The 57,671-nt window shown below is 54.1% G+C and carries 51 protein-coding genes and 1 pseudogene (1 of these 52 running past the window's edge); 42 read left to right on the forward strand and 10 right to left on the reverse strand.

Annotation, left to right across the window (positions count from 1 at the left end):
- Positions 1-254: 254 nt before the first annotated feature.
- From IAE55_RS20330 to IAE55_RS20355, 6 genes are all read left to right on the forward strand, one after another.
- Positions 255-1,082 (forward strand): alpha/beta fold hydrolase, encoded by an 828-nt coding sequence (locus IAE55_RS20330; RefSeq protein WP_200633727.1) that lies wholly within the window; start codon positions 255-257, stop codon positions 1,080-1,082.
- Positions 1,083-1,245: 163 nt separating this feature from the next.
- Positions 1,246-1,680 (forward strand): YciI family protein, encoded by a 435-nt coding sequence (locus IAE55_RS20335; protein WP_089546426.1) that lies wholly within the window; start codon positions 1,246-1,248, stop codon positions 1,678-1,680.
- Positions 1,677-2,939, forward strand: coding sequence for an RNA polymerase sigma factor (locus IAE55_RS20340; protein WP_200633728.1), 1,263 nt, complete (start codon positions 1,677-1,679; stop codon positions 2,937-2,939). Before IAE55_RS20335 ends, IAE55_RS20340 begins: the two co-directional genes overlap by 4 nt.
- 119 nt (positions 2,940-3,058) lie before the next feature.
- A complete protein-coding gene (locus IAE55_RS20345; protein WP_200633729.1) occupies positions 3,059-3,505 on the forward strand; it encodes a YciI family protein in 447 nt (148 codons plus the stop codon).
- A gap of 37 nt (positions 3,506-3,542) precedes the next feature.
- Entirely contained in the window at positions 3,543-3,884 is a 342-nt protein-coding gene (locus tag IAE55_RS20350; RefSeq protein ID WP_145022215.1) for a DUF1801 domain-containing protein, read from the forward strand.
- Positions 3,885-4,050: 166 nt separating this feature from the next.
- The gene (locus IAE55_RS20355) at positions 4,051-5,679 is read left to right on the forward strand and encodes an LTA synthase family protein (RefSeq protein WP_200633730.1); all 1,629 of its coding nucleotides are present in this window, start codon (positions 4,051-4,053) and stop codon (positions 5,677-5,679) included.
- A gap of 113 nt (positions 5,680-5,792) precedes the next feature.
- Here IAE55_RS20355 and IAE55_RS20360 read toward each other — a convergent pair whose 3' ends face one another.
- The 3 genes from IAE55_RS20360 to IAE55_RS20370 form a co-directional block, all read right to left on the reverse strand.
- Positions 5,793-6,347 carry a DUF2231 domain-containing protein gene (locus IAE55_RS20360; RefSeq protein WP_200633731.1) on the reverse strand — a complete coding sequence of 185 codons (555 nt, stop codon included), beginning with the start codon at positions 6,345-6,347 and terminating at the stop codon, positions 5,793-5,795.
- A 103-nt stretch (positions 6,348-6,450) separates the two neighbouring features.
- Positions 6,451-7,287: a M56 family metallopeptidase gene (locus tag IAE55_RS20365; RefSeq protein WP_200633732.1), complete on the reverse strand. Its 837-nt coding sequence runs from the start codon at positions 7,285-7,287 to the stop codon at positions 6,451-6,453.
- A 3-nt stretch (positions 7,288-7,290) separates the two neighbouring features.
- A complete protein-coding gene (locus IAE55_RS20370; RefSeq protein ID WP_089546433.1) occupies positions 7,291-7,707 on the reverse strand; it encodes a BlaI/MecI/CopY family transcriptional regulator in 417 nt (138 codons plus the stop codon).
- A 217-nt stretch (positions 7,708-7,924) separates the two neighbouring features.
- Here IAE55_RS20370 and IAE55_RS20375 point away from each other — a divergent pair, with 217 nt between their 5' ends.
- Positions 7,925-8,563, forward strand: a complete 639-nt coding sequence (locus IAE55_RS20375; RefSeq protein WP_200633733.1) for a deoxynucleoside kinase — start codon at positions 7,925-7,927, stop codon at positions 8,561-8,563.
- A complete protein-coding gene (locus IAE55_RS20380; protein ID WP_152402025.1) occupies positions 8,550-9,203 on the forward strand; it encodes a deoxynucleoside kinase in 654 nt (217 codons plus the stop codon). The genes IAE55_RS20375 and IAE55_RS20380 overlap by 14 nt, the downstream gene beginning before the upstream one ends.
- 88 nt (positions 9,204-9,291) lie before the next feature.
- On the opposite strand, the gene IAE55_RS20385 is transcribed toward IAE55_RS20380, so the two are convergent.
- Complete coding sequence (locus IAE55_RS20385; RefSeq protein ID WP_200633734.1) at positions 9,292-9,789, reverse strand: RDD family protein; 498 nt, start codon at positions 9,787-9,789, stop codon at positions 9,292-9,294.
- A gap of 243 nt (positions 9,790-10,032) precedes the next feature.
- Between IAE55_RS20385 and IAE55_RS20390 the strand changes: the two genes are divergently transcribed.
- The 14 genes from IAE55_RS20390 to IAE55_RS20455 all read left to right on the forward strand — a co-directional run bounded on the left by IAE55_RS20390 (position 10,033) and on the right by IAE55_RS20455 (position 27,201).
- A complete protein-coding gene (locus IAE55_RS20390; protein ID WP_200633735.1) occupies positions 10,033-11,133 on the forward strand; it encodes an amidohydrolase/deacetylase family metallohydrolase in 1,101 nt (366 codons plus the stop codon).
- Positions 11,111-12,214: a DgaE family pyridoxal phosphate-dependent ammonia lyase gene (locus IAE55_RS20395; protein ID WP_200633736.1), complete on the forward strand. Its 1,104-nt coding sequence runs from the start codon at positions 11,111-11,113 to the stop codon at positions 12,212-12,214. Before IAE55_RS20390 ends, IAE55_RS20395 begins: the two co-directional genes overlap by 23 nt.
- A 1-nt stretch (position 12,215) precedes the next feature.
- Positions 12,216-12,971: a 2-dehydro-3-deoxy-phosphogluconate aldolase gene (gene dagF, locus IAE55_RS20400; RefSeq protein ID WP_200633737.1), complete on the forward strand. Its 756-nt coding sequence runs from the start codon at positions 12,216-12,218 to the stop codon at positions 12,969-12,971.
- Positions 12,964-13,980 carry a sugar kinase gene (locus IAE55_RS20405; RefSeq protein ID WP_200633738.1) on the forward strand — a complete coding sequence of 339 codons (1,017 nt, stop codon included), beginning with the start codon at positions 12,964-12,966 and terminating at the stop codon, positions 13,978-13,980. Before dagF ends, IAE55_RS20405 begins: the two co-directional genes overlap by 8 nt.
- A gap of 10 nt (positions 13,981-13,990) precedes the next feature.
- Complete coding sequence (locus IAE55_RS20410) at positions 13,991-14,704, forward strand: GntR family transcriptional regulator (protein ID WP_076168559.1); 714 nt, start codon at positions 13,991-13,993, stop codon at positions 14,702-14,704.
- A 183-nt stretch (positions 14,705-14,887) separates the two neighbouring features.
- Positions 14,888-15,925 carry a LacI family DNA-binding transcriptional regulator gene (locus IAE55_RS20415; protein WP_200633739.1) on the forward strand — a complete coding sequence of 346 codons (1,038 nt, stop codon included), beginning with the start codon at positions 14,888-14,890 and terminating at the stop codon, positions 15,923-15,925.
- Positions 15,926-16,493: 568 nt separating this feature from the next.
- Entirely contained in the window at positions 16,494-17,453 is a 960-nt protein-coding gene (locus tag IAE55_RS20420; protein WP_200633740.1) for an ABC transporter permease, read from the forward strand.
- Positions 17,454-17,467: 14 nt separating this feature from the next.
- A complete protein-coding gene (locus tag IAE55_RS20425) occupies positions 17,468-18,352 on the forward strand; it encodes a carbohydrate ABC transporter permease (RefSeq protein WP_200633741.1) in 885 nt (294 codons plus the stop codon).
- Between the two features lie 61 nt (positions 18,353-18,413).
- Positions 18,414-20,042, forward strand: coding sequence for an extracellular solute-binding protein (locus tag IAE55_RS20430; protein WP_200633742.1), 1,629 nt, complete (start codon positions 18,414-18,416; stop codon positions 20,040-20,042).
- A gap of 70 nt (positions 20,043-20,112) precedes the next feature.
- Complete coding sequence (locus IAE55_RS20435) at positions 20,113-21,393, forward strand: Gfo/Idh/MocA family protein (RefSeq protein ID WP_200633743.1); 1,281 nt, start codon at positions 20,113-20,115, stop codon at positions 21,391-21,393.
- A 301-nt stretch (positions 21,394-21,694) separates the two neighbouring features.
- Positions 21,695-22,888 (forward strand): glycine C-acetyltransferase, encoded by a 1,194-nt coding sequence (locus IAE55_RS20440; RefSeq protein ID WP_105443752.1) that lies wholly within the window; start codon positions 21,695-21,697, stop codon positions 22,886-22,888.
- 34 nt (positions 22,889-22,922) lie between these two features.
- A complete protein-coding gene (locus tag IAE55_RS20445; RefSeq protein WP_200633744.1) occupies positions 22,923-23,882 on the forward strand; it encodes an L-threonine 3-dehydrogenase in 960 nt (319 codons plus the stop codon).
- Between the two features lie 266 nt (positions 23,883-24,148).
- A complete protein-coding gene (locus tag IAE55_RS20450) occupies positions 24,149-25,948 on the forward strand; it encodes a S9 family peptidase (RefSeq protein ID WP_145156661.1) in 1,800 nt (599 codons plus the stop codon).
- Positions 25,949-26,037: 89 nt separating this feature from the next.
- The gene (locus IAE55_RS20455) at positions 26,038-27,201 is read left to right on the forward strand and encodes a DUF2264 domain-containing protein (protein WP_200633745.1); all 1,164 of its coding nucleotides are present in this window, start codon (positions 26,038-26,040) and stop codon (positions 27,199-27,201) included.
- 52 nt (positions 27,202-27,253) lie between these two features.
- On the opposite strand, the gene IAE55_RS20460 is transcribed toward IAE55_RS20455, so the two are convergent.
- The 3 genes and pseudogenes from IAE55_RS20460 to IAE55_RS20470 all read right to left on the reverse strand — a co-directional run.
- Positions 27,254-28,174 carry a cation diffusion facilitator family transporter gene (locus IAE55_RS20460; protein ID WP_234489742.1) on the reverse strand — a complete coding sequence of 307 codons (921 nt, stop codon included), beginning with the start codon at positions 28,172-28,174 and terminating at the stop codon, positions 27,254-27,256.
- A gap of 373 nt (positions 28,175-28,547) precedes the next feature.
- A complete protein-coding gene (locus IAE55_RS20465; RefSeq protein ID WP_076168532.1) occupies positions 28,548-29,195 on the reverse strand; it encodes a metal-dependent hydrolase in 648 nt (215 codons plus the stop codon).
- A gap of 176 nt (positions 29,196-29,371) precedes the next feature.
- Positions 29,372-29,575 (reverse strand): annotated as a pseudogene (locus IAE55_RS20470) (helix-turn-helix domain-containing protein); the annotation flags it as partial.
- Between the two features lie 331 nt (positions 29,576-29,906).
- On the opposite strand from IAE55_RS20470, the gene IAE55_RS20475 reads away from it, so the two are divergent.
- From IAE55_RS20475 to tdh, 20 genes are all read left to right on the forward strand, one after another.
- On the forward strand, positions 29,907-30,647 hold the full coding sequence (locus IAE55_RS20475) for a tyrosine-protein phosphatase (RefSeq protein WP_181152896.1): 741 nt from the start codon (positions 29,907-29,909) through the stop codon (positions 30,645-30,647).
- Positions 30,648-30,686: 39 nt separating this feature from the next.
- Positions 30,687-31,436, forward strand: coding sequence for a YveK family protein (locus IAE55_RS20480; protein ID WP_200633746.1), 750 nt, complete (start codon positions 30,687-30,689; stop codon positions 31,434-31,436).
- A 13-nt stretch (positions 31,437-31,449) separates the two neighbouring features.
- Positions 31,450-32,100 (forward strand): CpsD/CapB family tyrosine-protein kinase, encoded by a 651-nt coding sequence (locus IAE55_RS20485; RefSeq protein WP_325168671.1) that lies wholly within the window; start codon positions 31,450-31,452, stop codon positions 32,098-32,100.
- Between the two features lie 281 nt (positions 32,101-32,381).
- Positions 32,382-33,278, forward strand: a complete 897-nt coding sequence (gene galU / locus IAE55_RS20490; protein ID WP_200633748.1) for a UTP--glucose-1-phosphate uridylyltransferase GalU — start codon at positions 32,382-32,384, stop codon at positions 33,276-33,278.
- A 76-nt stretch (positions 33,279-33,354) separates the two neighbouring features.
- Entirely contained in the window at positions 33,355-34,623 is a 1,269-nt protein-coding gene (gene wecC / locus IAE55_RS20495) for a UDP-N-acetyl-D-mannosamine dehydrogenase (RefSeq protein WP_200633749.1), read from the forward strand.
- A gap of 2 nt (positions 34,624-34,625) precedes the next feature.
- Positions 34,626-36,614 carry an alginate lyase family protein gene (locus IAE55_RS20500; RefSeq protein ID WP_200633750.1) on the forward strand — a complete coding sequence of 663 codons (1,989 nt, stop codon included), beginning with the start codon at positions 34,626-34,628 and terminating at the stop codon, positions 36,612-36,614.
- A 14-nt stretch (positions 36,615-36,628) separates the two neighbouring features.
- A complete protein-coding gene (locus IAE55_RS20505) occupies positions 36,629-38,806 on the forward strand; it encodes a bi-domain-containing oxidoreductase (protein ID WP_200633751.1) in 2,178 nt (725 codons plus the stop codon).
- Positions 38,797-40,146, forward strand: a complete 1,350-nt coding sequence (locus tag IAE55_RS20510) for a phenylacetate--CoA ligase family protein (protein ID WP_200633752.1) — start codon at positions 38,797-38,799, stop codon at positions 40,144-40,146. Before IAE55_RS20505 ends, IAE55_RS20510 begins: the two co-directional genes overlap by 10 nt.
- Positions 40,143-41,258, forward strand: coding sequence for a glycosyltransferase family 4 protein (locus tag IAE55_RS20515; protein ID WP_200633753.1), 1,116 nt, complete (start codon positions 40,143-40,145; stop codon positions 41,256-41,258). Before IAE55_RS20510 ends, IAE55_RS20515 begins: the two co-directional genes overlap by 4 nt.
- A complete protein-coding gene (locus IAE55_RS20520; protein ID WP_200633754.1) occupies positions 41,245-42,735 on the forward strand; it encodes a lipopolysaccharide biosynthesis protein in 1,491 nt (496 codons plus the stop codon). Before IAE55_RS20515 ends, IAE55_RS20520 begins: the two co-directional genes overlap by 14 nt.
- Positions 42,732-43,850, forward strand: a complete 1,119-nt coding sequence (locus tag IAE55_RS20525; RefSeq protein WP_200633755.1) for a GNAT family N-acetyltransferase — start codon at positions 42,732-42,734, stop codon at positions 43,848-43,850. Before IAE55_RS20520 ends, IAE55_RS20525 begins: the two co-directional genes overlap by 4 nt.
- Positions 43,851-43,875: 25 nt before the next feature.
- A complete protein-coding gene (locus IAE55_RS20530; protein WP_200633756.1) occupies positions 43,876-44,988 on the forward strand; it encodes a GNAT family N-acetyltransferase in 1,113 nt (370 codons plus the stop codon).
- Positions 44,985-46,310, forward strand: a complete 1,326-nt coding sequence (locus IAE55_RS20535; RefSeq protein WP_200633757.1) for a hypothetical protein — start codon at positions 44,985-44,987, stop codon at positions 46,308-46,310. The genes IAE55_RS20530 and IAE55_RS20535 overlap by 4 nt, the downstream gene beginning before the upstream one ends.
- A complete protein-coding gene (locus IAE55_RS20540) occupies positions 46,222-47,316 on the forward strand; it encodes a glycosyltransferase (RefSeq protein ID WP_200633758.1) in 1,095 nt (364 codons plus the stop codon). The genes IAE55_RS20535 and IAE55_RS20540 overlap by 89 nt, the downstream gene beginning before the upstream one ends.
- A gap of 23 nt (positions 47,317-47,339) precedes the next feature.
- Complete coding sequence (locus tag IAE55_RS20545; RefSeq protein ID WP_200633759.1) at positions 47,340-48,626, forward strand: hypothetical protein; 1,287 nt, start codon at positions 47,340-47,342, stop codon at positions 48,624-48,626.
- A complete protein-coding gene (locus tag IAE55_RS20550) occupies positions 48,623-50,008 on the forward strand; it encodes an O-antigen ligase family protein (protein ID WP_200633760.1) in 1,386 nt (461 codons plus the stop codon). The genes IAE55_RS20545 and IAE55_RS20550 overlap by 4 nt, the downstream gene beginning before the upstream one ends.
- Before the next feature lie 24 nt (positions 50,009-50,032).
- The gene (locus IAE55_RS20555) at positions 50,033-51,601 is read left to right on the forward strand and encodes a right-handed parallel beta-helix repeat-containing protein (RefSeq protein ID WP_200633761.1); all 1,569 of its coding nucleotides are present in this window, start codon (positions 50,033-50,035) and stop codon (positions 51,599-51,601) included.
- Positions 51,602-51,677: 76 nt separating this feature from the next.
- Positions 51,678-52,934, forward strand: a complete 1,257-nt coding sequence (gene cps2T, locus IAE55_RS20560) for a beta 1-4 rhamnosyltransferase Cps2T (protein WP_200633762.1) — start codon at positions 51,678-51,680, stop codon at positions 52,932-52,934.
- Positions 52,935-52,990: 56 nt separating this feature from the next.
- Positions 52,991-53,875: a glucose-1-phosphate thymidylyltransferase RfbA gene (gene rfbA / locus IAE55_RS20565; protein WP_089546466.1), complete on the forward strand. Its 885-nt coding sequence runs from the start codon at positions 52,991-52,993 to the stop codon at positions 53,873-53,875.
- Between the two features lie 73 nt (positions 53,876-53,948).
- On the forward strand, positions 53,949-55,052 hold the full coding sequence (gene tdh / locus IAE55_RS20570) for an L-threonine 3-dehydrogenase (protein ID WP_200633763.1): 1,104 nt from the start codon (positions 53,949-53,951) through the stop codon (positions 55,050-55,052).
- Between the two features lie 78 nt (positions 55,053-55,130).
- On the opposite strand, the gene IAE55_RS20575 is transcribed toward tdh, so the two are convergent.
- The 3 genes from IAE55_RS20575 to IAE55_RS20585 all read right to left on the reverse strand — a co-directional run.
- On the reverse strand, positions 55,131-56,141 hold the full coding sequence (locus IAE55_RS20575; RefSeq protein ID WP_200633804.1) for an ABC transporter ATP-binding protein: 1,011 nt from the start codon (positions 56,139-56,141) through the stop codon (positions 55,131-55,133).
- Positions 56,142-56,229: 88 nt separating this feature from the next.
- Positions 56,230-57,030, reverse strand: coding sequence for an ABC transporter permease (locus IAE55_RS20580; RefSeq protein ID WP_200633764.1), 801 nt, complete (start codon positions 57,028-57,030; stop codon positions 56,230-56,232).
- Positions 57,027-57,671: the 3' portion of an ABC transporter permease gene (locus IAE55_RS20585; RefSeq protein ID WP_200633765.1), read on the reverse strand. The gene runs 132 nt beyond the window's last position; only the last 645 of its 777 coding nucleotides appear in the window; its start codon lies off the right edge, out of view; it ends in the stop codon at positions 57,027-57,029. The genes IAE55_RS20580 and IAE55_RS20585 overlap by 4 nt, the downstream gene beginning before the upstream one ends.

Genomic DNA, 57,671 nt, shown 5'->3' on the forward strand with positions numbered 1-57,671 from the left:
GGCCGCTTTTTGCGTGCAAAGGAATTCCCTAAGGTTCTAGGAATCGGCAGCACTCCGTAAACAGGGCAGGAAATTGGGCATACGCTGCCGAAAACAATTAGGCGTCCAAGATCCAACCGGCGGGTGTTTACATCATCCGGAAAGGGAAGGAAGGACTGAACAGCCTGTGTTGAAAACTTTTTTTGAAGATATGTCGATCCGGGTTTCGTCCGTTCGTCGTCTATATAGAAACCATGAAAAAGGAGATTATTCTCATGCACACTGTCATTTCAAAAGACGGAACCAAGATCGCTTACGACCGGACCGGGAGGGGGCCTGCGCTCATCCTGGTGGCGGGAGCGTTCAGCTACCGCAAATTTCCGGCACAGGTCCAGCTGGCCCAGCTGCTGTCCAGTCAGTTTACCGTATATAACTACGACCGCCGCGGGCGGGGAGACAGCGGGGATTCCCAGCCTTACGCCGTGGAACGCGAGATCGAGGATTTGGAAGCGGTCATTGAAGCGGCCGGAGGCTCCGCGTATGTCTGGGGGCTGTCCTCGGGAGCCGTATTGGCCCTTGAGGCAGCCGCCGGAGGGGCGGCCATCACGAAGCTGGCCCTCCACGAACCGCCGTTTGTGGTCGATGCCTCGGACCGGAAGCCGCCGCAGGACTTTATACCGCAGGTGACGGAGCTGATCCGCAGCGGGCGGCGCGCCGAGGCGATTAAGTATTTTATGACCAAAGGGATGGGAGCCCCCGGGTTCGTCGTCAGCATGATGCGAATGATGCCGAAGGTGTGGGCGAACCTGATGGCGGTGGCCCACACGCTGCCCTACGATGCCGCGCTGCTTGACGGTTACTGGGACGGAAAGCCGCTGCCTGCTGAACAGTGGAGCCGCGTGACAATGCCGACGCTTGTTCTGGAAGGGCCGGACAGTCCGGTCTCCCTCCGCCATGCCGCCGGTGCGCTGGCTCAAGGACTGCCTAATGCCATCCTGCTGAGTAAGAAGGGGCTCGGCCATACGAAAAAGCTGGACGCTCCGAAAATTGCGGCGGAGCTGTCCGCATTTTTTGCAGACAAAGCGCAGGCATCCGGCATGTAAAGGTAGGTTTGAACGATCCAGACCAAAAGAAAAAAATTAAAAAAAAAAATGAAGCGCTGATGTCGATTTCAGTCTCTCCCGTTCGTCGAAATGATAGAAGCTGAATTAGGGAAGCTGTGAAGAGCACGGCGGCGGCTTCATCCAATCCTAGGAGGAATAAAACATGAGATTTATGATGATCGTCAAAGCTACAACGGATTCCGAGGCGGGAGTTCTGCCAAGTCCGGAGCTCATCGAAGCCATGCACCGCTACAACGAGGAGCTGGCCAGAGCCGGCGTCCTGCTGGGAGGCGATGGCCTGCATCCGAGCTCCAGTGCAATCCGCATTTCTTATCCGGAGCCCGGCGGCAAACCGAAAGTGGTTGACGGGCCGTTCACCGAAGCCAAGGAGATGATCGCGGGATACACCCTGATCGAAGTCAAATCGAGAGAGGAAGCGATCGAGTGGGCGCTGCGGATGCCGGATCCCCACGGATTTGGGCAGGGTCAAATTGAGCTGAGACAGGTGTTTGAGGTGGAGGACCTGACGGATAATCCGGAAGCGATCGCCAAGGAGAACGCGCTGAGACAGCAGCTGGAGGAGCAAAGAAAAGCGTGACTTCATCCCAAACGCACCGGACCATTGACGCCATCTGGCGGATTGAATCCCCGAAGCTGATCGCCGGCCTGACGCGAATGGTCCGGGATGTGGGCCTGGCCGAGGATTTGGCCCAGGACGCGCTGGTGATCGCCCTTCAGCGGTGGCCGGAAAGCGGCATTCCTGACAATCCCGGCGCCTGGCTGATGACGGCGGCCAAACGGCGGGCCATCGATCTGCTCCGCAGAAACAAGCTTCGGGATGAGAAATACGCGGAAATGGCGCAGACGACGGAATTGTATACCGAAGATGACCTAGAGCGGAATATGGACGGGGAGATTGGCGACGATCTCCTCCGTCTGATCTTTATGACCTGCCATCCGGTGCTGTCGCAGGATGCCAGGGTTGCGCTGACGCTTCGCCTGTTATGCGGCCTGACCACGGATGAAATCGCCCGTTCCTTTTTAACGGCAGAATCGACCATCGCCCAGCGGATCGTCCGCGCCAAACGAACCTTAAGCAGCCGGAAGGTTCCTTTTGAGGTTCCGGAAGGAGAGGAGCTGCAGGAGCGCTTGAGCGCTGTGCTTGAGGTCATCTACCTGATGTTTAATGAAGGATACTCGGCGACGACCGGAGACCATTGGCTCCGCCCGCTGCTCTGCCAGGAAGCGCTGCGGCTTGGACGCGTTCTGGCCGAGATTGCCCCGGAGGAGCCGGAGGTTCACGGATTGGTGGCTTTGATGGAAATCCAGTCCTCCCGTTTCAAGACCCGGGTCAGCGCTTCCGGCGAGCCGGTGCTGTTGATGGACCAGAATCGGGCGCAGTGGGACAGGCTGCTTATCCGCCGCGGGTTGGCGGCGCTGGAGCGGTGCCGGAAGCTGGGCCGCCCGCTCGGTCCTTACGCACTTCAGGCGGCGATATCCGTCTGTCATGCGCAGGCGCCAACTGCAGCAGATACGGATTGGGCCCGCATCGCTGCCCTCTACGAGGCGCTCTCCAGGGTGGCGCCCTCCCCGATCGTCGAGCTGAACCGGGCGGTGGCCATTTCGATGGCCTTCGGTCCGGCATTCGGACTGCAGCTCGTCGATGAACTGATGCACGAGCCTGCCCTGACAGAGTATCACCTGCTGCCGAGCGTCCGCGGCGACCTTTTAGCCAAGCTCGGAAGGATGGACGAAGCCCGCTCCGAATTCGAACGGGCGGCCGCCATGACCCGCAATAGCCGTGAGCAGCAGCTGCTCTTGAAGCGGGCTACGGAGTGCGGCGGTTCACCAAATTAATTATTTTGCTGCTGTATGTCGATGAAGGACGTTCCCATTCGTCGTCATAGCAGGTGGAAGAATAAGAAGGGCAGGAAATCGCGGCCTTCGGTCTTCCTCCAACAAGGAGGGAAACGTTCATGAGATTTATGTTGATCGTCAGGGCAAACGGGCTGTCAGAAGCAGGTATTTTACACACGCACCGGTTCGAAGAAGGGATGGCTGAATATCGCAAGGCGCTGGCGCAGGCAGGCAAGCTCCTCGCTGCCGAGGAGCTCCAGCCCAGTTCAAGCGGGGTCCGAATCCGGCTCACCGGCCGGGACGCGAGTCCGGAGGTCAACCCCGGTCCATTCCCGTTGGACCATCGGCTTATCGCGGGATACGTAGTCATCGAGGCGGAAACGGCGGACGAGGCGGTGGAATGGGCGATGAAGATGCCGGTACCCGCAGGCTGTGAGGGCAGCGAAGTAGATGTCCGCGAGCTCAGGGAGTGGGTGCAGGAAGACCGGAATCCTAGGGTGTTGGCCCTGGAAGCCGACCTGCAGGAGCAGGTCCGTATGCTGAATCAGATGCAGAAATTTTTATAAGCAACCCATTCATCGTTGACAAAGGAGCGAATTATAAATGAGTCAGGAAGTCGTCGATTATATTGAGGCGTTGAAAGAACCGTGGCAAAACGAGCTGTCCACCCGTCTGCGTGAAGTGGTCCATCAGGCCTTGCCGGACGTGAGCGAGCGCATCCAGTACAAGAAACCCCATTTTTTGAAAAACGGAAAATACGCTGCCGTCATCTCCGCCTCGAAGGATGCGGTCAGCTTTACGATCTTTAATGCGGACGGGCTGGACCTCCCGGAAGGCATGTTTGAGGGACCGGCGGAAAGAAAAACGATGAAGCTGCGCAAAGGGGACTCGTTTGATGCCGGCCAGCTGTCGGCTTGGCTCAGCCAGGCTGCCGAAACGCTGTAAATGTTATCCTTAGACCCGACGCGATATGGAAACCCAAACCCTTGAATGCCAAGGGTTTTTTTGTTTTTTTTCGCAGAACCGGGAATCATTCGGGCAGGATGGGACACCCTATAACAGGTCCAGGATTGACCGCCATATTATGCTTCTTGGAGTGGTTAAAGAGCTGATGAACCGATTCAAGTCTCGTTATGCCCGTTATATTGCCGCCGCCCTGTCGACTGCATTGATTGCAGGCGCGGTCCTGCTCTACCGGAACCTTCCGGCCAAGCTGCAGCCCGAAACCAAGCCGCATTCGGTGACACAAAAAGTGGTTAAGCCCCAGCGCGAAAAAACGATTCCCGAAAAACTCGAGGAGCTCGACCGGACTTATCCGTTTGGGGAGCCTCACGAGGGCAGTGCCAGGTCCTATTGGGGGGCCGGAAAGGGCAAAAATCTCATTGTCGTTCAGCTGGAATCCTTTCAAAATTTTGTGCTGAATGCGTCGGTTCATGGACAGCAGGTAGCACCAGTTATGAAAAAGCTGTCCAAAGAAAGCTTGTATTTTCCATACATATTCCAGCAAATCGGAGTAGGCAATACGTCAGACGCCGAGTTTGCCGCCAGTACGTCGATCTACCCCATCGGGTTTTCAGCCATGTCTACAACGTATGCCGACCGAAAGCTACCGAGCCTCGCCAAGCTGATGGGCAAGAATCATTACGTTACGGCGACGTTCCATGTCAATGACGTGACCTTCTGGAACCGGGACCAAATGTATCCGGCGCTGGGGTTTCACGCGTATTATGACAAGCCCTATTTCAGCAAGGTCAAATTCAGCCGGTTCGGGGCGTCGGATGAGGAATTGTTCCGGGTCGGTATCCGTAAAATGAAAACGATGCGAAAGCTGGACAAGCGGTTCTACGCCCAATTCGTCACCGTGACGAGCCATTCTCCCTATAAAATCAAAGAAGCCGACAAGCGTCTTCATCTTCCCGACGACTTCGCCGATGGGCGCCTCGGGGACTACTTGACGGCCATCAACTATTCCGATTATGCCTTGGGGACTTTTATCGACAAGCTGAAAAGATCGGGGCTCTGGGATACTAGCGTAGTCGTGATCTATGGAGACCATTTCGGCCTTCATAAAAGGTATCATCGCCCCGCCACCGTCAGCAAAACCCTCGGCATTCCGTACCATAAGCACATCAGCACGTACAACGTGCCGCTGATCATCCACCTGCCCGGCCAGCACGAAGGTAAGAGGATCGAGCGGACCGGAGGGCAGATCGATATTTTGCCCACAGTGGCCAATGTGATGGGCATTGATTTGAAACAGGAGAATTTTACCGCATTCGGCCACGATTTGGCCAACGTCGATCACAATATTGTCGGATCGCGGTATTACATGCCGGCCGGCTCCTTTTTTAATGACGACATCGTGTTTGTCGCTGGAAAAAACGGATTTGAGGACGGAAAAGCATACGATCTCCGAACGCTGCTGCCGGTGCAGAACGTCGAGCGGTATCGACCGGACTTTGAATTTATTCAAAAGCGGATGGGGCTGTCGGACCGGTACGTGAAGCGTCTGCCCGCCAGGCCAGGCGTCAAGCTGGAATCCCAGTCGAAACAGGAGCCCGCGGGGGCCAAAGCGCCGCCTAAAGCGGAAACCGGGCCGGGAGCTAAGCCGGGTGAAAAGCAGGCAGTCAATGATGGGCCAGCCGGCCCCCGTGCCAAGCCAAGTCCAAACGGAAAAGCGGGGAAGGACGGAAGCATAGAGCGCATCAAGCAGCCTGCAGCGGATCATCCGGCACGGTAGGCGGAACATTCAACGGCATGGATTCGTCATACCAAAAAACAGCGGCCCCACCGGATGCACCGGGGACCGCTGTTTTGCCGTTAAGGGGAGTGCAGCCTGGCGGAAATCGGAACTTACTCCGCCGAATCCGATCCGGAAGCGCCGGCGCTTCCGTCTGCCGGCGGCTGGCCGCCCCGGTCCCCGGGCACACCCTGCCCGCCCGGCATCCCGGCTGAGGCGCCTTGGCCTTGACCGCCGCCCATCTGCCCTTGAGGGAACTGCCCGGGCTCGAACGGCCGGTGCACCATCTCTCCTCCGAGGTGAGCGGTGTACATCACCAGGACGACGGCTGCAAGGGTCACCACGAGGTACAGCGGGTTTCTGCCGATGTCCCGCTTTTTCCAGAGCCCAATCGCTCCGCGGACGATGCACAGCGCGATCGCCAAATACATCGTATAGACACCGTACATTGCATGAGTTTCCACGTTCGGATTGCGCATCATTTTCGGTCCGGTCAGTACCGCAGCGACCGTGCTGACCGTGCCGATGATGAGACAGATGAGGGCTGCGGAATGCCACTCCCGTTTTTTCCAGATCAGTGCAGCCAGATCAAACAGCAAGCTGAACAGCAGGAGCACGATCGGAAAATGCGTAATGATAAAATGCTTGTTATCCCATAAATAATTCATCACCATTCCTCCTCAAGTTTAATTAACACTACATAATGTAGTTTTATGTTTCCAAAAAAACGCCGCTGCCTGATATGAAACGGCAAGGCGTTGTTTTACCGCTTTATCCAATGCCAAATACGACGAATACGAATGCGATCAGTGAGACGATGCAGGGGATAAGCGGCGGACGCAGCGGCGGCTTAAAGTGCGGATCCACCAGCAGCTTCAAGCGCAGATTGATCGCATTGTCGGCAAACGAAGCGCTGCTCGGTACCAGCGTGGCGGACGTTCCCCGCTTCAGCATCACGAGCAGGGCACTGCCAAGATCGGCGACGCTCCCGGTGGCGCGAACGGCCTGCCGGTCGGCCATCAGCTCGATCAGCATTTTGTATTTGCCGATCAGCCAGCGGTAGATCGGTATGTACCAGAACGTGGTGCCGACCAGCGTCAGCAGAAAAATTTTAAGCGGATGCCTCTCGCTCAAATGGTACTTCTCGTGAGCCATGACGGCCGCGAGTTCGCTCTCGCTCAGCTCGCATATGAGACCTGTCGACAGGACGATGCGGGGCCGCAGCAGTCTCACCGTCATGGCTACCTGATCCGGATGATCGATCACAGTTAAAGCTTGGGGACCAAGACCGTGCTCTTCGCCGATCGCCTGTGATAAGTCGGGATCCAGGCAGCGGTGCAGAAGCTTCCTCCAGCGGAACGAAGCGATGCCTTCCCGGAGCCAGACGGCAAGCGACAGCAGGAGCGAGGTAAGCAGCAAAAACAGCATGACATTGATCCGGACCGGGAACCCGATAAATCGCAAAAATTCAATGCAGACATTAAAGAGGTTCGCCGGCATACGGACATGGAAAATAAACTGAACCACAAACAGCGTCATCTGCACGTAGACCAAGCCGGCCGTCAGCATGACAAAGGCGAGCATCCCTTTCGATCGCTTTTCCCACATGGCTTACCGATCCTTTTTCCATTGTTTGATTTGCTTCTCCAGCTGGTCGAGCAGGTCGGGGTCCACCTGTTCCATCGCATCGATCATATGGGCGACGGCCCGGGAACCGAACTCCTTAACCAGATCGTAGGACAGCTCTTTCGATTGTTCCTCCAGAAACTGCTCCTTCGTCAGAACGGGGCTGTACACGTAAGATTTCCCCTGAAGCTTCTTCTGCAGAATTCCCTTGTCAACAAGCCGGTTCATGACCGTCATGATCGTGTTGAAGCTCATGGGCTTGTCTTCGCTGATCTTGGCGTTCACTTCCTTGATGGTCACCGCCTCCAGGCGGCTCCAGATCACGTCCATGACCTTGGCTTCAAGCGGGCCGAAGAATCGCTCCAATCCCCGTCCTTGATAATTGAACTTGTTCATCTTCATACAGCGCACTCCCTTTACACTACAAATTATAGTGTTATGTCGGTATGCCCGTCAACCAGGACCGGAGGACTGGCTCTCCAGGCCTTCAACGCCTGCATAACCTGTGCAGCTAAAGGATATGATTTCAAGAAAAGTTCTTCTAGCAAACGGACGATGCTGTGATACAATAGGTAAGTCGTTTTTTTTGGCATACCGTAGGGAGGGAGTCACACCATTCATGAAACAGGTGCCGTTTATCGCCGTGGAAGGGCCCATTGGAGCGGGGAAAACCACGCTGGCTGTGATGCTGGCAAACAGATTGGGCTTTCCGGTGGTGAAGGAAATTGTGGAGGAAAATCCGTTCATCGAGTCATTTTACGAGAATATGGAGGACTGGAGCTTTCAGCTCGAAATGTTCTTTCTGTGCAGCCGGTACAAGCAGCTCACCCATACGGTGAACGGCTATATCGGCAAGGGACAGCCGGTGATCTCCGATTATCATATGTATAAAAACCTAATTTTTAGCGAAAGAACGCTGCACGGCGTCGAACGGGAGAAGTACCGGCAAATCTATCAGGTGCTGACCGGCGATCTGCCGAAGCCAAACGTTATTATTTATATCAGGGCCAGCCTGGATACGCTGCTGCAACGGATCGCCCGGCGGGGCCGCCCTTTTGAAGAAGGAATGGATCCCGCCTATCTCAAGCAGCTGATCGAGGACTATGATGCCGCGATGGGCAAGCTCAGTGCCGGCACAGACGGTGCATCGACGGTACTGCTGACGATTAATGGGGACGAAGTTGATTTCGTCAAGAATGAGGAACAATTTGAAACGATAGCCTCGCAAATAAAGGAGCTTGTGTATGAATCCATATAATATCCCGGATAATGCGGTCATTACGGTGGCGGGCACGGTGGGTGTCGGCAAATCGACGCTGACGGCGGCGCTGGCCGGTTCGCTCGGCTTTAAAACCTCGCTGGAGCAGGTGGACGACAATCCATACCTGGAGAAGTTCTACCACGATTTTGAGCGCTGGAGCTTCCATCTTCAAATCTATTTCCTGGCCGAGCGGTTTAAAGAGCAGAAGCGCATGTTCGAACTCGGCGGTGGCTTTGTCCAGGACCGTTCCATCTATGAGGATACCGGCATTTTCGCCAAAATGCATGCGGATAAAGGGACGATGTCGGAAACGGACTTCCGTACATATACCAGCCTCTTCGAGGCGATGGTGATGACACCTTATTTTCCGCATCCCGACGTTCTGATCTATATCGAAGGGAGTCTGCCGTCCATTTTGTCCCGAATCCGGGAACGCGGCCGCGAGATGGAAATCCAGACAGACGTGTCTTATTGGGAAGAAATGCATGAACGGTATACGGCCTGGATTAACGGATTTCATGCCTGCCCGGTGCTGCGCCTGAACATCGAGGATTATGATGTGCACGACGAGCGGTCCATGTCCGACATTTTGACGCAAGTGGGTCGAACGATTGCAGGCACGCCGGCAAAATTATAGTTATAAAGGAAGACGGATCATGCCAGTAGGTGTGGTCCGTTTTTTTAGATTATAAACGATCAGCGGAGCTGTCCAGCTCTCTCAACGGTTAACGGACGAAAGTACCGGCGGGAACATCATGAAACGCGCGTCTCCCCCGGTTAAGCAGCAGGAACACGATATACAGCAGGATCATTCCGTTCGGAATCAGAACCAATGCGGGATACGGCGGCTCCGGGACGTTCCACCATGGGTCCGGAACCAGGATGATCAGATGGGTCAGCTCCCACGGCAGCAGCTTGAGGCAGGTCCGGCCGGCGGCCTGGATGAAGGAAATGCGCCCTCCGTCCCTGCGGGTCACCGAGAGCCGCAGCAGCTTTTTGCCTAACGTCGCGCCGAAAAAATACTCCGACACGATAAAATACATCCACACGGGGAAGGACATGGTGGCGAGCACCCAGCATTCGATCTGATAGCCCTTGTCCAGCCTGTCAAATGGGAATCCTCCGGTCAGATGATAGGCCGCCAGCTGAAGACCGACGAGCACAAGCGCAAGCATGATAAAATCCAGCCCGTAGGCGGTAAGTCTTACCAAGGTCAGCTTCATGGCCGTTTCCCCTTTCCGTATCGTACGGAGCTGATGATGTTGGTCCTGCTTCTTCCAATGTACGTCGAACGCGGTTTGTCTAATCCTATTATGTATGACGGCGAGCTGCGGATCTACAACCTTTTTTTCCGACTTTTTTGAATGACGTCGCTTCCTTGAAACATTATAACGTTATGTTTACTTGTGAGTGGTTCCATGCTATCTTAAACATTATAACGTTATAATAAAAAGACAGGTGATGACATGGAGCAAACTACCGTACTCCGCCAAGTGAAGCTTGTGAGCGGAGAAGAAATCGACATCGTCATAACCAAGGGCGTCATCACCGGCATAACGGCTGCCGGCGAGGGAAAAGGCGACGCCGTATGGGACGGCCGGGGCACTTACGTGTCGAGCGGCTGGATCGATATGCACGTCCACGCCTTTCCCGAATTTGACCCTTACGGCGATGACATTGACGAAATCGGCGTCAAGCAGGGCGTCACGACGATCGTCGACGCGGGAAGCTGCGGGGCCGACCGGATTGCAGATCTGGCCGCCAGCGGGCGTGCAGCCAAGACGAATCTGCTCGCCTTCTTGAACATTTCACGGATCGGCTTGCAACGGGTGGATGAGCTGTCCCGGCTGGAATGGATTGACCGCGGCAAAGCGATCGAGGCGGTGCAGGCGTATCCGGAGCTGATCGTCGGGCTGAAGGCGCGCATCAGCCGGAGCGTCGTGAAGGAGAGCGGGCTCAAGCCGCTGCGCCTTGCCCGGGGCTTGTCGGCCGATACCGGCCTGCCGCTGATGGTGCATATCGGCTCGGCGCCGCCGGATATCCGGGACGTGATCCCCCTTCTGGAGAAGGGCGACATCATCACCCACTATTTAAACGGCAAGAGCAACAATCTGTTTGACGCAGACGGCCGTCCGCTGAACGTGCTCACCGATGCCGTGCGGCGCGGCGTCCATCTGGACGTGGGGCATGGGACGGCAAGCTTCTCCTTCCGGGTGGCTGAAGACGCAAAACGGCACGGCATTCATCCGGATACGATCAGCACGGATATTTACCGGGGCAACCGGCTGAACGGTCCCGTGTACAGCTTGGCAAATGTACTTTCCAAGTTCCTCAGCCTGGGGTATTCTCTAGAGGAAACGATCAGCAGGGTCACGGTCCGTGCGGCGCAGTGGCTTGGCAGACCCGAGCTCGGGCGGATACAGGTCGGGGATGCGGCGAATTTGAGCCTCTTTACGGTGAGCGGCGAATCCGCGCAGCTTGTAGATTCCGAGGGTGTGCACAGAACGGCCGAGCAAGTTATTACTACCAAAGGAGTGGTCATTCATGGGAAATTCATTGTTTTCTAAGTATGGGCTCAAGCGGGTCATCAATGCCAGCGGACGGATGAGCATTCTCGGCGTGTCCGCGCCGACGGACACGGTCATGGAAGCGATGAAGCAGGGCGGACAGAGCTATGTGGAAATCGCCGACCTGGTGGATAAGGCAGGCGATCACATTGCCGGAGTTCTCGGCTCGGAGGCGGCGGTCATCGTCAACTCGGCATCCAGCGGCATCGCCTTGTCGGTGGCCGGTATCGTTACGCAGGGAAACCGCCGCCGGAGCGAACAGCTGCATAAGGAGCCGATCGCGAAAAACGAAATTATCATTCTTAAAGGTCATAACGTGCAGTACGGCGCTCCGGTGGAAACGATGGTCTACCTCGGCGGCGGCAAGCTGGTCGAGGTCGGATATGCCAATGAGGGACGCGCGGAGCATATCGAAGACGCGGTGACGGACATGACGGCTGCCATTTTGTACGTAAAATCGCATCATGCCGTACAAAAAAACATGATCTCTGTTGAAGAAGCGTGGGAAGCCGCCAAGCGGGCAGGCGTCCCGCTGATTGTCGACGCTGCGGCGGAAGAAGACCTCCAGAAGTACGTGAAGTGCTCGGATCTGGCAATTTACAGTGGCTCCAAGGCGATCGAAGGACCGACCTCCGGCATTGTGGCGGGTAAACGGGAATATATCGAGTGGGTGAAGGTCCAGCTGCACGGTATCGGACGAAGCATGAAGGTGGGCAAGGAAACGTCGTTCGGCCTGCTGCAGGCGCTGGACGAATATAGGGTCAAAGTCGACCGGAGCGAGGAGGAGAAAGCTTCGCTGCAGGCGCTGATGCCGCTGAACGACATTCCCGGGGTCCGGGTAACGATCGTGCAGGATGAGGCCGGCCGGGCCATTTACCGGGCGCGGGTGCAGATCGATCCGCAGCAGGCGGGAACGACCGCCAAGGATGTGAACGACGGCTTGAGGCAGGGCGCCATTGCGATATATACCCGGGATTACGGCGTAAGACAGGGGTATTTTGACATCGATCCAAGGCCGTTGATGGGCGATGACATGACGGTGATTGAATCGCGAATCCGTGAATTGACAGGAGGAAAATAAAATGTCCCACATAGAGAAGAGATGGTATAAGGGTCGTGTCGCCCTGAACGTACTGGCGAAGGATATCGCGAACGCCAAGGAGATTTTTGAAGCGGCCGAAGGCCATGTGCTTGTCGGCGTCCTGTCGAAGAACTACGCCAGCGTGGAAGAAGCTGTGGCGGCGATGAAGCAGTACGGCGAGGCGATCGACGAGGCGGTGTCGATCGGGCTTGGGGCCGGGGACAACCGCCAGGCTGCGGTCGTGGCAGAGATCGCCAAGCATTATCCCGGCAGCCACATCAATCAGGTTTTCCCGGCGGTCGGCGCGACCCGGGCGAACCTCGGGGCGAAGGACAGCTGGATCAACAGCCTTGTATCGCCATGCGGCCGTCCGGGCTATGTTAACATTTCGACCGGTCCATTCAGCGCGGCGCAGTCCGAGCCCGCCATCATTCCCGTAGCGGCAGCGATCGCGCTGGTGCGCGATATGGGCGGGAATGCGCTCAAGTATTTCCCGATGCAGGGGCTTTCGCGCGAGGATGAGTATCGTGAAGTCGTGAGGGCATGCGCTGCGGAAGGCTTTGCTCTGGAGCCGACCGGCGGCATCGACATGGACAATTTCGAAGCCATTCTCCGCATCGCGCTGGAAGGCGGCGTGCCGCAGGTCATTCCGCATGTGTATTCTTCCATCATCGACAAAGATACGGGCAATACCAACATCATGCATGTCCGGACGCTGACTGGAATCATGAAGAAGCTGGCTGACGACTATGCCTAAGCGCATCGCGGCTTTCGGGGAAGTGATGATGCGCCTGACGGTTCCGGGAGTTGAACTGCTGTCCCAGTCCGGGACGCTGCATTACACGTTCTCCGGCACCGGAGTCAATGTGGCTTCCGCGCTGTCTCGTATGGGCCACGAAGGGATGCTTGTGACCCGCCTGCCGGACAATCCGCTGGGCGATGCGGCGGCAGCCTATCTCCGCAAGCTCGGCATCGGCCTCTCCTTTGCCGGCCGCGGCGGAAAGTACCTCGGAATGTACTTTCTCGAGAACGGCTTTGGCGTCCGGCCGAGCCGGGTCACGTATACGAACCGGCTGGAGAGCAGCTTCAACACCGCCCCGGAGGGAACGTACGATTTTGCCGATATTGCAAGCCGAGTGAACGCCGTTCACTTCTGCGGGATTGCCCTGGCTATGAACGACGGAGTGCGCGCACATATGAAGGCGCTCGCCCGGGCGGTGAAGCAGCAGGGCGGCACGGTCATATTTGACTGCAACTACCGTCCTTCCCTGTGGGGGGAAGACGGATATGACCGGGCACGACCGCATTACGAGGAGATGCTCCGCCTGTCGGACGTCGTCCTGATGAACGAGCGGGACGCCATGCTGACGCTTGGCCTTCATACGGAGAAGGAGGCGCGCCGGGAGCAGCTGGAAGAGCTGATTCCCCAGGCAGCGCGGACGTTCGGCATCCGCACGGTCGCCGGGACCCACCGCTTCGTGAACGGCGACAATTCCCATTCGCTGCAAGGATTTATGTTCACCAGCGGACAATTTGCGTATTCGGACCTGCTGACGTTCGCCGTCTATGATAGAATAGGGGCAGGAGATGCTTTTGCCAGCGGAATCATCCATGGCGAGCTGGAAGGTCTGCCGCCGGAGACGACGGTGCGTTATGCGGCGGCCGCCGGCATGCTGGCCCATACGGTGGCGGGCGATACGCCGATGTCTACCGCGCAGGACATTCTCAAGGCGATGACGGCATCCGCAGGTGACGTAGAAAGGTAGTGGAGCTGCTGTGAGCTTATCCCGCAAAGATAGGCCGTTGTACATACAAATCAAGCATATTTTGAAGGAACGGATTTTGCACGGCGTTTACCCCAAAGGGGAAAATATCCCTTCGGAGCCGCAGCTGGAGAAGGAATTTGCGGTCAGCAAAATTACGATCCGGGCCGCCGTTTCGGAGCTGGTCAGCGAGGGCTTTCTGGAGAAGGGCAGCGGCCGGGGAACGAAGGTAATCCGCAATACATCGGTATCCAAGCTGGCCAAGTGGAAGCATTTCACGGAAGTGCTGGTGGAGGAAGGGCATCAGATCCGGAAGCTGTGGCTTCAAGTCAAGCGCGTGACCAATGACGAATCGTCGGAAGCTTGGCGGCTGCTGGGAGAGACCAGCTTACTGCTGGAACGGGTGTATTTCCTGGATGACCGGCCGTACATTTATTACACGCATTATGTGACCCCGGATGCCGGCGAGGTGGATATGGACGACCTGAACGCCATGTCCCTGTATGAATGGCTCGAGGGGCGGGATATTCCCCTGGGCAATCTGCGGGATGAGTTTACGGTAGCCGTCCCGCCGGAACATGTGCAAAAGACGCTCGGCCTGGACGGGGGAACCCCGGTCCTCAAAAGGCTGCGTTACTCCTATGATGAGCTGGGCCAGGTGATCGAATACAGCATCGGTTACTATCATACCGGCCTTCAAAATTATGTGGTCACCTACGACAGATAGCGGCAGTACGGGCTGTTCCCGAAGCGGATTCATCCGTTTTTTGGAACAGCCTTTTTTGTTTTTGGTTCTTTTTTGGCGGAACCGCCGCCGCAGAATTTTGACGCCACGCAATCGCAGGTTTATGATATGATCAATTTACGGTTGTAAAATTTGGAGCCAAAATTTGCAGAGGAGGGACTTGGATTGGCGAAGCTAAAAGATATTGCCGAACGGGTGGGCGTGTCCATTTCTACCGTATCCCGGGCGATCAGCAATGACACCAGCCGGCCGGTCAGTGAGGAAACGAAGCAGAAGATCCGGGAAGCGGCCCAAGAGCTGGGGTACAAATGGCACGGATCGCCGAAAGGCGCGCCGCAGCAGGTTGTCGAGACCAAGCGGATCGCCTGCATCGTTCCCCAGCATCTGATGGACGATCATCCGTATTTCTCCAAGGTGCTGGCCGGCTTCCATGAGAAGATGGAAGAGATGGGACAGCCGCCGGCGATGGTCCGCACATCGGAGGAAGTGTCGGATGCCGAGAGGCTGAAGCAGATGCTGAGGGAAACCGGGGCGGAGGGCGTCGTGGCCATCAGCTGGTATGACGAGGAGCTGTTCGGGCTGATTCAGAAGGAAGGGATCGCCATCCTGGGCGTGAGCCTGAACGACGATAGGCTGTCGGTGCCCGTCGTGGACTGCGACCGGATCTTCTCCTCACGGGCGGCCGTGCGCCACTTGATCGAACAGGGACATACACGGATCGGATTTGTCGGTGGTCCTGCCTATTCCAGGCAGATGGAGAGCGAGGAGCGTTTTGTCGGGTATAAATTCGCCATGCTGGAGGAGGGACTTGCCCTGCACCAGGACTGGCTGATCAATACGGGCTGGAACGTGGACCGCAGCTACAGCGGGGTGAGCGATTTGCTGAGCCGGCTTCCGAAAGCGGAATGGCCGACGGCGATCTTCTGCGCCAGCGACATGCTGGCGATCCCGGCGATGCGGGCCGTTGTGGAGCGTGAGGGCCGGATCCCGCAGGATATCGCGATCGTCGGCATGGACAATATTGATGTCGCCCAATATACAACGCCTCCGTTAACTTCAGTTTCGGTGCCCAAGCATGAAATCGGCCGGGTTGCCGCCAAATCGATTGTCGACTATTTGGACGGGCACTATCCGGCAGGGACCAAGATTTTGCTGTCCTGTGCATTGATCGTCAGAGAGTCGTCCAGTTACAGCAGAAAATGACTTTATATGTTCGATAATATTACATAATAATAACGCAATTTTGTGGGCAGCATCGGCTGGGAGTAGGTTCCGGCGGATGCTTTTTTGCATTTTTAAGCAAAATTTGAGCGGTTTTGAAACCAAAACAATCCAAAATAATGTTTGACATCCCCAAAAAGCTATATTATGATGAGGAAAAATTAAACAACGTTTGGATTGGTTTTCATCCTTTTGGAGTGATCGAAATCCAAACTTTCCGCGAACCATATATTATATGATTGCGTTTTCATATACTTTAAATAAAGGATTTATGAAAATGAGGTCATTCCTCCCTTTAACGATGACTCCCCGGGATATCCCGGTTTTGTCCTATAAATGATTGTTTATATCCAAAATTAATCCAAATTAAATTCGAATATTTATCCAAAAATAATCCAAACCACTCCTTTCCTGTAAGCGACACATCTCCAAGCTCAGTTCCAATTGCTGTTATGTCATTTTATATTACATATAAACGGATCGTTAGTTTGCGATCCCCAGTCATGACAGGGTTTGCGCTTATCCTATCCTTCATTCGAGGTGATGTCGTATGGCTGACATTCAAGTACAACCCGCCGTGCAGGCGGCAGCCGGCAAAAAACGCAAGGCGTTGAAGTGGAACCGGATCTACCGGAACTGGCAGCTCTATTTGCTGATTTCCCCGGTGATCGCTTATTACATCCTGTTCCAATATGTTCCGATGTACGGCATCCAAATCGCCTTCAAGGACTTTATTGCGACCAAAGGCATTTGGGGCAGCCCATGGGTCGGTTTTGACCACTTTGAGCGTTTCTTTCACAGCTATTTTTTCTGGCGGCTGATGAAAAATACGCTGGGCATTGGCCTGTACAGCCTGGCCGTCGGTTTTCCGATCCCGATCATCCTCGCTCTCCTGATGAACGAGGTAAGGGCCGAGAAATTCAAAAAATTCGTACAGACCGTTACCTACGCGCCGCATTTCCTGTCTACCGTCGTCGTCGTCGGCATGATGATGATTTTTCTGTCGCCGCGCTACGGGATGGTCAACCATGCCATTCAGCTGTTCGGGGGCCAGCCGATCAATTTCATGACCGAGCCCGCCTGGTTCAAATCGCTGTATGTGCTCTCCGACGTATGGCAGACGATGGGCTGGAGCTCGATCATTTATTTGGCCGCCCTGGCCGGAATTGACAACCAGCTGCATGAAGCGGCCCGCGTCGATGGCGCCACCCGGCTCCAGCGGATCTGGCACATCAACATCCCCGGCATTATGCCGACGATCGTCATCCTGCTCATTTTGAACATCGGCAGCATCATGGGTGTCGGGTTCGAGAAGGTGCTGCTGATGCAGAACAATCTGAATTTGGAAACCTCCGACATCATCGCCACCTATGTGTACCGCAGCGGGATCCAGAACGCCGAATACAGCTTTTCCGCCGCAATCGGATTGTTCAATTCCGTCATCAACTTCGTGCTGCTGGTCGTCGTGAATCAGATTTCCCGGCGTATCAGCGAGACAAGTCTATGGTAGGGGAGGCATGAGGCATGCTTATCGAATCCAAGGGAGACCGCATTTTTAACGTCATCAACTACGTCATCCTGATCCTGGTCACGCTGGTGGTGCTGTATCCGCTGGTGTTTGTGCTCAGTGCTTCCTTAAGTGACCCGCAGACGGTGCTGCGCGGCGAAATGCTGCTGTGGCCCAAGGGCATCAACCTGAACTCATACGAGAAAATTTTCCAGAACAAGGACATCATCAGCGGCTTTACCAACACGCTTATTTACACGACGCTGGGGACGGCGATCAATCTCGTCATGACGATTTTGGCGGCCTATCCGTTGTCCCGCCGAGACTTTGTGGGACGAAACGGCATTATGGCGCTGCTGGTGTTCACGATGTTTTTCAGCGGCGGCCTGATCCCTACATACCTGCTGATCAAAAACCTCGGCATGCTGAACACCCTCTGGGTCATGATCATTCCGAACGCCGTCTCCATTTGGAACATCATCATTATGCGGACCTTCTTCCAGCAGTCCATCCCGCATGAGCTGCAGGAGGCGGCGACGATCGACGGCTGCTCCAACATTCAGATTCTGACGCGCATTATGCTGCCGCTCTCGATGCCGATCATCGCGGTCACGATCTTGTTTTATGCGGTCGGCCATTGGAACGCGTTTTTTAACGCGCTGCTCTACCTGACGGATAAGGACAAGTTCCCGCTGCAGCTGGTGCTCCGCGAAATTTTGATCCAGGGGCAGACAAACGACATGGTCAAAATGTCGACCGAATCGGCGATCAAGCAGCAGCGCGAGGTGGAAGGCATCAAATACGCCGTGCTGGTGGTGGCCAACATTCCGGTGCTTGTGCTGTACCCGTTCCTGCAGCGTTATTTTGTCAAAGGCGTCATGATCGGAGCCATCAAAGGATAATTCCTTGCATGGATAAATGATGGAATCGTGGTTGGAATCAGAACAAAGGGAGGAATCTTGGATGAAGCTGAAGCAATGGGGGAGTCTGCTGCTGACCTGCGTGCTGACGGTATCGCTGGCGGCGGGCTGCAGCTCGGGGGACAAGGAAGGCGGCGCAGCCGCGGAATCGAAGGGCGGGGGATCGGCCGGGGGACAGGTTAATGAGACCGGGATGCCGATCGTAACCGACAAGCTGACGGTGACCGCTTTTGCGGGCAAGTTTTTCGCCAATGCCGACTGGAACAACATCAAGCTGTGGCAGGAATACGAGAAAATGACCAACATTCACGTCCAGTGGGACACGGTCCAGAAGGACAATCTGGCGGAGAAGCGCAATCTGCTGCTGGCCGGCGGCGATTACCCGGAAATGTTCTACGCCTCCGCGTTTCCACGGGCAGACTTGCTCAAATACGGCAAACAGGGCGCCTTTCTTCCGCTGAACGACCTGATCGACAAATACGCGCCCAACTTTAAAGCGCTGATGAAGAAGTACCCGATCATCGAAAAAGGCATCACGATGCCGGACGGCAACATATACGGCCTGCCGACGCTGTACGATCCGGAATTCAAGTCCGTGCTGTACGGGACGCCATGGGTGAAAAGCGAGTGGCTCACCAAGCTGGGCTTGAAGGAGCCGCAGACGCTGGATGAATTTTATAACATGCTGAAGGCGTTTAAGGAGAATGATCCGAACGGTAACGGACAGAAGGACGAAATCGCATGGGGTGCGGTCGGAGCGGCTGGCCTGGTCAATTACCTGCGCGGCTCTTTCGGCCTGAACAACCACGGTACGTCAAATATTTATGTCGATACCGATCCGGAAAGCGGCAAAGTCCGATTTATCCCGACCGATCCGCGCTACAAAGAGCTGCTTCAGTACGTCAACAAGCTCTACAAGGACGGCCTGCTGGAACAGGACATCATGTCGGTCAAGAGCACCGAAGTCGATGCAAAAGGGATGGAAGGGCTGATCGGGGTAGTGGATAATGTCGACCCGGTGGCGATTTACAACCAGAAGGGCTATGTCGGGCTGCCGGTGCTCAAGGGGCCGCATGGCGACCAAATGTTCAGCGCGACCGGATCGCCGCTCGGCAACATTGGGATGTTTGTACTGACCGATAAAGCGAAAAATCCAGAGGCGTTGATGCGCTGGATGGACTATTTTTACGGCGACGAAGGCATCAAGATGTTCTTCATGGGCTGGAAAGATGAGACTTATAAAGAAAACGCGGACGGCAGCGTGGATTACGTGGACGACATCAAAAACAACCCGAACGGCCTGAATCTGGACCAGGCGGTAGGGCAGTACCTGATTTGGCCAGGCGGCTATTATCCCGGCTTCGTCACCCAGAAGTACTTCAAAGGAGCCGAAGGGCTGCCGACGTCCGTGGACAATGCCAAAAAAGCGGAGCCGCATGTCGTGCCGCAGGATCAAATCTGGCCGCCGTTCAACTTCACCGCCGAGGAGCAGGCCGACCTGACGGGCATCCAGACGGATATTACGACCTATGTCGACGAAATGCGCGACAAATTCATATCTGGCAACGCCTCTTTTGACGAGTGGGATGCGTACGTGTCCACGCTGCAAAAAATGGGCCTGGACCGCTACATCGCCATCTATCAGTCGGCGGCCGACCGTTATTCCAAGTAATTGCAATGGATAGGTTGAACCCAGTTCAATGGTTCAACTGATATAGTGACTTCAAAGGAGCGAACAAGATATGACGCAACTGAAAGCGATTCTGATCGGCGCTGGCGCCCGCGGAGCCGGAGGTTACGCCCCATACGCGCTGGACTACCCGCATGAGCTGGAATTCGTGGCCGTGGCGGAGGCGGATCCGGTGCGGCGGCTCCGTTTTGCCGAGAAGCACGGCATTGATCCGGAGCGGTGCTACGAATCCTGGGAGCCGCTCCTCACCGCGGAGCGGATGGCGGACATCGCCGTTATCTGCACGCAGGACCGGATGCATTACGGTCCCACCATGCAGGCATTGAGGCAAAAGTATCATGTCCTGCTGGAAAAGCCGATGTCTCCGGATCCCGGCGAATGCCTGGACATGGAGCAGGCGGCCAGGGACCATGACCGGCTGCTGACGATCTGCCACGTGCTGCGGTACACGCCGTTCTGGAGCACAATCAAGCGGGTGATCGACAGCGGGGCGATCGGCGAAATCGCGTCGATCCAGCTGAACGAGAACGTGGGCTACTGGCATATTGCCCACAGCTTCGTCCGCGGCAACTGGAATCACTCGGACAAGGCCAGCCCGATGATTCTGGCCAAATCCTGCCACGACATGGATGTGCTGTCCTGGCTTATGGATAAGCCGTGCCTGCGGGTGAGCTCGTTCGGCTCGCTGATGCACTTCCATGAAGGCCGCGCGCCGGAAGGCTCGGCGGACCGCTGCCTGGACTGCGCCGTCGAGCCGGACTGCCCGTATTCGGCGCCGAGGTTCTACCTCAGCGACCAATACAAAGGCTGGGCCGGACATTTCACGCCGGAGCTGACGAAGGCGAGCATCATCCAGGGCCTGCGCGAGACGGACTACGGCCGCTGCGTCTACCGCAGCGACAACAACGTCGTTGACCACCAGGTGGTCAACATGGAATTTGAAGGCGGAGCTACGGCGATGTTCAGCATGTGCGGCTTTACCTTTGAGCAGGAGCGCCGGATTCAGATCATGGGTACGCGCGGCGAGCTCCGCGGCGAGGAAGGGAAGATCACCGTCTTCGATTTTCTGACCCATCAGCAGACGGAAATCGCCATCCCGTCCCAGGCGAGCGGCCACGGCGGCGGAGACAGCGGCATCGTCCGCAGCTTCCTCAAGGAAGTCCGCGGCTACAACGGCCAGGAAGGCCTGACGTCGGCAAGCGCATCGGTGCGCAGCCATCTGATGGCGTTCGCGGCAGAGGAATCGCGGCTTCATCAAGGGAAATCGATCGATTTGAATGAATTTGCAATGGAATGGACGTCTAGGAAGCAAACGGCCGAGCAGCCGAAATAAGGCGATGAAGTAAGCGTTCAGAAACAAGGCATCGCTGTCCTGTTTTCCAGTGGAACAGCAAGCCCAGAAAACAACTAAACTCCGAATGCCTCGGGTTTAGTTGTTTTTCATTTTCGCTGTTCATCAGCCCGGCCAGCGCTTTGCCCTGTAAAAAATCCGAAATATTTTTGTCCTCAGTGGATGTACAAATCGAATAAAAGGTGATACATTAAAAATTAAATAAAGCCTGTAACATCAAGGGAAATAACGGATTTTAAATGTCTACTATAGGAGGACATATGTATATTGAGGAGGGATTGATATGGCAAGTCAGGCATTGGACTTGTTTCTTAGCACGAACATAGAAGATCTGAAAGCCAAGGGATTGTATAACGTGATTGATACGGTGCAGGGACCAAACGGCCCGGTGATCCAAATTGACGGAAAGTCCTTGATTAACCTTTCCTCCAACAACTACCTGGGTCTCGCCACCGATTCCCGGCTGGTCGACGCGGCGGTGCAGGCAGCCAAGACGCACGGTGCGGGAGCCGGCGCCGTCAGAACGATCAACGGAACGCTGGATTTGCATAACCAGCTGGAGGAGAAGCTGGCCGGGTTCAAGCACACGGAAGCTGTCATTGTGTACCAATCGGGCTTTAACTGCAATATGGCCGCCATTTCTGCGGTGATGGACGCAAACGACGCCATTTTGTCTGATGAGCTGAATCACGCTTCCATTATCGACGGCTGCCGCCTGTCGAAGGCGAAAGTGATCCGCTACAAGCATTCGGACATGGAAGATCTGAGAAGCCAGGCGAAAGCAGCCAAGGAATCCGGCTTGTACAACAAAATTATGGTGATCACCGACGGCGTGTTCTCGATGGACGGCGATATCGCCAAGCTGCCGGAAATCGTAAAGATTGCCGAGGAATTCGACCTCATTACGTATGTTGACGATGCGCACGGCTCCGGCGTTTTGGGCGAAGGAGCGGGAACCGTCAAGCATTTCGGCCTGTCCGACCGGATCGATTTTCAAATCGGTACGTTGTCGAAGGCGATTGGCGTTGTAGGGGGCTATGTCGCCGGTTCGAAGCAGCTGATCGAGTGGCTGAAGCTGAGAAGCCGTCCGTTCCTGTTCTCGACCTCCCAGCCTCCGGCAGTCATTGCGGCCTGCATCGCGGCGGTGGACATTCTGATGAACGACAAGGAGCTCATCGACAAGCTGTGGGAGAACGGCCGTTTCCTGAAAGACGGTCTGCGCGCGCTTGGTTATGACATCGGACACAGCGAAACGCCGATCACCCCTTGCATCATCGGGGACGAAGTGAAGACGCAGCAGTTCAGCAAGCGGCTGATTGAGGAAGGCGTCTATGCAAAATCGATCGTATTCCCGACGGTGCCGAAGGGAACGGGCCGGATCCGCAACATGCCGACAGCAGCTCATACGAAGGAAATGCTGGAGCAGGTCATCGGTGTATACGAAAAGGTCGGCAAAGAAATGAACCTGATCGGGTAAATTTATTAGTGAATTTTCCAAGGAGGAATGACGCGTGAAAAGGATTCTGGTGACAGGGGCGCTTGGGCAAATCGGCTCCGAGCTGGTTGCCAAGCTGCGTGAAATATACGGCAACGACGCGGTCGTTGCGACAGATCTGCGTTCATCCGCCCACGAAATTACCCGGACGGGTCCTTTCGAGCTGCTGGACGTAACCAATGACAAGGCGATGCATGAAATTGCCAAGCGATTTCAGGTCGATACGATCATTCATTTGGCGGCGCTGCTGTCGGCAACAGCCGAAGAGAAGCCGCTCCTGGCCTGGAATCTGAACATGGGCGGGCTGATGAATGCGCTGGAGGTGGCCAGAGAGCTGAAATGCCAGTTCTTTACGCCAAGCTCCATCGGGGCGTTCGGGCCGTCGACGCCGAAGGACAACACGCCGCAGGACACGATTCAGCGCCCCAACACGATGTACGGCGTGAATAAGGTGTCCGGTGAGCTGCTGTGCGATTACTATTTCCATAAATATGGGCTGGATACGCGGGGCCTCCGTTTTCCCGGGCTGATTTCCTATGTGACGCCTCCCGGCGGAGGGACGACGGATTATGCGGTGGAGATTTATTATGCGGCCGTCACTCAAGGCAAGTACACGTCTTATATCGCCAAGGGCACCAACATGGATATGATGTACATGCCGGACGCCCTGACCGCCATTATTGATCTGATGGAAGCCGACTCGACGCGGCTGACGCACCGCAATTCCTTTAACGTAACGGCCATGAGCGTAGATCCCGAGGCGATCGCCGCGGCGATCCGCAAAGAAATCCCAGGCTTCACGCTGGACTACAATGTCGATCCGAAGCGGCAGGCGATTGCAGACAGCTGGCCGCACTCCATCGACGCTTCGGCGGCGAAGGCCGAATGGGGATTCCGGGCGCGTTACGACCTGGACGCGATGACGAAGGATATGCTGGGCCATCTTGGCGGGAGACAACTGCTCCGTAAAGCATGATTCAAGGGATACGAACATTTAATGAAGCTGGAAAGCTGTAACGGGAAAAAGCTGTACGCTCAAGGAAGGATGCAATGGGATGCATGGACCTTGGGGGTGCGGCTTTTTTGGTTTTTTAGCGAAAAAAAGTAGGGATGATCTCCCTTCGTCAGGCCGTTTTTTCGATATAATGGGTAAGAAAGCGTACAGGCGCAGCCAACACGAAGCAGCATTGCAGCAGCAAGTATACAAGCGCCTAATCACACCTAATCAAAGGAGGCGAAGGTATGATATCATTTCCAAAACCGGATGTGGAGCAGTTTTTTCAGAGCTATGTCATCAGCAGCTTCGGAGTGAGCGCCGACGAGTCGAGGCTTGTGTTCAGCGCCAGCCTGAGCGGGAAATTCAATGTGTGGGCCATGGATTTGAAAGGGGATACATCGTATCCGTACCCGCTGACGTACAACGATCAAATGGCCAGCTTCATTAAGCCGGACCCGGAGGGAAGGCATCTGCTGACGGCGTTTGACCGCGACGGCGACGAAAACTACCAGTTCCATGCGCTGAAGTGGAACGGCGGACAGCCGCTGCCGCTGTTTCCTGAGAGTGCTCCGGATGAAAAGCATTACTTTGTCCATCTGTCCGAAGACGGCAACCGCCTGTATTACAGCACCTCCCGGGATAACCCGATGTTTCTGAATTCCCGGGTGTACCGCCTGGATACGGGAGAGGACCGGCTGCTCCTGCAGGGCGAAGAAACGACGACCAGTCTTTCGGCCGTCAGCCCGGATGAGCAGACCTTCGCATACACCAAGAGCTACGCCAATACATACAACGTCAGTTATTTACGCCGGGTAGGGGACGAGGCGGATCAGTGCCTGACGCCGGATCCCGGGCGGGTCCATAATGCCGGTGAGGTTCATTTTCTGAATGATGGGGAGGTGGTCTTTGCCACCGATTATGATGCTGAATTTGCTTATTTGGCTTCCTTCGATCTGGCAACCGGCACGTTTGAACAACGGCTGCACATCGAGCGGGAAAGTGTGGAGCTGATCCGTCTGCACCGGGAAACGCGGACGGCGTATCTGGTGACAGACCGCGGGGTCGAGGACCGGCTGTACGCGTATGCGCTGGACACCGGCGAGCTGACGCCGATTCCGCTGCCCGCCGATATCGTGCACCAGCTGACCGTAACCCGCTCAGGGAACCTGTACGTGCTTGCACGCGGCGCTGTCAAGCCGCTGAATGTGTACCGTTACGCGGACGGACAGTGGACGATGCTGACGAAAAACGTGCTGACGGGACTGACCGAGGAGGACTTGTCCGCGCCCGAAGTGGTGTCCTATTCCTCTTTTGACGGGATGAAGATAGAGGCTCTTTTGTACCGGGCGAAGGAGGACGCGGCCAACGGGTATACCGTTTTCTGGCCGCACGGCGGGCCGCAGGCCGCGGAGCGCAAGCAGTTCCGGTCGATGTTCCAATATATCATCGCGCAGGGCTACAACATTTTCTGCCCGAACTTCCGCGGCAGCACAGGCTATGGCAGCTCGTTTGTGAAGCTGGTGGAGCAGGACTGGGGCGAAGGGCCGCGCAAGGACTGCCTGGCAGGGATGGAGTGGCTGTTCGAGCAAGGCATTTCCTCAAGGGATAAGCTGTTCGTGGTCGGCGGCAGCTACGGCGGATATATGACCCTGCTCTTGGCCGGGCGCAATCCCGAGTATTTTCGGGCGGCCGTGGATATTTTCGGCGTCAGCAATCTGTTTACGTTCTACCATTCCGTGCCGGACCACTGGAAGGCGATCATGGAGCGCTGGCTCGGCGATCCGGAACGCGACCGCGAACGGTTCGTCAAGGATTCGCCGATAACGTATCTGGATCAGATGGTCAACCCGATGCTGATCATTCAAGGGGCCAACGATCCGCGGGTGGTCAAGGCGGAGTCCGACCAGATCGTGGAAGCGCTCCAGGCCAAGGGCCGCGACGTTGAGTATATTGTGTTCGAGGACGAGGGTCATGGCATGACCAAAAAGGCCAACGAAAAAATCGCGTACACCCGCATGGTGGAGTTCATGAACCGCTGCCAGTAGGGAGTGGAGGGGCTTTTGTAAGCCCGCGCGAATACGGTGCTTTCATCCAACTTAGGGCCGGCCGTGAAGCCGGGAGAGGAGACACAGGAATGTCGGAACGAACAGAACATGCTGGCAGGGAAGAGCGGCTGTATTGGCTTCATCATTTGGAAATCTGGGCGCGTCCGGTGCTGACGCGGCTTGCGGAGGGAAGGCTGCGCGCAGAGATGCCGGTGGAGAGCAGCGGGGAGGGCCGGGAGGCTTATACCCATCTGGAGGCCTTCGGCCGCCTCCTGGACGGCATCGCCCCTTGGCTCGGAGCGGAGGGTGGAAGCGCGGAGGAGCAACGGCTGCGCACAGAGCTGCTGGGGCTGACACATCAAGCGCTGGAGCAGGCCAGCGACCCGGCCTCCCCGGACGTGCTGAATTTTGGCGAAGGGCATCAGCCCATCGTGGACACGGCCTTCTTGTGCCAAGCTTTTCTCCGTGCGCCCCATGTCTTATGGGATCCGTTAACGGATGAGCAGAAGCGAAGATGGTTATCCACCTGGAAGCTGACCCGCACGCGCAAGCCGTTCTTCAACAACTGGCTGCTGTTCTCGGCGGTCATCGAGACGGCTCTGGCCCGGTTTGGCGACCGGGACTGGGATCCGATGCGGATCGATTACGCCTTGAAGCAGCTGGAGCAGTGGTACGCCGGCGACGGAGTGTACGGCGACGGGCCGGCGTACCACGCCGACTACTACAACAGCTTCGTCATCCACCCGATGCTGCTGGACGTGCTGGATCACGCCGGTGCGCTGCAGCCGGACTGGGAGGCGCATAAGGAACCGGCGCTCGTCCGGGCGCAGCGTTACGCGGAGCAGCTGGAGCGCATGATCGCCCCGGACGGCAGCTTTCCGGTGGTCGGCCGGTCCATCAGCTACCGGACGGGCGCCTTCCATCTGCTGGCTCAATTGGCCTGGCAGCGGCGGCTGCCGGAAGGGCTGGTCGCGGCGCAGGTGCGCGGCGCGCTGACGGCCGTCATGAAGCGCTGCTTCGAGCCGGCAGGAACGTATGACGCCGAAGGCTGGCTGCGCATTGGCCTCAGCGGTCACCAACCGGAGCTGGGCGAGGGTTATATTTCTACGGGCAGCTTGTATCTATGTGCGACCGTCCTGCTGCCTCTCGCGCTGCCGGAGAACGATCCGTTCTGGCAGGGCGAAGCCGAGTGGACGTCCAAGCGGATTTGGAGCGGCGGGCATGGCCGAATCGACCATGCGCTTGGACATTAAGCACCGGATGATGGAACCGGGAATGTCACAAACCAAGAGGCTGTCCCCCAGGCTACTTCGGCCTGGCGGGGACAGCCTCTTGTCCGTCATCGTACCATGGGTTCAGGTGCACCATGACGTCGGCCACCTGCTTCATGCGCTCCATGATCGTTTTTTTCACTTCCCGGCTGACGTCATGCCCTTCCTGTACGGTGAGATGGTTGGGGACGCTGACTTTGACGTCGACGATGATGGCGTTGCCGAGCTCCCGGGCCCGAATGCTGTCGACGCGCTTCACGTTGGGTACGGAGTAGATGATCGAGCTCAGCATGGCGAGCTGCTCGTTCGTGATGTTTTTGTCCATCAGAATGTCGATGGACTCCCGTCCCATTTTGTACCCGAGCCGGATCACCAGGTACGATACGATAATCCCGGCTACCGGGTCGCCGTATTCCGTATAGGGGATATGATAGGCTTCGCCAATCAGCGAAATGCCGATCCCGATGGACGCGGCTGCGGAAGCGTAGACGTCCGCGATATGGTCGTAGGCCGTGGCAATCAGGCTGCGGCTGTTCTCGGCCCTGCCGATCCGGATGCAGTACATGTACAGGATCTGCTTCCAGATCAGGGAAACCAGCGCGGCCGCAAGCGCGATCCAGCTGGCTTCGGCCGGAGGAACGAACAGCGATTCGATCGATTTATACACCATCAGCAGCGCGGCCATGACGAGAATGATCGCCACGATGCCCGATGCGATCGCTTCGGCTTTCCCATGCCCGTAGGGATGATCTTCATCCGCCGGCTTGCGGGATACCATGGCCGAGGTAAGTGCCGCGATCGTCGCCACGACATCGCCTGCATTATGAATCCCGTCGGCTACGAGAACCTTACTGCCGAATAACAGCCCGACGATGACTTTGAGAAGGGTCAGCAAGACGTTGCTGATGAGGCTGACCCATACCGCCAATATTGATTTGCTGGCCACGGACTCCAGTCTCCTCGCTCCATTCTTGGGTTTATTTCTTTTTATATAACCAAAAATAAACATTTCTTATTACGCCAAAACATGCCTCGCGGACAAAGATAACCCCCGCATGACACGACAATATCGCGCCTCGGGAGTCCTCCGAGTTAAAAGTATTCGGAAAAAGGTGGAATCGTATACATCATATTCCCACTTTCCGGCTCAAGCAACAGAACAAAAGCCTCCCGTGACATTTGTCTTCTCCGCATAACATGAGGTGCAGGAGGCTGACAAATAACAGGAGGCTTATGCCGGTTATGAGGCCTAAATTGACGCTGCTTGGTTGATGAAACAGAAGCTTTTCGCTTTTCCGGTACAAGGCTGGATCGTCTAACTGCGGAGGCTATTTAAACGGAAGTTTAAAGGATTTCCTGTAGAGCGGATACAGCCACTTCACACCGCTTGGCGTCATCGAATCGGCGATCAGATGGGACAAGTACCCGGCGGTGGATACGAGCATGATCCCTTCCAGATTGAGGTATGCCTCCAGTCCGGAACTGATCCATGCCCAGAGCCAAACCGCCCAGACGGTATGGGTCATGCCGCGGTGTTTGAGCCAAGGGGCGATACCCACAAATGCACCCAGTCCGGACATCCAGACCATGGCGTTATGTATTCCGGCGTAAATCAATATGCAGCCAATCAGGCTGACGAGCACGTTACGAATCATGCCGTCTTTAATGATCAGTCCGAGCAGAAACAGGACGAGCGCCAAGATGGAATATTCGAGATAAAAGCTCCCCTTAGCGATATACAGGTACCCCAGGACGATCACGAGCAGCAGTCCGGACCAGTACAGCCATTCTCTGAGCCATTTCGAGAACCGGCCGAGGGTAGAACTGAGCATGCTGGGGCCGTCGAGGTCTGCGCTTAGCGCTGATAAGGCGGAAACCGCGATGTACATCGCTGCATGTTTCAGCGTAAACGGATAATGGGCTGCGGCGGCAGCACCGATCACTACGCCTATAGCGAGATGTGTCGAACCCTTCATTTCTCCTCCTCTGACTGACATCAGGATGATTGCAGGCAAACATATGTTTGCTATCGTATTATACACGTTTTGGTGTCACGTGTATATGCCTGTCAGAGAGGATAGGACTAAAGTTCGTGTAACCATCAGGTCCGTTAATCAGCCGGATTGGCTGTATCCGAATTTTCGTCCGCTGCGGCTGCCTCTGTTCGTCCAAGCAAATAATCTATGGAGACTTGAAAATAATCAGCCAGCTTCGACAGCGTATCAAAATCCGGTTTCCTGCGGTTCTTCTCATAGTGGGACAAGGCCGCCCGGCTGATCCCAAGGGTTATGGACAATGCCTCTTGAGTCAATTTCCTCTGCTCCCTGAGCTCTGATATTCGGTTGCCGTAATTCATTTCTTTCCCCCCTTGGATACCCGGGTATGCGTGAGCAATTGGACCTGCTAAATAACGCTTGACATGATACAAAATGTATCGTAAATTAACAGTGTCGTCAATAGTGCAAGCTGTTTTTGAACCGATTTACCCAAAAAAACAGGTTCATTCTCCTCTTGGAAAGTCAATCTTTATTCATAGATTAAGCCAATTCCAGGAATAAAGACGCAATTCGTCACCATTGGTTACACCAGGAAGCCGGAACCAGTGCATATTCTGTCGAGCTTCCGTATTTAATGATACATAATGTTGCGTTGTTTTTCAAAAATCAAAGGGATGGATGCTGATACGTATGATCGATACACACTGCCATATCCTGCCGGCTGTGGACGACGGGCCGAAAACAATCGATGGAGCACTTCGCTTGGCTGCGGCTGCAGTGGAAGAAGGGATTACGACGATCATCGCCACCCCGCACCACCGAGAGAGACATTATTTGAACTCCGCCAAAAAAATCAACCGCCGCGTGAAGCTGTTTAACGCCAAGCTCAAGCGCGTCGGGATCCCCCTGAAGGTGCTCCCTGGACAGGAGTACCACCTTACCGAACGTTATCCCACCGAATTCCGGCGCGGCCGGATCCAGACACTTGCCGGCAGCCGCTATTTACTCGTAGAGCTTCCCTCCCGCAAGGTACCCGGGTATTTTACAGATTTTCTTGCCTTCATGAAGCGGGCCGATATTCGGGTCGTCATTGCCCATCCGGAACGGAACTTGGGGATTATCGATCATCCAGACCAAGTGGCGGGATGGATTCGGGACTTCGGCGTCCTGCTGCAGGTCACGACACAGTCGCTTGCCGGATTTTTTGGGGAATCGGTACAGAGCACGGCTGCGTATCTATGCAAACAGCGGCTGGTCCATTTGATTGGAACAGATGCGCACAACACGGTCCGGCGGAAATTTTACGCGCAGGAGGGGCTTGGCATCATCGATAAGCTGTGTGGAGCAGGCTTTCGGAAGAGCCTGGAGGACCATGCGGTGCAGCTCATCAGCGGAAAGGAGATCAGAACGTTTCATCAGCCCACCGTCTAGAGCGGAGGCAACCATTCGATGAAATTGGGGGGAAGGGTTATGGAATTTAAGCTGCTGCTGCAAATGTTAAGAAAGCGCCTTTGGCTGATCGTATTGGTGGTGGTCTTGTGCTCGGCCGGCACTGGTGCTTACAGCGTCTATGTCATGAAGCCGGTTTATGAAGCAAGCAGCACGATGATTGTCAATAAGTCGAATATGGACAGCGAAGGAAAGCCGACGCTCGATATTAATGAAATCAATTCTAACATTATGCTGATCAACTCCTATAAGGTCATTATCACATCGGCATCCGTCATGGACAAAGTTGTTCGTCAATACCCCTCTCTAAACGTAACCACCCAGGATTTGAGGGATCGGGTCAGCGTTGAAACCGCCCAAAACTCCCAAATTATCGAACTCAAAGTCAGAGACGCCTCTTATGAACAGGCGATGAACATCGTAAATGCCGTATCGAGAGTGTTCAAGGATGAAATCCCTTTAATCATGAAGGTAGACAACATCTCCATTCTGGACAACGCCGCACCGAAAAGTTCGCCTAAGCCGGTGGTTCCGAATGTAAAACTGTACACCGCTGCGGCTTTCGTGATTTCGTTGATGGCAGCTGTATGCCTTGTGTTGTTTCTGGAATATCTGGACGACACGATCAAATCCGAAGAGGATGTGGAGCGGTACCTAGAACTGACAACCCTGGGCTCAGTCCGGAAAATGAAGAAAAGGGATTTGCGTTCGCGTTCCGCAGACCGATCCAAAAAGCAGGCAGGTGAAAAATATGCGTCAGTCAGCCAATAGGAACAAGTTGATCATGAATGTAAACCGAAGATCCTCGATTTCCGAAGGTTATCGGAACATTCGCACTAATATCCAGTTTTCTGGTTGGAATCAAAATCTTCGAGTTATCGCGGTAACGTCAACACAGGCGGGTGAAGGCAAATCGACCACAATCAGCAATTTGGCCGTTGCTTACGCTCAGGAAGGGAAGAACGTACTTCTAATCGATGCAGATCTGAGGCACCCTTCCCAGCATAGTATTTTTAACTTATCGAACCGTGTAGGCTTCTCAAACCTACTTGCCGACCAATGCTCTTATGGGGATATCGTCCATAGTACAGTGGTTGAAAACTTGTCACTCGTAACGGCAGGTCCTGTACCGCCTAATCCGACCGAGCTATTATCATCGGACAAATTACCGGAAGTGATTGCGGCTTGGAAAGAATGCTATGACATTATTCTGCTCGATACCGCACCGGTGATGGCGGTAGCTGATGGGTTAATTGTGTCTTCTTTGGCTGACGGTGTCGTCATCGTGATTCTGGCCGGAAAAGTAAAGCGGGAATATATCCAGAAAGCGAAAGAGAAGTTAGAGCATGCAAAGGCGTCAATTCTGGGAGTCGTGTTAAATCAAAAAAAGTACAGCAAATCAGAAGCGAATCAGTACCGCTATTACCACCAATAAATCAAGTCTGAGCCCGGGCTTGAATGAGTCCGGTCCCGAAGGTTATGTCTACTGTACCTTTATCATGGTAGGCACTCGGTCATGCTGTGGGTATGAGAGTACCTTAGACGTTTATCGTCGAAAGTGTGACGTGAGGCCGGGTTAAATGCCCGATTTTATTCATACTTCGTGATCGAAGTATGAGCTATGTTGTTAATGACAATATAGCTCATACTTTCATCCAGAAAGACACAAGCTGGTATGACACCAGGGATAGAAGAATTAGAAATGGGGGCAGTACAATGAAAAAAATAAAGAAGGCAATTATCCCAGCGGCGGGACTTGGTACCCGGTTCCTGCCGGCGACCAAAGCGATGCCCAAGGAGATGCTGCCGATCGTCGATAAGCCAACCATCCAATACATTGTGGAGGAAGCGATCGAGGCAGGAATTGAAGATATTATCATTGTAACAGGCAAGGGGAAGCGAGCCATTGAGGACCACTTCGACTACTCGTTCGAATTAGAGCTGAACCTACTCGAAAGAGGAAAGCTGGATGTGCTTGAAATGGTCAGGCGTTCCTCGGTGGTTGAAATTCATTACATCCGCCAAAAGGAGGCCAAGGGCCTGGGACATGCAATTTGGTGCGCACGGAATTTTATCGGCAATGAGCCCTTTGCCGTTCTTCTCGGTGATGACATTGTTAGAGCGGAAATTCCATGCATCGGACAGCTTGTGCAGCAGTACGAAAAATATGGACGACCGATAGTGGGCGTAGGTCCGGTAGCTCCCGACCAAACGCAGCGTTACGGCATTATTGATCCAAGCTCCAGATTGGATACAAATCCCCGGGCCTATGAGCTGCGCGGCGTGGTGGAAAAGCCGGCTCCGGGGGAAGCTCCGTCTCATCTGGGGATTATGGGGCGTTACGTCCTTACACCGGACATATTCGGTTTCCTGGAATACCAGAAGGCGGGCTATGGAGGAGAAATCCAGCTGACCGACGCCATTTCACAGCTGATCGCGAAGCGGGGATGTCTGGGTTATGAATTTCAAGGCGAGCGGTTTGATGTCGGAGAAAAGCTGGGCTACATTCTGACATCCGTCCAGTTTGCTTTGCAGCAGAGTGAGCTGAAACTCCCACTGCTTGAGGAGTTGGAGCGGATCATGAAGCTGGAAAGAGTTGAGCCCAGGTCGTAAGCATGCAATTCCCCGTTTAATTCAGGAAGCACTAAGTAATTCAATTCTAAATATAAATGCAAGGTAGGGGCGAATTATGGTCAATAAGGTATGTGTCATCGGGCTCGGTTATATCGGGCTTCCGACAGCGAGCCTACTGGCAATTAAGGGATTCGAGGTTCATGGCGTTGACGTCAACCGGCAGACGGTTGATCTAATCAACCAGGGCGAGGTTCATATTGTGGAACCCGATCTTGACATCATGGTGAAGGCTGCTGTGCAAAGCGGAAGGCTGCACGTGTCAGAGGAGCCGGAGGAAGCTGACGTCTTTATCTTGGCGGTACCGACTCCGTTCCAGGAGAATCAGAAACCGGATTTATCCTATGTTAGGCGGGCCGTCCTCGCCGTCGTTCCCTATTTACGCCCCGGCAATACCGTAATCCTCGAATCCACGAGTCCCGTTGGGACCACGGAGATGGCCGCAGGATGGTTAATGGAAGCAAGGACCGATTTGAGCGTATCGGGTTCGGTTCATGATGCCTCCCGGCGGATTTATGTAGCACATTGTCCAGAGAGGGTTATGCCAGGACAGATTCTGAGGGAGCTGGTTGAGAACGACCGGGTTATCGGCGGGATCGATTTGGAATCGACCCAACGGGCCGTAGCCTTTTACAGGCAATTCGTTAGCGGAAAAATATTGGAGACAAATGCCAAAACGGCAGAGATGGCCAAACTGACTGAAAACTCGTTCCGGGATGTCAATATCGCGTTTGCCAATGAGCTTTCTTTGATCTGTGACCATCTGGGTATCAACGTATGGGAGTTGATCCGGCTTGCGAACCATCATCCCCGGGTCAACATCCTGCAGCCTGGTCCGGGGGTAGGGGGCCACTGTATCGCGGTGGATCCTTGGTTCCTTGTGGATGCCGCGCCCGAGCAGGCAAAACTCATTCATACGGCCAGGGTGGTCAATGACTTTAAGCCGGGTTATGTCGTAGAAAAGGTGGCGGAGCGGGCCAAACGGCTCAAGTCGCCGATAATTGCCTGCTTGGGACTGTCTTTCAAGGCAAACATAGACGATCTGCGTGAGAGCCCTGCCGCTGCGATCGTGGAGCACTTGTCCAAAATGGAAGTCGGAACCCTCCTTGTGGTTGAGCCACATATTCAGGTTCTGCCGGTGTCGCTGCAGCAGGCAGGGGTTCAATTAATGGGGATTGAGGAAGCTGTACGCAAGGCGGATATCGTGCTGCTTCTGGTGAACCATGATGCTTTTTACCCGATTGACCGGAATCTGCTTCAGGAAAAAATCGTTATGGATACGCGTGGCTTCTTCAGCGAGTCGCCTCGTGTCCAGGTCGGTGTGTAGCTATGTCCACCCTGCTTATGAAAGTCAAGAAGCTCAGGCGGATGACACCGCATGAAGCAGTAATGAAAGTGGCGGCCAAGGTTCTGGATGAGACGCGTAATACATACATGGGCCTGCGGATACGTTTTGCTCCGGATGTACTGGATCCGTTCCACTTCGAAGGATTTGCTGCGGCTGGACGATTTCTATTCGATTCAAAGAATAAGGATCGGTATACCACGTTTCTGCGAAGCGAAGTCCTGGATGCGGAAATTATACGTCAGGCGGATGTCGTCTGCGCCCATCAGTTTGATCTGCTGGGTTCGGGTTTGATCGATTTGGGGTCAAACCTGCCTTGGCACGATGATTTTAAGTCGGGTTACCGATGGAAGCCCCGATATTACAAAAAGATCCGGACAGTGGATATATTCAGCAGAGCTGACGTGAAGGTTCCCTGGGAGCTTTCGCGTTTTCAACATGCCTTCACGCTCGGCAAGGCGTACTGGCTGACGGGCAGCGAAAAGTATGCCTTAGAATTTCAAGCCCAGGTAGAGGCCTGGCTGCGGGAGAACCCTCCGGCGATGTCGGTCAACTGGACATGCGCAATGGATGTGGCCATTCGTGCCGTCAACTGGATCTCGGCGGTTTATTTCTTCCGGGATAGCCCTTTGCTGGACAATGCGTTCTGGAGCCGTCTCAATGCTTCACTGTATATGCATGGCCTATTCATTATGAGCAATTTGGAGAATACTGACGAACATACTGGAAATCATTATATGTCCAATCTTGCCGGATTGATTGGACTAGGTTTGTACTTCGGGGAATTTGAAGTCACTGCCCCGGGTAAACGTCGGAGTGGGCCGAAGGAATGGTTGGATTTCGGTGTCAGCGAAATGGAGAAGGAAATGTTTGTCCAGGTTCACGAGGATGGGGCAAGCTATGAGGCATCAACCTCGTACCACCGGCTTGTGGCGGAGTTGCTGCTTGTCAGCGCCATATGGTGTGCCCGCAACGGCATTTTCTTCTCCGCCCGCTTCATGAGGCGGCTCGAGAAGATGCATGAATTCATGCTGTCCTTGATGAAGCCGGACGGAAGAACGCCCATGATCGGCGATGCAGACGACGGAAGGTATTTGATCACGGCCCAATATGGCAGTTGGGAGCGCCGCGATTTCCGCCATCTACTTGCGGCTGCCGGAGAATTTTTCGGACGAGCGGATTTCCGACAGGCAGGCCGTATCATGTGTGAGGATGCCCTATGGTTGACAGGACCACCATCGAAGGCACATTCGTTAGACGAGTGGAATACCGATTCCGCCGCGTTTCCGCACGGTGGGTTTTATGTGATGCGGAATCATCAGGCGTACTGCTTGATTCGCTGCGGCGAGCTGTCCTTTCACGGGCATGGAGCACACAGCCACAATGATCAACTGAGCTTTGAACTTCAAGTGGAGGGGCAGGATGTTATCGTTGATCCCGGGACTTATGTATATTCTGCGGACTTTCGTCAGCGGAACCTATATCGAAGCACAGGTATGCACAGCACCATACAGGTAGGACGGCATGAACAGAATAACTTTGGAGAGCACGAACTATTCCTTATGCGTGAACAGACATTTGCTCAATGCGATGCCTTTACGGGGGAATATTTCTCTGGCAGGCACTTCGGCTACACAGAGAAGTGCGGCGTGGTCCACAGGCGCGAGTTCTATTTGCGAAGCGGCGAGCTGGAGATCGTGGACAGGTTGGAACCATCAGGTCCAGCGTCAGCAGCCGTCGTGGATTACACGGCTTATTTTGTGTTTCCGCCGGGTACCACGGCCGTTTCTCGAGGAGAAATCTGGGAGCTTCAGTGTGGGGTTGTCCGGTTGGAACTGACCTTGCAGGGAGCTGATGAAGCCGGGCTCCAGGAAGCCTGCGTATCGCCCCGATATGGCGTTCGCGTGCCAAGTTTGAAGTTATACGTTCGGGGCAGCGGACAAGGATTGCGCGCCTTGTTTCGATGGACATAGATTGGAGGAATAGTATGAATCAAGTGTTAATCAAACAGGGGGAAGCGGTGGTGGAGAACATTCCGGAGCCGGTGGTGCTGAAAGGGACCGTTCTGGTGAGGGTTGACCACTCCTGCATTTCGAGCGGAACCGAAATCAGCGGACTGCGTTCAAGCGGCGTTCCTCTCTGGAAGCGTGCGGTGCAGCAGCCTGAAAAGGTGAAGAAGGTGGTGCGGATGATAGCCGCGCAAGGAATATCCCGCACACGGGCCTTGCTCCAGGTCAAAGTCGGCACAGCTGAACCGACAGGTTATTCTGCTGCTGGTACAGTCATTGAGGTGGGTGAAGAAGTCACGGATTTTAAACCGGGCGACCGGGTGGCGTGTGCCGGAGCGCAATTTGCCCATCACGCGGAGATCATTCGTGTACCGAGGAATTTGGTGGTGCCGGTCCCAGACGGGCTGAACCTGGCTGAGGCAAGCACAGTAACGCTGGGTGCCATTGCCATGCAAGGCGTGCGTAGAGCTCAGCCGACATTGGGAGAAACCTTTGTCGTCATCGGTCTGGGCATACTTGGCCAGCTGACAGTTCAATTTCTGAAAACAAGCGGCTGCCGTGTCATTGGAACAGACCTAGATCCGGGCCGGATCGCACTAGCACGTCAACTCGGCTTGGACGATGCAATTGATCCGTCTGGAGGCAGCGCAATTGATATGGTACATCGATTGACAGATGGCGTCGGCGCGGATGGCGTCATCATTACGGCGGCGGCCAAATCCAGTACGATCCTCTCAGAGGCGTTCAAGATGACCCGAAAAAAAGGCAGGGTTGTCGTGGTCGGCGACGTCGGTCTTCAGATCAACCGTGCTGATATCTATGAGAAGGAGCTGGACTTCTATATTTCCACTTCCTATGGACCCGGAAGGTATGACCGCAACTATGAGGAGAAGGGCAGGGATTACCCTGTCGGCTATGTCCGGTGGACTGAGAACCGCAACATGGGCGAATACCTGAAGTTGCTGACTGAAGAGCGAGTAGCCGTTAAACCGCTGATCTCCCGGGTATACCGGCTAGATGAGGCACCTGAAGCCTATGCATATATCCAGCAGAATACCAAACCGATGATGGTGCTTCTGTCATACCCGAAAAATGCCGCCAGTGTGAATCCTATCTATAAGGTGATCATTCAACCTGAGGTTCAGCCGCCGAAGCGGAAACAAGTGCGGATCCGAGTGGGGCTGGTAGGAGCGGGCGACTTTGCGAAAACCATGCATTTGCCCAATCTGAAGTCGCTGTCCGATCAGTTTACGCTTCAAGCAGTGATGAGCCAGACAGGTCATAACGCTGCCGCGACGGCTAGGCAATTCGGAGCAGTTTATGCAGCCACCAGTCTCCCGGTGATCCTGGAAGATCCCGATATAGACGCCGTACTGATTACAACCCGTCACGACACACATGGTCCGATGGTGCTTGATGCTTTGATGGCAGGCAAGCATGTGTTTGTAGAGAAGCCTCTGGCATTGACGGCAGATGAGCTGCTGTTCATCAAGCAGTTTTATCAGGAACACGAAGAGGCGGGACAATCTGCGCCGCTTTTGATGACCGGTTTTAACCGGAGATTCTCCAAATACGGCTCACGCATCAAGGAAATAGTTCATGACCGGAGCAATCCGATGATAATCAATTACCGCATGAACGCCGGCTATCTACCTCTGGATCATTGGACGCAGACGGAAGAAGGCGGCGGCCGTAACCGGGGCGAATGCTGCCATATTTATGATTTGTTTACTTATTTGACAGGCAGTCGGGTGATTGATACCCAGGTGAATCATTTGAAGCCGGCGACGAACTATTATTCGCATACCGATAATTTCGTGGCTACGTTTCATTTTGCCGACGGGTCCGTGGCTTCCGTCACCTATACATCATTAGGTTCCAAGGAATATGCCAAAGAACAGATGGACATCTACGTGGATGGGAAGAACATTTTTTTGGACGACTACCGGAAATTGGTGGTTGCCGGCAGCCGTTCCAAAGGACTGGAGACCAAGATCAGCGACAAGGGACAGCGGGAAGCGTTGGAGCGATTCGCCCATGCAATCCAGAAAGGCGGAACCTGGCCGATACCGCTGTGGCAGCAGGTGCAGGCCACGAACATGGCGCTGGAGGTAGAGGGATTTTTAACCGGGGGAATGAATAGCCAATGGGGATGACCAGAGAGGTTGCAAAGCGCATTTTGTCCTATTTACCGTACCGATACGTGAATGTCGGCAGGGAATTTCATCTGTGGCTGCACAAGTTCGAGCAGACGATGCAAATGAGCCCCGGAGAGATCCGCGCCGCCCAGTTGGAAACACTAAAGCGAATGGTAACGCTCGCCTATGAAGAGACGGTGTTCTATAAGCAGTTATACGACAAGCAGGGATTCCATCCGTCCATGCTCCAAGATGCAGGTGATATCGCCCGGATACCGGTGATCCGCAAGGAAGACATCCGCAGCCACGGAGAGGATATGATCGTCAACCGCTGCCGCGGGCGGAAGCTGAAGAAGCTTGGAACGAGCGGGACGACGGGAGTCTCCTTGACACTGTATTCAAATCGTACGGTGGAGCAAAGGGAATGGGCGGCCATCTGCTTTCTATGGGCAAGGGTCGGTTATAAGCCCGGCGAGGGACGCGTGGAGTTTAGGGGAGCATTGCCGGATCATCAGGTATACCGGCTGGATAGGTATTCCCGAACGCTTAAAATCAATACGACGGCGATCCATGAGCGAAATGTGCCGGAAATCGTACAGGCCATCCGGGATACGGGGTATCGGTACCTGTATGGCTTTCCATCGGCCATCGCCTTGTTTGCAAAACTGGCCGTTCAGGCCGGGAAGCAGCATGAAGTGAAGCCCAAAGCCATCCTGCTCGCCTGCGAAATGGTTCATGATTATCAGGTTCATTTTATACACAACGTATTTCATGAAGCGCAGCTGTTTGCCCACTACGGTCAGACCGAAAAGGCCGCCCTCGCCGGATGGCTGGATGAGACGAGAGCCTACTATTTTCTCCCCTTGTACAGCTATGTAGAGCAGAACCCGGATAACGGTGCCATCATCGGAACCTCGCTGCTGAATGACGTGATGCCTCTCATCCGGTATGAACTGACCGATGCGGCGTCGCCGCTGATCGAAGAGCCGCGCAGCGGGGCAGATCATCTGTTTCCGGTGATCGATACGATCGACGGAAGGATGGGAGAGATCATGTATAAGCCTAATGGCGACATGCTTCCCTCTCCGCTGATGGCCATCGCCTTGAGGGGGACGACGACCTTCAGTGCATGCAAGCTGATCCAGCACAACTACGACCACATCGAGATCCTCGTCGAATCGAGTCTGCCCGAGGAAGCTGTACGCCCGGACATCGCTATGATGATCGGCAAGCTTCAATCTCTGTTTACTCCAGCTATGCATTTTACAAGCTCGATCGTGACTTATATTCCAAGGTCGGCAACGGGCAAGTTCAAGAATGTCGAGGTCCGGATCGGAGAGGGACAGGTGACGTTATGAAAATTGTCATTGTTGGGCCGCTGCCTCCCCCAATCGGCGGAATCTCCGTCCATATCCGCAGGTTGTCCCGGCTGCTGCAACGCCAGGGCATGGAGTGCATTGTTTACAATGAGTCCGGTCACCGGGGAGACAGCTTGAATGTAGTGCCGATGTTGAGCTATAGACGTTTTTTGCTGCAGATTCCTTTTATCCAGGGTGATTTGATTCATTTTCATACGATTGATAAGCGCCTGCGGCTGCTCTTGGGAGTATACAGGCTGCTTGGCAAAAAAATCATGCTGACCGTTCACGGCGAAAGCCTGGCCCAGCAGCTGAAGGAGTCGAGCCCGCTCATGAGGCGCATGCTGCTTCGCAGCTTGAAGTCTCTAAACGGGATTGTATGCGTCAATCCAGCGACTACGCAGATGCTTCTGGATCAGGGATTCCATTCTGATCGAGTCAAGACGATACCGGCTTACATCCATCCTGAAGACCGTGAGGAGGATGCTCGGGCCATTCCCGCGGAGGTGCATGCTTTCCTGGACGGTAGGGGGTTTGTGATCAGCGCTAACGGATTTATTCGGCAGCTTCCCGAAGGGGATGCGTACGGCGTGAATCTTCTTATCGAGGTGATGCGGGAGCTGAAGTCTCGGGGACTCGCGGTGCGCTGCCTGTTCGCCGTCCTGGGATCTGCCGGACAGAGCGCCGAAGAGCGTCTTTACTATGAACAATTGCGGAACAGGGTCCGTGGATATGGACTGGACGACTCCTTCTCCTGGTATGAGGCTGAGCAAACCGAGCTGTACCCGATCTTGAAGAAAAGCCATTTATTCATCCGGCCGACCCTTACGGACGGATACGGCGTTTCCATAGCCGAAGCGCTGCGGTTTCAGATCCCCGCGGTCGCAAGTAACGTGTGCAGGCGGCCGGAGGGGACCGTACTGTTCAGCTCCGGAAACGTCGGTGAGCTGACGGATAAAGTTCTGGATATCATGAACCGCTACAGGTCGTATAAAGAAGAGACCGCAAAGTTGAAGCCCGTTGACTACGGCCCGGATCTGATTGAATGGTACCGCAGGATTGTGAAGGACATTCCAGAAGAAAGCCAAGTGATCCCGCATGTCAACGGATAGCCGGAAAATGTTGTCGAGCGGGTTTGTCTACTTTGCATCTTCCCTGATGACCCAGCTCGTCAATCTGCTGTTGATTCCTTTATATACCCATCACTTATCACAGGAAATGTACGGCCAGTACGATTTGATCCTCAGCATGCAGATGCTGCTGTCTCTGATGATCGCTCTCGGCGTCCACTCGGGTATGATCCGCTTTTTTAACGAGTTCGACGATAAAGAAGGGCTTCGGAACACCGCGCTTACGTTCGGGTTGCTATGGGGCGGCCTCTGTATCGCGGCGGCTTGGGGCGTTAGCCCGTGGGTGTCCGGCCTGATTTTCGGGCAGGCGGACACTGCTAGCCAGTACATTCCTTATGTAGTCATGATTTCGGTCTTCAGCTGCCTGAACTTGATCTACTCCAGTTACTACTCCATGCAGTTTAAAGCGCTGCGGTCAAGCAGCATTCCGTTTGCAGTCCTCATCTTAACGCTGCTGTTTGTCTTGCTTCTGTTTATTCGGCTGGACATGGGCGTGATCGGCATTTTGCGGGCACAGTTGTTAGCCAACGCGCTAGTCCTCGCCGTACTATTCTGCGTTAATATCCGGCGTTTCCGGTTTATGCTCCGTCCTGAACCGCTTCGCCGGATGCTGAATTACGGGACCGGCCTGCTGCTTGGGGATATTTCGGCTTGGGTGCTCGGACTGAGCGACCGGTTCCTGATAAAGGGATATATGAATCTTTCTTCGGTTGCGGTGTACTCGATCGGCTATAAGATTGGCATGCTGATGAACCCGGTTTTTATCAATCCGTTTATGTCCGTGTTTACGGCATTTAAATTCAGGGCTTATAAGGAGGCGGACGGAGCGGAGAAGATTCGCGGCATGTTCCGCATGTATAATTTTCTCGGCTGGCTGTGCGTTCTCGGCCTGTCCCTGTTTGCCAATGTGGCGGTTCAACTGGTCGCCCCCGGGAATTATGAGGCGGCGGCCGATGTCATTCCCATCATTTCATTTTCTTACTTCCTGTCAGGGAGCATCGCATTTTACTCCCTTGGCCTGCACATCGCGAACAAAATGCGGATCAATTATTTGATCACGATGCTGGCCGCCGTACTGAATGTCGCATGCAATATCGTTTTGATACCATGGTTCGGGATATACGGCTCGGCCCTGGCAACGGTGATCTCCTACGCGGTGACCAACATCGTTTTTCATCATTACGGTTCCAAATATTATCCGCTCCATCTCGGTGTCTGGTTTCCCTACAAATACCTGATCATCTACTTGCCGATATATGGTATTTACAGGGCCTACATGCCGTTTGTGGATGCCATTTGGGTTGAAATTGCGCTGAATACGCTGCTCATTACCGGATTCATCGTTTTGAGCATGCTTTTTAAGTTTATGACCCGCAAAGAGCTGATGGGGGATTGGCGCAGGTTTGTACGGCGCAGATCCGAAACCATCATCATGGAAGGGGTTCAGTCTGAAACATGATGACCAAAATTGTGATTGACACGGACGGTTTTCTCAAACTCCGTGAAGATTGGGAGAAGCTGACGAAAATTGATCCGGATGCAACGTATTACAGTACCTTTGAATTTAATTATACGTGGTGGCTGACTTTTGGTCAGGACCCAGGCAAGGAGCTGTTCATCGTCTGTCATTACCGGGATCGGGAGCTCGTCGCGATCGCCCCTCTCATGATCCGGCAAATCGATAAAAAGATCGCTAAGTGCAACGTGCTGTGTTTTTTGGGGAAAGGCGATTATTTCAGCTTTATCACCGATTCCAGCCGGTTCAAATCTTCCATTCTAATGAAGGAGCTGTTCCGTACCATCGAGCAGCATTCCTCCAAATGGGACAAAATCGAGCTGACACATTTGCAGATGGATACCAAGCTGCTGCGCTATTTGCTGCGGCACGACCGGTACAGCCAATATACCGAATATCTGACCTCCTGTTCGAGGATCAATCGCGACGGATTTGACTCGTATGAACAATTTGAAAATGAAATGGTCGATACCAAAATGAAACATAAGCGCATCAAGCTGCTCAGGGAAACGGGATACAGATTCCGCTGCGTTAGCGGTGGCCAAACCCGGGACATCTATGAACAAATTGCCCACGTGCATCAAATGGAAAAAAAGTATCTACAGGAAATGAAGGGGAGGAAGGAACGCCGCAGCCTGTTCGAGGATAAACGTATGGAGCGGTTTCTTCGGCGCTTATTTGAGGATAACGACCACATTTTGTTGTTTTACCTGGAGTCGGGAGACGGTGAAATCATCATTTATAAATGCTGTTACCTATATCAAGGGGTTTTGTATGGATGGAACACCGGTTATTCGCCGAAATTTTCCCATTACCATGGTATTTCCGACGTGCTCTTGATGGAAATGATCCGAAGTCTCTTTGAGGATGACCGGGCCGACCAGATTGACTTTGGTGCCGGTACCTATCCCTGGAAATTCCGCTGGACAAACCAGTTTTCAGTCAGCTATACCTTCGCCATGTGGAACGAGTCCAGCCGCCAATCGAGGCTGCTACGCATGCTGGTACGTTACCGGGAGCTTCTTCGGGCCGTCAAGCAAATCAGAAACGCCCACTAAGCCAATGAAGATGGAGTGAATTAGCATGAAGGCGCAGGTGATTCGAAGCAGAGAAGAGCTTCCGGCATGGGAAGGGCGCTGGCGGGAGCTCGTGAACCATATGGAAGCTGCCGAGGTGTATGATACCTGGGAGTGGCTGGAGGCGTACATACGGCATTTGTACAAACCGGATCAGGAGCTGTTTATTGTGGCCATAACCGATCGGGACCAATGCATTGCGATTGCACCGCTGTATATCCTAGGGCAAAAATGGCATGGGATGCGAATGAGATCCCTTCGCTTTATCATACATGGAACCGGTGAATCCGGAAGCATCCTATTACATAAGGAGTATAATTACGCCAGGATGATGAAGGAAATATCGGAGTGTTTACGGGAGCACCGGCACGAATGGGATTGTATGGACTTATACAATCTTCACGCCCATCATCCAGTGGCTGGGCTGCTGGGCCAGGCTTTCGGAGACTGGGCAGAGCTGTACATAAGGCCGAGATCCGTGGCTCCTTATATCAATTTGAAACTGTACAACCCGCACAAGCTGGAGAACAGCCGAATCAAGGCGATTGAACGGAAAGAGCGAAAACTTCATCGGGACCGCGAAGCACGAATCGTGATTGATGCACCGTTTGATTCCGCTGTCTGGGATCGTTTCACGGCGCTGCACAAGCAGAGGTGGACGGACAGCATGTTTCATGAAAATAAGATGATGGCCTTCTATCGGGACATCATATCAAAATACCAGGGTACGGACCGGGTTAACTTCTCTTATCTGGAAGTGGAAGGATGCATGGCTTCGGCCTGGATGACGGTTCGCTATAACAGTAAGGTATATATGTATTTGACCGCGTTCTCTAAGGCTTACGCCGAGTACGGCGTCGGTCTCATCCTGGTCAACCGGATGATGAAACACTATTCTCGTGAGGGCATTAGGGAGATCGATTTTATGCATGGCGTGCAGGAATACAAATTTTATTGGTCTGACTCGGCCAGAATCCATTACCAATACCGCTTGGTCAAACGGGACCGGCGCAGCAGCCTGCTAAGGGCACTTAGTTTACTGCAAGTCAACAAGGAACAAATCAAATCCTTGTTCGAGGGGAAACGGGAGCGCAGGATTATCGGTAAGGAGACAAAATGATGCGAATCGAACTGTGCAAATGGTATAACGGTGCGGCTTCGCCGGTATTGTTCATGATTGATGATCTGGCGAACGCCTGGGTGGATACGAATAACAACGGAAAAGTGGAATGGGGCGAGGATTGGGGTTTTTTCAGAAATGAAGACCAATCCTCGTTCCGCTTTTTGGAGGAGCGGATATTACGCGAATATCCGGACGTAAAGGTGACCTTTTTTGTTCCGGTCGGCTGCAGAGTGGGGATGGTGATTGAACCTCAGCTAACCATGGTTTCCGAACCCATCAATGCGACGGAAGACAGCAGGGCGTTTTTTAGGTTCATTCACCACCATCCGAACTACGAGCTCGCATATCATGGAACAACTCATGGAGTTCCTGGAAGGCTTGCTGCGGATTTCCGCCAGGAATGGGCTTCTTTCGGCAGTCTGGACGAGGCCCTGCAACGTATAGGTGAGGGATTGCACATCTTTGAAGATGCGGCGGGCGCAAGACCTCTAGGGGGAAAATACTGCGGATATACCAGCAACGAATTTTCCGACGAAAGTATTAACAGCTCCGGCTTCACCTGGTGGTGCAGATACTGGAACCGCGGATTGGAGTCCGGCATCTCCGATCCGACTTTCGGGACGGACCCCGATCCCCTGACCAATTACGATATCAAGCGTTTTGGGAGCCGCGGAGTTATTGACATTCCATCCACCGTGAATGGCGCGCTGCTGAACGGTGCGTTCGGATCGGTCCGGTCCCCTAAAGGAGCGGTGAAGCGTATGCTCAGGAAGACCTATATCCGGCAGAAGCTGCGCAGCGTGGATGCGCTTATGGAGCACCAATTGGTTATCAGCATCCAGGAGCATATCGCCCCTTCGCGTGATGACGGTAAAAGGCAGAGTCCCAACATTTTCGACGACAGTGCGAGCCTGATCCAGCTGTTCAGCTATTTGAAGGGCAAAAATGTCTGGTACTGCACCGGTTCGGAGCTGGCGGATTACGTGAATGCCAGAGACCATTCCGTCATCGAACATATGGAGGACGGCCGTTTTAAGCTAAGGCATGAAATGGAACACCGGGGACGGAAATTGTCGCTCAGGTCCCGGGATCTGCCTTCCTTCCGGCTGCGGCTACCCGATGGAACATCGGTGCAGGCTGTAAACGGCGTCGTTAATATTCCGGTGCTCCCGGGAGAGTATACCGTCATGACACCATTGGGCGAGGAGAGCCCGGAAAGGGGAAGAGCCAGTGAAGGTGCTGTTCCAGACAAGATTCAATCTGTTCACCCGAAAAGGCGGGGACACCGTCCAAATCGTCAAGACCAAAGAGTTTATTGAACAGAAATATCCGGACATCCGGATTGATATTAACAGCGATCCATCGGTGGACGTATCGGGTTACGACCTGATCCATATTTTCAATTTACTCCGTCCGCAGGAAACAAGCCTGTTCGTGCAAAATGCCAAAGCCCAAAACAAAAAAACGGTTCTATCTACGATCTATTGGCGGAGCCCCGAGTTTGAGAAGCAGGGCCAATTCGGATTGAGGAGGATGATCAACCGGCTGATCGATTACGATGGAATGGAAAAAATCAGAGCTTTGTACAGGTACTACCTCGACGGCGAGAAGCACGAAGGCACAAAGCAGTTGATCCGCCGGGGATACACCCGTCTGCAAAGGGACATTCTCGATCAGGTCGATCTTCTGCTTCCCAATGGAGAAGGCGAGATTGAGCTCATCCAGAACGTGCTGAAGCCCGGCAAACCGATCCGATATCTGGTTGTGCCGAATGCCATTGACGCCGGTTTGTTTTGGTGTGAGCCGCTGCCGGATCGGGATCTGGTGCTCTGCGTCGGCCGGTTCGAGCCGCGCAAAAATCAGCTGAACCTGATCAAGGCGTTTCGCGGCCTTCCTTACAAGCTGGTGCTTGCAGGAACGGCGCACAGAACGCAGCAGAAATATTTTGACGCAATGAAAAAAGCCATTGGAAACAGCAACGTGCAGATCGTTCCCGAAATGGAACATGATGATTTAAAAGCATGGTACCGAAGAGCCAAAGTTCATGTTCTACCCAGCTGGTACGACACGCCCGGGCTTGTTTCCCTGGAAGCGGCTGTCAGCGGTTGCAATATCGTTGCGACGACGAGGGGAACGACTCGGGAATACTTCCGGGATGACGCCTTCTACTGTGAACCGGGCAGTGTCGAGAGTATTCAGCGTGCCGTCATGCAGGCTTTCCAATCGCCCGGAAATGAGCAGCTTCAGCGTAGAATTGCTGCTCATTATACTTGGGAGAAGGCGGCGGAGAAAACGGTGGAAGGATACCGTCAGCTGTTAGGATAACGTGTGCGGGAGGTAAACAGAGGATGAAGAACACCATGATCGTCATTTCCGATTATACAGAGGGAGAACCAGTAGTGGCGTCGGTCCGGTTTGAGGGGCTAATGCGCCACTTTCAAGAGCAATACCGGCTGGTCGTGATCAGCGACGGCAAGCACGGAGCCCGGCCAAGCCGGTTCTCCAATATCCACTTGGCGTACGCATCGCCGGTCAGCTCGTTCACCCAGACATTGAAGGACGGCGAGAACGCCGTCCGCAAGCATCCTTTGAAAGATCGGGCAGAGAAACTGCTGCGGAACAAGTGGGTATTGTCGGCCTGGAGAAATTACAGGTACAGCCGGTTCAAATTCGTCCGAATCAATCCCGCCTTGTTCAGGCAGCTGGATCAACTTATGGAGCAGCAAGAGATCCAGGCGGTGTTTGTCACGGTGCCTGACGTTTACGGTCTTTATATTCTGGACTACATTAAGGCCAAGTGCCCCGGGGTTCCGGCGATTATTGAAATTCGCGACATTATTAATCACAGCATCGGCGAAGGCCATCCCCGCCTGACTTACCGCCTCGCGGAGGCGAAGCTGGCCAGGCTGGCTGACGGTGTAGTGGCCGTCTCTCAAGGGATTCTGCGTCATTATCAATCCGGTACGGACAGAATTCCAGTAGTGCTGATCAAAAACGGTTTTGACGATACGCAATTCACAGACTGCCGGTACCTGCCTTTTACAAGCGGACCGCCCGAGTCATTGAGTCTGGTTCATCTCGGATCTATTTATAAAGGAAGAAATTTGAAAAGTTTGATTGAGGGTCTCCGGGCGTATCACCTGCATTCCGGCGTACGGATCCGCTTCGATTTGATCGGACTGCTCGATCAGCAGGCGTATGAGGACCTTCACAGCGTAGACCTTACCGGCATCGGGGTGAATGTCCGGGTACTCGGCAGCATGGATCACGAGAAGGCAGTCCAGCGTCTGAAGGAGGCCGATATTGCCGTGATCCTCACGCACCCTCGGGGGAGTGATTATGCGATTCCGGGAAAGACCTTCGAATATATCGGGGCATGCAAGCCTATCCTGGCGGTCACCCGGGATCCGGAGCTGATCTCCCTCGTGGACGGGCGTTATGGCGAATGCTGTGCCCATGATGCAGAAGCAGTGGCTTCGGGGATGAACAGAGTGATCGACGGTCACTATGACTTTTCGGATCGGGGAAGGTATTCCAGAAGCCGGCAGGCCCAAAGCCTGCTTGATTTTATTGGGGATATCAGCCGGGTCGCACAAGGGGAACGGACTTTTCGGGCCCCGAGACCGTTGCCATGATGGTGCTCTTGCTTATCATTCCCGTTCTGGTATTAGGCTTTCTGGTAGCGGTCCACATTATTCCGGCAAAAGGGATGATCGCACTGGCCATCGGCATGGTGCTTCTGGCCGCGGTCAGCGGGATTCAACTGAGTGCAGGCTTCCGTGACGTTCACGTGGATCTGACTTTTTTCGTCTTGATGGCAGCGGATTTGTCCCTGACAGTGCATCTCATGCTCCGCATGCGAATTCATCGCTTGGGAAACGATAGTTCCGGCCTCGCCAGACTGCAGACCGTATCCATCTTCATCGTGCTCCTTCTGCTGGTGCTCGTATTCCAAGGGTTTGTTTCGGAAATCTACGAGTTTGGACTGTACGTGTATCATCTGAATGTGTATGTAAATATACTCCTGATGGCATCCCTGCTGTATATGTTGGCAAGGATGCAGCTGAACGCTTCTTGGCTGCTGCAGCTCATCGTCGTCTATTCCCTGGCCAACTCCCTGCTCGGCATTCTTCAATATGTTACGAACCGTTCATATTTGCTGTTCGCAGCCGAAGATTCGATCAATTACTATGAAGGCGTCAAGGTCGCGAAGCGGGTCGTCGGGTTTGTCGGGGCAAGCAACGGCGCAGGGAACCTGGCAGCGGTGTTGTTTCCGGTCCTATTGATGTATTTTCTGAACAAGAGAACGTTTTTCGGTGCGGCCGCACTTCTCCTGAATCTGCTCTTTTTATTCCTTACATTCACAAGGATCGGTTACTTGTCGGTGTGCGTGCAGTTCCTGGTCTTTTTACTTACCGGTAAAATCGGCGTGCAGTATCAGCTTCTGAAGAAGCTCGGTATTGTGATGTTTACGGCTTTGGCCGGGTTGATCATCTATCAGATGTATTTCGACCAGCTGAATCAGATCTTGTTTCTCGACCGGGGCAATACCGAATCGCACCGTTTTGTCCAGTTTTACGAAGCGTTTGGGATCATGAAGGAGCACATGGGAATCGGCCTTGGCGCAGGTCAATATATCCCGTATATGCAGATTCATCATGGGGTTAACGACATCGCCCTGCACTCCCAGTTTTTGAATGCCTTTGTAGAACTCGGAACGATTGGCGGGATTCTATTTTTCACCACATACGTCTTGCTCTTCTTGTGGAGCCTTCGCTTGTATAAAGGGGAGAGGTGGTTTCCACTTTGTTTGTTTATCGGAAATTTTATCGTCGCCAATTTTAATCCGAATCAATATTACAGCCTCTGCGTGTATACCTTTTTTATCATCGCCTTCGGCTTCGTTTTTGCCAGGAGGGGCATCAACCGCAGACAAAATGGACCAATGGAGGCGTCAAACTGCCCGAATCAAAGAAATCCGGCCGCCAATATAATGCTAGTGAACGAGGGGGTATAACCATCATCGATCAGGGAGGCGTTTATGATGTCCGGAGGAGAAAACGGGGATCCAAGCAAGCCATTGTCCGCTTCATTCGCTGATCCTTCCCTGGGGGCGGGAATCAATGTCAGGCTATTCGGAGCCAAAGGCGACGGCGTGACGGATGACACACCGGCGATTCAGCTGGCGATCAGCAGCATTTCGCAGACCGGGGGAACGATCCTTATTCCGGATGGAGTGTATAAGGCCAACATCACGATCAGAACGTCCAATATTTATATTACGGGCACCGGCACTCTTAACGGCTGCATTAATTTGTATGGGACCCCGACGACAAACGACCGGTTCACCGGGACTGGCAACGTGAAGATCGACGGCATTACCATCCTGGGGGACAAAGTCCGCAACGGGATCAATATCAGATGGTATTACGGTGTGCTGATAACCAATGTACGGTTTATTCAATGCCTGAAAGCGATCTATTTTGAAAAGGTGAACAAAACCCAGCATTCCTCCCGATACACTATTACGAGTAATCAACTGATCGATTGCAATTACGGCCTGTATGTGGATTATTCGCCTCCGGATGACGGCGGAAACCATGTCGTGGGGGATGTCAATTTCTCCAACAATATGTATGAATCCAGAACGAACGTCCGCGGCGCCTTCGGAAATATGTATCATATTTGGGCTAAAGGCATTGACGGCCTCATTTGCAAAGGGAACACCTTTTTCTTCGGCCATACCGGAATGGAGAAAAGCAATATCTATATTGAAAACTTCAACTGGGTGGTTATCGAAGGAAACCATCTCTTTGAAGCGGTCGACAGCGCGGTGATCGCACGTGACGGATTTAATCTCGTCGTTGCGAACAACAATGTGGCCTGGGCCCAAAAATACGGCATATTCCTCTCCGCCATTGTCGGCGGCGTGATCAACGGAAATAACCTTACCTGGAAATCCGGTGAAGACATTGCATCGACCGGTGTCTATATTGAGAACAGCCCCTATTTTATCGGAAATATATCGAATAACAACCTGTTTTTCCCCGGCATATATGCTATCCAAATCAAGGACAGCTCGTTTATCAATATAACCGGCAACAATGCCCGCAGCCAGTATGGGAAAAACCAACCGCTACTCATCAACAGCCCGGCGACATGCACCTCCGTCAGCGTAACTTCCAACCAATTTACGAATTATCCGCAGGGAACGCTCAATCAGGGATACTACTCGGATACACCGGTCGGTACGAACTATCTCAGCGGAAACACCGAGGGCTTGCCAGCCGTGCCCCTAAAAGGGGTCTTGTCCGAGGAATATCGGGCTTTTACCAATAACGAAACGGCGGTTGATCTGTCCAATCTGACGCTGGCGGTCTTCGCGTGCAGCAAACCCACCGTTGTCACGCAGTTGACGAAAGAAAATCTGTCGCAATCCCTGCCGCGGATGATCGTTATTTATTCCTATACGGGTAATTTAAGAATTTCGCGCCAAATTCCCGGCGTGAAGCTGAAAGGCTCGGGATCATACGTATCTTTTCCGGCTGATTCCAGTATGACGCTGCTGGTATACGGGTCTCAGATCATGGAGATATCGAGAAATTTCTAGGATGGACGATGCTAGAGGGACCCCAGCGGGTCTTTTTTTTATCCCGATAAATTTTTTTGTAAAAGAGGTAGGTCAGATGACAACCCATGTGTTCATTATCGGTTCCAAAGGAATACCGGCCCATTACGGCGGGTTTGAAACCTTCGTCGACGAGCTGACAAGGAGAAAAACGGCGCAGGACATCCGCTATCACGTATCATGCCTTTCCGATCGGGAAGGGGAATTCATACATAATCAGGCACGGTGCTTTCAGGTCAAAGTACCGAGGATCGGCAGTGCGAGGGCCGTGCTGTATGACCTGATGAGCCTGGGGAGATGCGTGGAGTACATCCGGAAGCACCGACTGACGGGCAGCATCGTTTATATCCTGGCCTGCCGGATTGGACCGATGATCGCGTTTTATAAACGAAGACTGGAGCATATGGGAGTCACTGTGCTCGTGAACCCCGATGGGCATGAATGGAAGCGGGGAAAGTGGAGCCTACCAGTCAAAACCTATTGGAAAATATCCGAAAGGCTGATGGTCAAGCACGCCGACCTGCTGGTATGTGATTCCCGGGGCATCGAGCAATATATTCTAGAAGATTACGCCATGTACCAGCCGAAGACTACATTCATTGCGTACGGAGCGGACGTTGCTCCTTCCGTCATGAGTGTAGGGGACGAGGAGCTGGTTCGATGGATGGAACAATTTCATATCACGCCGAATCAGTATTATTTAATGATCGGGCGCTTTGTGCCCGAGAACAATTACGAAATGATCATTCGAGAGTTTATGGCTTCAGGCAGCGACAAGGATCTGGTGATGATTACCGGAGCAGAACAGAATCCGTTTTATAACGAGCTTCTGAAGAAATGCCGGTTCGATTTGGATCCCCGCATCAAATTTGTTGGAACGGTGTACAACGCCCCTCTATTAAAAAAGATCAGAGAACTTGCATATGCATATTTCCACGGGCACGAAGTAGGCGGAACGAATCCGTCACTGCTCGAGGCTCTGGCTTCAACGAAGCTTAATTTGCTGTACGACGTTATATTTAACCGGGAGGTCGGCGGGGAAGGAGCTCTTTATTTTTCATCCGATCCCGGGTCGCTTACCGCGCTGATTCAAGAAGTGGATCAGTATGAAGGAGCTAATGTGGAGGAATGGGAAGCAAGGGCCAAAAACCGGATCAAGATGGGATACAGCTGGGAGCACATTGTGGATGCCTATGAGCGGTTATTCCATCAATACAGCTATAGTCACAGTCCCAGCCGGGCATTCCGCCCAGCACGGCGAACCGCCGGAACGACTGAAGTGGAGAAGGCCGCCCAAACCGGACAGAGCAAATAAAAGGTCAAGGTCTGCTGTTATTCAAAGGCTGCTAAAAGAGAGGGGATGTTTGTCGCTTGAAGGGAATTATTTTGGCAGGAGGCAACGGCACCCGGCTTTATCCGCTGACCCGGATCATCTCCAAGCAGTTGCTACCGGTCTATGACAAGCCGATGATTTATTACCCGCTATCCGTGCTGATGTTAGCCGGTATACGGGAAATTCTGATTATTTCGACACCGAAGGATACGCCGCGTTTCGAGGAACTGCTCGGAACGGGAGAACAGCTGGGGATCCGACTGACCTATGCGGTACAGGAGAAGCCGAATGGACTGGCCGAATCCTTTATTATCGGCGAGGACTTCATTGGCGCGGACCGGGTAGCCCTCATCCTCGGCGATAATTTATTTTATGGACATGGACTTACAGAGATGCTGGAGCAAGCCGGGAATCGCGAGGAGGGAGCGACGATCTTCGGCTATTATGTCCAGGACCCGGGCCGTTTTGGTGTCGTTGAGTTCAACGAAGGGGGCAGGGCTGTTTCCATCGAGGAGAAGCCGCAGTTTCCGAAGTCGCATTATGCGGTGACCGGCCTGTACTTCTATGACCGGGAGGTTGTGGATATCGCCAAAAGGATCACCCCTTCGGCGAGAGGGGAGCTGGAAATCACCGATGTCAACCGTGCTTATTTGAACCGGGATCAACTGAACGTTGAAATTTTGGGAAGGGGGTTCTCATGGTTCGATTCGGGCACGCATGAGTCGCTGCTGGAGGCTTCCCAATATATTGAAGCCATCGAGAAGAGACAGAGCCTGAAGGTTGCGTGTCTGGAGGAGATTTCGTTCAGCAGGGGCTATATAAACAGCGAGCAGCTGATGTCGCTTGGTACAGGAATGAACAACGCTTATGGCAGTTATTTGATTAAAGTGGCCCAGGGCAGCGTCAAGCCGGTTTATATGTGATTTTCCGAAGCAAACATCAGCGTTAAGTTTCAGATATTCCGCCTAGTCGGCGTAAATGAAGGTGGGAGCACTCGTGCAAAAAACGATGATTGGACTAGTAAAAGAAAATCGAGGACCGGGAGCCGTGTTGAAAGAGGTTCCGGTTCCTGCCGTTGGCCCCGATGAGGTACTGGTCAAAGTGATGACCAGTTCGATCTGCGGTACAGACGTACATATATATAATTGGGATGCATGGGCGCAAAAATCCGTTACAGCCGGCTACGTGTTTGGACATGAATTTGCCGGCATCGTGGTGGAAATCGGAAAAGCGGTAACAGATGTCAGCATCGGAGATCACGTATCGGCTGAGGGTCACATGGTGTGCGGGAAATGCCGCCCCTGCCGGACGGGCAATTCCCATGTTTGCCTCAATACACGCAGCTTCGGCATTACCGCACCGGGTTGCTTCGCCGAATACGCCTTGGTAAAGGCGGACAATGTGATCCATAACCATCCGGATCTCCCCTTTGAACTGGCTTGCCTTCAGGATCCGCTTGGCAACGCGGTTCAAACCGTCCTCTCCGGGGATATCGTTGGCAAATCGGTGGCAGTGATCGGCGCCGGACTCATCGGCCTCATGTCGATTGCGGTAGCCAAAGCTTGCGGCGCGAGCAGGGTCATTGCGGTTGACGTGAACCCATACCGGCTCGACATGGCCCGCCAGATGGGAGCCGATGTTGTAATTGACAGCTCTGTGGTGAAGCTGTCCGAAGCAATCCTGAATCATACCGCAGGCGAGGGGGCAGAGGTCGTGCTGGAAATGTCCGGACATCCGGAAGCAATCCGGGAAAGTATGATCGCCGCAGCCCATGCGGGCAGGATATCGTTGCTCGGTATTCCGACCCGTGAGGTGCCGCTCGATATGGGCCAAATTATTTTCAAAGGCCTTCGGCTGGAAGGTATAACAGGACGGCGCATGTATCAGACATGGTATCAGCTGAAGGGTCTACTGGACAGCGGGGCGCTGCATTTGGAGCGCCTGGTGACCCATACATTCACCCTGGACCGCTATGAAGAGGCGTTTGAGCTTATGCGGCAGGGACGGTGTGGCAAAATCATTTTCATCCATGATTTCGCGAGCCGGGGGGAGATGGGGAATAACGCCAGCCGAGATGTATATCAGGAATTGCCGCTATAACTAATCAAGCCGGCCCCTATTTTGGGGACCGGCTTGATTGGGCGCGTGCCTTAATAACACTAGTCTCGTGAATTGTCCTCAATAAACTTTATGGATCACATCCTCAAACGCCGGCTCTTCCGTATGGATGTCGGCTGCTTCGCCCCATGCGGACATCTCGCGCAGAATGTCCACCGCACGGATCTGCTGGCGGTTCGCTTCAACGCGGACGTAATCGGGTCCGGTCTCCACGACGCGGAACGCTTCCCCGGTGGGGAGGCGAACTTCAAGCGGGAGCCGGAGGCTCTCACCTGGCGGTAGCGGGATGGACCAAGCTCCTGCGAAAGTTACCCGGATCGTCGTCGGAAGACCGATCTTCTCCCGGAGTTCATCGATCGTCCCGTCATAGCTGAGCTGCCCGTGATTGATGACCATGACGCGCTCGCAGAGCTGCTCGATGTCGTCCATGTCATGGGTGGTCAGCAGGATGGTCTTGCCGAACTCGGTATTAAGCGTCTTCAGAAAATCGCGGATGCTGCGCTTTGCGGTGACGTCGAGGCCGATCGTCGGTTCATCCATGAACAGGACGTCCGGATCATGCAGCATCGAGGCTGCGATGTCGGCCCGCATCCGCTGTCCGAGGGACAGCTTGCGCACCGGCGTCCTCCAAAATTCCCCCAGGCCGAGCAGCTCGGACAGCTGTCCGAGACGCAGGTCCCGCGCCTTGTCCCCAACTTTGTACATATGGGCCAATATTTCGTATGAGTCTTTGACCGGCAGATCCCACCACAGCTGGCTTCGCTGCCCGAAGACGACGCCAAGGCGGCTGACGACGCGGCGCCTGTGCCGATGAGGATCAACCCCAGCGATGCGGACTTCCCCGGATGACGGATGGAGGATGCCGGTCAGCATTTTGATCGTCGTCGATTTGCCCGCACCGTTCGGCCCGATATAGCCGATAAAATCCCCCTGGTTGATCGTAAAGCTGATATCTTTAACCGCTTCCTTGACGCGGTATTCCCGCGTAAACAAGGTGCGGATGCCCGCGAAGCTCCCCTCCTTGATAACAGGCGTTTTAAACTGCTTGTGCAGCCCCCTGGCTTCAATCATCGGCTGGGGCCGATCCTTATCCGCCGACCGTTCCAACTCCGTTCGTACGGCTGCTTCTGTCATGATTCCCATATCGATCTTCTCCTTTCTAGCTTCCGGTACTTTGGTAACGGGACATGCCGAATGTCCACAATTTCATGCTGGCGAAGAGGCAGACTGCCGCCACCAGGACGATGCCAAGCAGGACCCAGGAGCCCAGCTCCCCGCGCAGGATAAACAGCGAAGGTACATAATTGACAAAACCGACGGGAATGACGACGAGCAGGATGGACCGGAGCCAGACAGGATACAAGACCAGCGGGTAACGGACCGCGGTCTGGGAGGCGTCCTCCGTCAGCGTCTGCAGCTCGTTGATTCGGGTCAGCCAGAACCCGGCGGTAGCGGTGGTGAGACCGATGGCGAACAGGATGACTGCTCCCGTAAGGATCACCAGAAAAGTGAAGGGAACCGCTATCCAGGTAATTTGCCCGGCCTGCATCATCCCGTGCAGCGCCCAGGTCAGAATAAATCCGCCCTGCAGCAGTTCCCCCGGCATCATCCGGAAGTTTTGCGACATCAGGGCAAGCAGAACAGGGACCGGCCGGGTCAGGAGCTGATCCAGGTCACCTGACGTCAGGTAGTTCTCGAGATGATGAACATCATTGGCAAAGCTGCGGTACAGCGCCTTGGACAGCGTCATGACGGCAAACAGGTAGCCGACTTCATAGAGCGACCAGCCTTTCACCGCGCCGAACTTGTTCAGCACGATGGCAATCATGAGAAACTCGGCGATCTGGATCCCGGCGGCCAGAAACGTCCCAAGCAGAAAGTTCATCTTATACTGCATCCCGCTGCGGATGCTGGACCGGATCAATACGAAATACAGATGAAGCCAATACCGAATGTTCATCCGCCCTGCACCTCCACCTTGCGGCGAACGACCGCTGTTACGCCAAGACAAGCCAGAGTCATCAGTACGCACCATAAGAGAGAGCCCAGCAGCCGGGAGGCATCCTCAAACCCGAGGTAAATCCGGGTCGGTACGTACAGCAGGTAAGGATAGGGGGAGAGCCAGGAAACCGTTTGCAGCCAGCGCGGCAGCCATTCCACCGGAATGAAGAAGCCTGCCAGCAGGTTGATCAGGGCATGGTTCATCCAATACAGCCAGCTGGATTCCGTGGTCCACAAGGCCGTAGCCCCGATGATATAATTCATGCAGATCGATAAATAGGCGGCCGCGGCCAAACCGGCCAGTGCCAGAAGCAGGGTGGTGACTTGCTGCGGAAGCGACAGGGAGAATACGAGGACGTACAGCAGATAGATCGGAACGGACTTGTACACAAACTGGTACGCGATTTGACCCCATTCCCGGCACATCAAATGAACGAACAGATGAACCGGGCGCATCAGATCCAGCGAGATCTGGCCTGTCCTGACCGATTGGGGAATGCCCAGCCCATTGGTCGTAAATCCGGAAATCCACAGCGACGCCTGGGTAAAAGCGATGTAGCCGATCATCCCGTGCACGCCGTATTCGCCGAGCGGCCTGTC

The sequence above is a fragment of the Paenibacillus sp. S28 genome, assembly GCF_016624415.1.
Taxonomy (GTDB): Bacteria; Bacillota; Bacilli; order Paenibacillales; family Paenibacillaceae; genus Paenibacillus_AQ; species Paenibacillus_AQ favisporus.

Bases quoted from the DNA above. Each gene is read 5' to 3' on its own strand.
- IAE55_RS20330 (WP_200633727.1), top strand. From the start codon at position 255: ATGCACACTGTCATTTCAAAAGACGGAACCAAGATCGCTTACGACCGG.
- IAE55_RS20335 (WP_089546426.1), top strand. From the start codon at position 1,246: ATGAGATTTATGATGATCGTCAAAGCTACAACGGATTCCGAGGCGGGA.
- IAE55_RS20345 (WP_200633729.1), top strand. From the start codon at position 3,059: ATGAGATTTATGTTGATCGTCAGGGCAAACGGGCTGTCAGAAGCAGGT.
- IAE55_RS20350 (WP_145022215.1), top strand. From the start codon at position 3,543: ATGAGTCAGGAAGTCGTCGATTATATTGAGGCGTTGAAAGAACCGTGG.
- IAE55_RS20355 (WP_200633730.1), top strand. From the start codon at position 4,051: ATGAACCGATTCAAGTCTCGTTATGCCCGTTATATTGCCGCCGCCCTG.
- IAE55_RS20360 (WP_200633731.1), bottom strand. From the start codon at position 6,347: ATGAATTATTTATGGGATAACAAGCATTTTATCATTACGCATTTTCCG.
- IAE55_RS20365 (WP_200633732.1), bottom strand. From the start codon at position 7,287: ATGTGGGAAAAGCGATCGAAAGGGATGCTCGCCTTTGTCATGCTGACG.
- IAE55_RS20370 (WP_089546433.1), bottom strand. From the start codon at position 7,707: ATGAAGATGAACAAGTTCAATTATCAAGGACGGGGATTGGAGCGATTC.
- IAE55_RS20375 (WP_200633733.1), top strand. From the start codon at position 7,925: ATGAAACAGGTGCCGTTTATCGCCGTGGAAGGGCCCATTGGAGCGGGG.
- IAE55_RS20380 (WP_152402025.1), top strand. From the start codon at position 8,550: ATGAATCCATATAATATCCCGGATAATGCGGTCATTACGGTGGCGGGC.
- IAE55_RS20385 (WP_200633734.1), bottom strand. From the start codon at position 9,789: ATGAAGCTGACCTTGGTAAGACTTACCGCCTACGGGCTGGATTTTATC.
- IAE55_RS20390 (WP_200633735.1), top strand. From the start codon at position 10,033: ATGGAGCAAACTACCGTACTCCGCCAAGTGAAGCTTGTGAGCGGAGAA.
- IAE55_RS20395 (WP_200633736.1), top strand. From the start codon at position 11,111: ATGGGAAATTCATTGTTTTCTAAGTATGGGCTCAAGCGGGTCATCAAT.
- dagF (WP_200633737.1), top strand. From the start codon at position 12,216: ATGTCCCACATAGAGAAGAGATGGTATAAGGGTCGTGTCGCCCTGAAC.
- IAE55_RS20405 (WP_200633738.1), top strand. From the start codon at position 12,964: ATGCCTAAGCGCATCGCGGCTTTCGGGGAAGTGATGATGCGCCTGACG.
- IAE55_RS20420 (WP_200633740.1), top strand. From the start codon at position 16,494: ATGGCTGACATTCAAGTACAACCCGCCGTGCAGGCGGCAGCCGGCAAA.
- IAE55_RS20425 (WP_200633741.1), top strand. From the start codon at position 17,468: ATGCTTATCGAATCCAAGGGAGACCGCATTTTTAACGTCATCAACTAC.
- IAE55_RS20430 (WP_200633742.1), top strand. From the start codon at position 18,414: ATGAAGCTGAAGCAATGGGGGAGTCTGCTGCTGACCTGCGTGCTGACG.
- IAE55_RS20435 (WP_200633743.1), top strand. From the start codon at position 20,113: ATGACGCAACTGAAAGCGATTCTGATCGGCGCTGGCGCCCGCGGAGCC.
- IAE55_RS20440 (WP_105443752.1), top strand. From the start codon at position 21,695: ATGGCAAGTCAGGCATTGGACTTGTTTCTTAGCACGAACATAGAAGAT.
- IAE55_RS20450 (WP_145156661.1), top strand. From the start codon at position 24,149: ATGATATCATTTCCAAAACCGGATGTGGAGCAGTTTTTTCAGAGCTAT.
- IAE55_RS20455 (WP_200633745.1), top strand. From the start codon at position 26,038: ATGTCGGAACGAACAGAACATGCTGGCAGGGAAGAGCGGCTGTATTGG.
- IAE55_RS20465 (WP_076168532.1), bottom strand. From the start codon at position 29,195: ATGAAGGGTTCGACACATCTCGCTATAGGCGTAGTGATCGGTGCTGCC.
- IAE55_RS20475 (WP_181152896.1), top strand. From the start codon at position 29,907: ATGATCGATACACACTGCCATATCCTGCCGGCTGTGGACGACGGGCCG.
- IAE55_RS20480 (WP_200633746.1), top strand. From the start codon at position 30,687: ATGGAATTTAAGCTGCTGCTGCAAATGTTAAGAAAGCGCCTTTGGCTG.
- IAE55_RS20485 (WP_325168671.1), top strand. From the start codon at position 31,450: ATGAATGTAAACCGAAGATCCTCGATTTCCGAAGGTTATCGGAACATT.
- galU (WP_200633748.1), top strand. From the start codon at position 32,382: ATGAAAAAAATAAAGAAGGCAATTATCCCAGCGGCGGGACTTGGTACC.
- wecC (WP_200633749.1), top strand. From the start codon at position 33,355: ATGGTCAATAAGGTATGTGTCATCGGGCTCGGTTATATCGGGCTTCCG.
- IAE55_RS20500 (WP_200633750.1), top strand. From the start codon at position 34,626: ATGTCCACCCTGCTTATGAAAGTCAAGAAGCTCAGGCGGATGACACCG.
- IAE55_RS20505 (WP_200633751.1), top strand. From the start codon at position 36,629: ATGAATCAAGTGTTAATCAAACAGGGGGAAGCGGTGGTGGAGAACATT.
- IAE55_RS20510 (WP_200633752.1), top strand. From the start codon at position 38,797: ATGGGGATGACCAGAGAGGTTGCAAAGCGCATTTTGTCCTATTTACCG.
- IAE55_RS20515 (WP_200633753.1), top strand. From the start codon at position 40,143: ATGAAAATTGTCATTGTTGGGCCGCTGCCTCCCCCAATCGGCGGAATC.
- IAE55_RS20520 (WP_200633754.1), top strand. From the start codon at position 41,245: ATGTCAACGGATAGCCGGAAAATGTTGTCGAGCGGGTTTGTCTACTTT.
- IAE55_RS20525 (WP_200633755.1), top strand. From the start codon at position 42,732: ATGATGACCAAAATTGTGATTGACACGGACGGTTTTCTCAAACTCCGT.
- IAE55_RS20530 (WP_200633756.1), top strand. From the start codon at position 43,876: ATGAAGGCGCAGGTGATTCGAAGCAGAGAAGAGCTTCCGGCATGGGAA.
- IAE55_RS20535 (WP_200633757.1), top strand. From the start codon at position 44,985: ATGATGCGAATCGAACTGTGCAAATGGTATAACGGTGCGGCTTCGCCG.
- IAE55_RS20545 (WP_200633759.1), top strand. From the start codon at position 47,340: ATGAAGAACACCATGATCGTCATTTCCGATTATACAGAGGGAGAACCA.
- IAE55_RS20550 (WP_200633760.1), top strand. From the start codon at position 48,623: ATGATGGTGCTCTTGCTTATCATTCCCGTTCTGGTATTAGGCTTTCTG.
- IAE55_RS20555 (WP_200633761.1), top strand. From the start codon at position 50,033: ATGATGTCCGGAGGAGAAAACGGGGATCCAAGCAAGCCATTGTCCGCT.
- cps2T (WP_200633762.1), top strand. From the start codon at position 51,678: ATGACAACCCATGTGTTCATTATCGGTTCCAAAGGAATACCGGCCCAT.
- IAE55_RS20575 (WP_200633804.1), bottom strand. From the start codon at position 56,141: ATGATTGAAGCCAGGGGGCTGCACAAGCAGTTTAAAACGCCTGTTATC.
- IAE55_RS20580 (WP_200633764.1), bottom strand. From the start codon at position 57,030: ATGAACATTCGGTATTGGCTTCATCTGTATTTCGTATTGATCCGGTCC.